43 protein-coding genes and 1 pseudogene are annotated in these 42,265 nt (G+C 33.6%); 26 read left to right on the forward strand and 18 right to left on the reverse strand.

Annotation, left to right across the window (positions count from 1 at the left end; translation table 11 throughout):
* The 5 genes and pseudogenes from QZZ51_RS04820 to QZZ51_RS04840 form a co-directional block, all read left to right on the forward strand.
* Nucleotides 1–352, forward strand: a pseudogene (locus QZZ51_RS04820) (ribonuclease HII); the annotation flags it as partial.
* A gap of 162 nt (nt 353–514) precedes the next feature.
* Nucleotides 515–1,813, forward strand: coding sequence for an OmpA family protein (locus QZZ51_RS04825; RefSeq protein WP_291866678.1), 1,299 nt, complete (start codon nt 515–517; stop codon nt 1,811–1,813).
* Between the two features lies 1 nt (nt 1,814).
* Nucleotides 1,815–2,513: a hypothetical protein gene (locus tag QZZ51_RS04830; RefSeq protein WP_291866680.1), complete on the forward strand. Its 699-nt coding sequence runs from the start codon at nt 1,815–1,817 to the stop codon at nt 2,511–2,513.
* A 158-nt stretch (nt 2,514–2,671) separates the two neighbouring features.
* Nucleotides 2,672–3,277, forward strand: a complete 606-nt coding sequence (locus QZZ51_RS04835; RefSeq protein WP_291866682.1) for a hypothetical protein — start codon at nt 2,672–2,674, stop codon at nt 3,275–3,277.
* 56 nt (nt 3,278–3,333) lie between these two features.
* Complete coding sequence (locus QZZ51_RS04840; protein ID WP_291866684.1) at nt 3,334–6,105, forward strand: CHAT domain-containing tetratricopeptide repeat protein; 2,772 nt, start codon at nt 3,334–3,336, stop codon at nt 6,103–6,105.
* Here QZZ51_RS04840 and QZZ51_RS04845 read toward each other — a convergent pair.
* Both QZZ51_RS04845 and QZZ51_RS04850 read right to left on the reverse strand, forming a co-directional pair.
* Nucleotides 6,079–6,810, reverse strand: coding sequence for a tetratricopeptide repeat protein (locus tag QZZ51_RS04845; RefSeq protein ID WP_291866685.1), 732 nt, complete (start codon nt 6,808–6,810; stop codon nt 6,079–6,081). The two genes, QZZ51_RS04840 and QZZ51_RS04845, sit on opposite strands and share 27 nt — an antisense overlap.
* Before the next feature lie 4 nt (nt 6,811–6,814).
* Nucleotides 6,815–7,381 carry a sigma-70 family RNA polymerase sigma factor gene (locus QZZ51_RS04850; protein WP_291866687.1) on the reverse strand — a complete coding sequence of 189 codons (567 nt, stop codon included), beginning with the start codon at nt 7,379–7,381 and terminating at the stop codon, nt 6,815–6,817.
* 277 nt (nt 7,382–7,658) lie between these two features.
* Here QZZ51_RS04850 and QZZ51_RS04855 point away from each other — a divergent pair, with 277 nt between their 5' ends.
* The 4 genes from QZZ51_RS04855 to QZZ51_RS04870 all read left to right on the forward strand — a co-directional run bounded on the left by QZZ51_RS04855 (nt 7,659) and on the right by QZZ51_RS04870 (nt 11,979).
* Nucleotides 7,659–8,768: a hypothetical protein gene (locus QZZ51_RS04855; RefSeq protein ID WP_291866690.1), complete on the forward strand. Its 1,110-nt coding sequence runs from the start codon at nt 7,659–7,661 to the stop codon at nt 8,766–8,768.
* A 123-nt stretch (nt 8,769–8,891) separates the two neighbouring features.
* Nucleotides 8,892–9,905 carry a kelch repeat-containing protein gene (locus QZZ51_RS04860; RefSeq protein ID WP_291866691.1) on the forward strand — a complete coding sequence of 338 codons (1,014 nt, stop codon included), beginning with the start codon at nt 8,892–8,894 and terminating at the stop codon, nt 9,903–9,905.
* A gap of 169 nt (nt 9,906–10,074) precedes the next feature.
* The gene (locus QZZ51_RS04865; protein ID WP_291866694.1) at nt 10,075–11,265 is read left to right on the forward strand and encodes a PQQ-binding-like beta-propeller repeat protein; all 1,191 of its coding nucleotides are present in this window, start codon (nt 10,075–10,077) and stop codon (nt 11,263–11,265) included.
* Nucleotides 11,266–11,370: 105 nt separating this feature from the next.
* Nucleotides 11,371–11,979, forward strand: coding sequence for a hypothetical protein (locus QZZ51_RS04870; protein ID WP_291866697.1), 609 nt, complete (start codon nt 11,371–11,373; stop codon nt 11,977–11,979).
* A 45-nt stretch (nt 11,980–12,024) separates the two neighbouring features.
* Here the strand turns inward: QZZ51_RS04870 and lipB are convergent, their stop codons facing one another.
* Both lipB and QZZ51_RS04880 read right to left on the reverse strand, forming a co-directional pair.
* Nucleotides 12,025–12,726 carry a lipoyl(octanoyl) transferase LipB gene (gene lipB, locus QZZ51_RS04875; RefSeq protein ID WP_291866699.1) on the reverse strand — a complete coding sequence of 234 codons (702 nt, stop codon included), beginning with the start codon at nt 12,724–12,726 and terminating at the stop codon, nt 12,025–12,027.
* Nucleotides 12,727–12,789: 63 nt separating this feature from the next.
* Nucleotides 12,790–12,945 carry a YqaE/Pmp3 family membrane protein gene (locus QZZ51_RS04880; protein ID WP_291866701.1) on the reverse strand — a complete coding sequence of 52 codons (156 nt, stop codon included), beginning with the start codon at nt 12,943–12,945 and terminating at the stop codon, nt 12,790–12,792.
* Between the two features lie 161 nt (nt 12,946–13,106).
* Here QZZ51_RS04880 and lysS point away from each other — a divergent pair, with 161 nt between their 5' ends.
* Nucleotides 13,107–14,798: a lysine--tRNA ligase gene (lysS, locus tag QZZ51_RS04885; RefSeq protein ID WP_291866702.1), complete on the forward strand. Its 1,692-nt coding sequence runs from the start codon at nt 13,107–13,109 to the stop codon at nt 14,796–14,798.
* 61 nt (nt 14,799–14,859) lie between these two features.
* Nucleotides 14,860–16,290, forward strand: coding sequence for a DASS family sodium-coupled anion symporter (locus tag QZZ51_RS04890; RefSeq protein ID WP_291866704.1), 1,431 nt, complete (start codon nt 14,860–14,862; stop codon nt 16,288–16,290).
* A 67-nt stretch (nt 16,291–16,357) separates the two neighbouring features.
* On the opposite strand, the gene QZZ51_RS04895 is transcribed toward QZZ51_RS04890, so the two are convergent.
* On the reverse strand, nt 16,358–16,762 hold the full coding sequence (locus tag QZZ51_RS04895) for a hypothetical protein (RefSeq protein ID WP_291866708.1): 405 nt from the start codon (nt 16,760–16,762) through the stop codon (nt 16,358–16,360).
* Nucleotides 16,763–17,420: 658 nt separating this feature from the next.
* Here QZZ51_RS04895 and QZZ51_RS04900 point away from each other — a divergent pair.
* The 6 genes from QZZ51_RS04900 (at nt 17,421) to QZZ51_RS04925 (ending at nt 22,199) form a co-directional block, all read left to right on the forward strand.
* Nucleotides 17,421–17,603: a hypothetical protein gene (locus QZZ51_RS04900; RefSeq protein ID WP_291866709.1), complete on the forward strand. Its 183-nt coding sequence runs from the start codon at nt 17,421–17,423 to the stop codon at nt 17,601–17,603.
* Nucleotides 17,604–17,804: 201 nt separating this feature from the next.
* Entirely contained in the window at nt 17,805–17,975 is a 171-nt protein-coding gene (locus QZZ51_RS04905) for a hypothetical protein (RefSeq protein WP_291866712.1), read from the forward strand.
* 669 nt (nt 17,976–18,644) lie between these two features.
* Nucleotides 18,645–18,815: a hypothetical protein gene (locus QZZ51_RS04910; protein WP_291866715.1), complete on the forward strand. Its 171-nt coding sequence runs from the start codon at nt 18,645–18,647 to the stop codon at nt 18,813–18,815.
* Nucleotides 18,816–18,979: 164 nt separating this feature from the next.
* The gene (locus QZZ51_RS04915; protein WP_291866717.1) at nt 18,980–19,459 is read left to right on the forward strand and encodes a hypothetical protein; all 480 of its coding nucleotides are present in this window, start codon (nt 18,980–18,982) and stop codon (nt 19,457–19,459) included.
* A 237-nt stretch (nt 19,460–19,696) separates the two neighbouring features.
* On the forward strand, nt 19,697–20,188 hold the full coding sequence (locus QZZ51_RS04920) for a porin family protein (protein WP_291866778.1): 492 nt from the start codon (nt 19,697–19,699) through the stop codon (nt 20,186–20,188).
* Between the two features lie 283 nt (nt 20,189–20,471).
* Nucleotides 20,472–22,199 carry an amidohydrolase gene (locus QZZ51_RS04925; RefSeq protein WP_291866719.1) on the forward strand — a complete coding sequence of 576 codons (1,728 nt, stop codon included), beginning with the start codon at nt 20,472–20,474 and terminating at the stop codon, nt 22,197–22,199.
* 211 nt (nt 22,200–22,410) lie between these two features.
* Here QZZ51_RS04925 and hemL read toward each other — a convergent pair whose 3' ends face one another.
* Genes hemL through QZZ51_RS04945 form a run of 4 tightly spaced genes read right to left on the reverse strand, consistent with a single transcriptional unit; the run spans nt 22,411 to nt 25,768 of the window.
* Nucleotides 22,411–23,688, reverse strand: coding sequence for a glutamate-1-semialdehyde 2,1-aminomutase (gene hemL, locus QZZ51_RS04930; protein WP_291866722.1), 1,278 nt, complete (start codon nt 23,686–23,688; stop codon nt 22,411–22,413).
* 15 nt (nt 23,689–23,703) lie between these two features.
* On the reverse strand, nt 23,704–24,519 hold the full coding sequence (locus tag QZZ51_RS04935; RefSeq protein ID WP_291866724.1) for a glucosaminidase domain-containing protein: 816 nt from the start codon (nt 24,517–24,519) through the stop codon (nt 23,704–23,706).
* Entirely contained in the window at nt 24,516–25,424 is a 909-nt protein-coding gene (locus tag QZZ51_RS04940; RefSeq protein WP_291866727.1) for a pyridoxal-phosphate dependent enzyme, read from the reverse strand. The genes QZZ51_RS04935 and QZZ51_RS04940 overlap by 4 nt, the downstream gene beginning before the upstream one ends.
* Before the next feature lie 11 nt (nt 25,425–25,435).
* Entirely contained in the window at nt 25,436–25,768 is a 333-nt protein-coding gene (locus tag QZZ51_RS04945) for a hypothetical protein (protein WP_291866729.1), read from the reverse strand.
* A gap of 208 nt (nt 25,769–25,976) precedes the next feature.
* On the opposite strand from QZZ51_RS04945, the gene QZZ51_RS04950 reads away from it, so the two are divergent.
* Complete coding sequence (locus QZZ51_RS04950; RefSeq protein ID WP_291866732.1) at nt 25,977–26,135, forward strand: DUF5522 domain-containing protein; 159 nt, start codon at nt 25,977–25,979, stop codon at nt 26,133–26,135.
* A 75-nt stretch (nt 26,136–26,210) separates the two neighbouring features.
* Nucleotides 26,211–26,771 carry a DUF4136 domain-containing protein gene (locus QZZ51_RS04955; RefSeq protein WP_291866735.1) on the forward strand — a complete coding sequence of 187 codons (561 nt, stop codon included), beginning with the start codon at nt 26,211–26,213 and terminating at the stop codon, nt 26,769–26,771.
* 20 nt (nt 26,772–26,791) lie between these two features.
* Here the strand turns inward: QZZ51_RS04955 and QZZ51_RS04960 are convergent, their stop codons facing one another.
* Complete coding sequence (locus tag QZZ51_RS04960) at nt 26,792–27,280, reverse strand: Lrp/AsnC family transcriptional regulator (protein ID WP_291866738.1); 489 nt, start codon at nt 27,278–27,280, stop codon at nt 26,792–26,794.
* Between the two features lie 166 nt (nt 27,281–27,446).
* Here QZZ51_RS04960 and QZZ51_RS04965 point away from each other — a divergent pair, with 166 nt between their 5' ends.
* Nucleotides 27,447–29,213 (forward strand): aromatic amino acid hydroxylase, encoded by a 1,767-nt coding sequence (locus QZZ51_RS04965; protein WP_291866740.1) that lies wholly within the window; start codon nt 27,447–27,449, stop codon nt 29,211–29,213.
* On the opposite strand, the gene QZZ51_RS04970 is transcribed toward QZZ51_RS04965, so the two are convergent.
* The 4 genes from QZZ51_RS04970 to alaS form a co-directional block, all read right to left on the reverse strand.
* Nucleotides 29,210–29,824, reverse strand: a complete 615-nt coding sequence (locus QZZ51_RS04970; RefSeq protein ID WP_291866743.1) for a DUF4230 domain-containing protein — start codon at nt 29,822–29,824, stop codon at nt 29,210–29,212. The two genes, QZZ51_RS04965 and QZZ51_RS04970, sit on opposite strands and share 4 nt — an antisense overlap.
* On the reverse strand, nt 29,821–30,768 hold the full coding sequence (locus QZZ51_RS04975) for a GSCFA domain-containing protein (protein ID WP_291866746.1): 948 nt from the start codon (nt 30,766–30,768) through the stop codon (nt 29,821–29,823). Before QZZ51_RS04975 ends, QZZ51_RS04970 begins: the two co-directional genes overlap by 4 nt.
* On the reverse strand, nt 30,765–31,625 hold the full coding sequence (locus QZZ51_RS04980; protein ID WP_291866748.1) for a tetratricopeptide repeat protein: 861 nt from the start codon (nt 31,623–31,625) through the stop codon (nt 30,765–30,767). The genes QZZ51_RS04975 and QZZ51_RS04980 overlap by 4 nt, the downstream gene beginning before the upstream one ends.
* A gap of 91 nt (nt 31,626–31,716) precedes the next feature.
* Nucleotides 31,717–34,332, reverse strand: coding sequence for an alanine--tRNA ligase (gene alaS, locus QZZ51_RS04985; RefSeq protein ID WP_291866750.1), 2,616 nt, complete (start codon nt 34,330–34,332; stop codon nt 31,717–31,719).
* Nucleotides 34,333–34,436: 104 nt separating this feature from the next.
* Between alaS and QZZ51_RS04990 the strand changes: the two genes are divergently transcribed.
* From QZZ51_RS04990 to QZZ51_RS05010, 5 genes are read left to right on the forward strand one after another with little or no spacing between them, the layout of a single operon-like run.
* Complete coding sequence (locus QZZ51_RS04990) at nt 34,437–35,414, forward strand: M23 family metallopeptidase (RefSeq protein WP_291866752.1); 978 nt, start codon at nt 34,437–34,439, stop codon at nt 35,412–35,414.
* Nucleotides 35,414–35,743 (forward strand): MerR family transcriptional regulator, encoded by a 330-nt coding sequence (locus QZZ51_RS04995; RefSeq protein WP_291866754.1) that lies wholly within the window; start codon nt 35,414–35,416, stop codon nt 35,741–35,743. The genes QZZ51_RS04990 and QZZ51_RS04995 overlap by 1 nt, the downstream gene beginning before the upstream one ends.
* A gap of 19 nt (nt 35,744–35,762) precedes the next feature.
* Nucleotides 35,763–36,362, forward strand: coding sequence for a LemA family protein (locus QZZ51_RS05000; protein WP_291866757.1), 600 nt, complete (start codon nt 35,763–35,765; stop codon nt 36,360–36,362).
* Nucleotides 36,363–36,368: 6 nt separating this feature from the next.
* A complete protein-coding gene (locus tag QZZ51_RS05005) occupies nt 36,369–36,806 on the forward strand; it encodes a TPM domain-containing protein (protein WP_291866761.1) in 438 nt (145 codons plus the stop codon).
* Nucleotides 36,787–37,584, forward strand: a complete 798-nt coding sequence (locus tag QZZ51_RS05010) for a YgcG family protein (RefSeq protein WP_291866764.1) — start codon at nt 36,787–36,789, stop codon at nt 37,582–37,584. Before QZZ51_RS05005 ends, QZZ51_RS05010 begins: the two co-directional genes overlap by 20 nt.
* 81 nt (nt 37,585–37,665) lie before the next feature.
* Here the strand turns inward: QZZ51_RS05010 and der are convergent, their stop codons facing one another.
* Entirely contained in the window at nt 37,666–38,970 is a 1,305-nt protein-coding gene (gene der, locus QZZ51_RS05015) for a ribosome biogenesis GTPase Der (protein WP_291866767.1), read from the reverse strand.
* Nucleotides 38,971–39,047: 77 nt separating this feature from the next.
* The gene (locus tag QZZ51_RS05020) at nt 39,048–39,758 is read right to left on the reverse strand and encodes an acetyltransferase (RefSeq protein WP_291866770.1); all 711 of its coding nucleotides are present in this window, start codon (nt 39,756–39,758) and stop codon (nt 39,048–39,050) included.
* 132 nt (nt 39,759–39,890) lie between these two features.
* Here QZZ51_RS05020 and QZZ51_RS05025 point away from each other — a divergent pair, with 132 nt between their 5' ends.
* Complete coding sequence (locus QZZ51_RS05025; protein WP_291866772.1) at nt 39,891–40,388, forward strand: GTP-binding protein; 498 nt, start codon at nt 39,891–39,893, stop codon at nt 40,386–40,388.
* A gap of 127 nt (nt 40,389–40,515) precedes the next feature.
* Here QZZ51_RS05025 and era read toward each other — a convergent pair whose 3' ends face one another.
* Nucleotides 40,516–41,403 carry a GTPase Era gene (gene era, locus QZZ51_RS05030; RefSeq protein WP_291866773.1) on the reverse strand — a complete coding sequence of 296 codons (888 nt, stop codon included), beginning with the start codon at nt 41,401–41,403 and terminating at the stop codon, nt 40,516–40,518.
* Nucleotides 41,390–42,265: alanine:cation symporter family protein (locus QZZ51_RS05035; RefSeq protein WP_291866775.1), on the reverse strand; the 876-nt coding region annotated here is incomplete at its 5' end. The genes QZZ51_RS05035 and era, both read right to left, overlap by 14 nt.

Here is a 42,265-nt window from a genome sequence, read left to right on the forward strand (position 1 = left end):
GGACAGTAAAACACAATTATCTCTTGTAAAAGATCATGGTTTAGCAACAACATCTAAAACTCTGGTTTATATGAATGATAATACGATTAGTATTAAAGGAAAAAAGGTTGCACTGGATTTGGGTGTGTATGACAAACCCCAAATATTCCTCGTTCATAATAAAATGTATATAAGTGTCTCCGACATTCAAAACCAAAACATATATCTGTTTGATAGCCGAGCAAACCTGCTTCCAAATTTTCCGATTTTCGGTACTAGCGCTATAGACTTATCAGATATGGATGGCGATAATAAACCCGAATTGGTTACTAAAGACAATACCAATTCTATTGTGGTCTACAAAATACACTAATAACAAACAACCAATTATACAGCATTTAAAGCAATAAATACACAATTATATTCCAGTCGCAAAAATTTACAACCTACTAGGTGTTAACCTTCGTATTTTGTAATCATTAAGTATATGTAAGGTTTCCATTTATCACAATTAATCAGACCAAAAACATTACTAATGAAAATAACAACCAGTAACATTAAACCCTTCCTTTGTATTTTATTTACATTATGTTTTACGCATAGTGCTCAAAGTCAATTCCTAAAAAAATTAGGAAAAAAAGCCGAAAAGGCAGCAGAAAGGGCTGTAGAAAGAAGGGTAGAAAAAGAAAGTGAAGAAAAAACAGACCAAGTATTAGACAGTATTCTTGAGCCTAAGAAAAAACCTAAAAAACAAAAAGATACTCCTAATTCCCCCTCCAAAGGTTCTTCTCCGAACATTTCAAAAGGGAATAGCGTTTCTCCTTCCATTGAAATATATAGCAAATTTGATTTTGTTCCTGGAGACAAGCTTTTATTTTATGATGATTTATCCAGCGATTTTGTTGGTGATTTTCCCGCGAAATGGAATAGCAATGGTAGCGGCGAAGTGGTTACCATGGGCGAGAAAAGAGAAAAATGGATGGAGCTAAAATCGGGACGTGCAACTTATTATATTCCAGACACACCCAATTTACCAGAAGAATTTACTGTTGAGTTTGATTTTTTAACCGCTGGGTTAGATAAAAAAACATCTTCAACTTCAACATTTGGCATTCGTTTAGATGATAATAATGGCTTTAATACTAGGAAAAACACAGCTCTAGTTGAAATTCCACTTTGCCAGTTCATAAATATTGGAATGGTAATAGAATCTTGGACTGATGGAAAAAGAACCATGCGCAACTCCTTAGATATGGATATTAGGAACACCTTACAATCTGAATCTCACATTTCGATAGCCGTTAACAAGCAAAGAGTAAGACTTTGGATAAACGAAATTAAATATGTGGATATCCCCAGACTGTTACCAAGCACCGATATGAAAGCAGTTAAATTCTCCCCCATAAGTCTAAGAGATGGCATAGATAGAGTTTTTATCCGCAATTTAAAGGTAGCAGAAGGTGGTGTAGATTTAAGAAGAAAACTAATCTCGGAAGGAAAAATATCGACTAACGGTATCTTATTTGAAAGCGGTTCGGCAAATATTCAGCCACAGTCCATGGGTATTATTCGTCAGATTTATCAAGTTCTTCAACAAGAAAGCGGCTTAACTCTAAAAATTGTTGGACACACAGATGCTGATGGAAACACTGCTACAAATTTAAAGCTCTCAAAGAAAAGAGCAGAAGCAATAAAAAATGTGTTAACCTCCATTTACAATGTTTCTCCTGGCAGATTGATAACAGATGGAAAAGGAGAATCAGAGCCTGTTGGCGATAATACTACCACAGATGGAAAAGCAAAAAATAGAAGAGTTGAATTTATAAAACAATAACATGAAAAAAACATTAGGATTACTTGTTACAATTTGGTTTCTATCTTACTCCGTTTTTGCGCAAGATGGATGCAGTATGTATTACCCTATGGAAAAAGGCACTTCTTTTGAGTACACCAATTATAATAAAAAAGGGAAAGTAGAAGGTGTAACCAGTTATTCTGTTGTCTCTGTTATTTCTGAGGGTTCTGCAACTAAAGCTACTTTATACCTAAAGCTTTTAGATAAAAAAGGAGAAGAATCTTTTAATACTAGTTATAGCTATACTTGTGAAGATAATATGGTACGCATTGATTACAAATCTTTATTCCCTGCTGCAATGATGAAACAGTATGAAAGCATGGGGCTAGAAATGGAAATATCTGGCAATGATATAGAAGTACCCAACAATTTAAGTGTTGGCAAAGAACTTAAAGATGCTAATGTTACTGTTAATATGAATATGAGCGGCATGAACATGTCTATATCTGTAGATATGACCAACCGGAAGGTAATTGCAAAAGAAAATATTACTACAGAAACAGGTACTTACGAATGTTACGTCTTATCCGAAAACACCACGAGTAAAACTATGGGAGCAAATATAGAAATGTCCTCTAAACTATGGTTGTCTAAAGGTGTTGGCATGATAAAACAAGAAACATATAAAAAGAATGGAGATTTAATGAGCCGTACCGAACTTACTAAATTTCATAAGTAAACTACCTCGAGGCAAGCCCACGAGGCATTAAAAGGAACTTTTTTTTACCATTTCGATGCAAGCATCGGGGTATTAAACCCACTGGTGAGAATAAAAAAACACCATTTATAATCAGAGATTAGTATCTCTTAATTTTCAAATAACATAAACCAACAATTATGAAAACTAAATTATTTTTAAGTATCTGCATGCTTTTTGTATTAACATCTTGCATAAATGACTATCATGGCGGAAGCGGAGAAGAAATTAAACTCACCGAGGATAATTATCTTTATGAAGGAGATTTATATCAAATTTATCTAGACCAGGAAATAGAAAAATTAGATCTAGAAATAGAAGTTTTGGAGGATATCGTGGCAAATAATCAAGCGAACCAAACTACTTATGATGAATTGGCTACAGCTAAAAACAAGAAAGTAGAGTTCAATGCTGAGATAGAAAGTATCATTTCCATTGAAGAACTAGAACGAAGAATACCATCGCCTAGGCCTCCATGCCCAAGACCAAGTAGTTGCGATTTTGCAATCTTTGAATATATATTAGCTGGTAAAAACGTTAAAGAAATTGCCCTTAGAATTCTAGATGAGGATGGTAAGACAATTGGCGGGGGAACTATTGATGAGTTAAGCCCTTTACCCGACACTAAAGATTTAATAAAATTTAGCAAATTAAATATTGCCCCTTATACGGGCACTATTAGCATAGCAATTGAAGTAATTGATAAAACTGGTAATAATCGTAATTATATTATTGGCGGCAAATAATTTCATTTAAAAATTAATCCCTTTATTAGCCCTAGGCAAACCTTAGGGCTTTTTATATGAAAACATTTCTTTTTTTACTTTTAACTTTTACTTCTTGTATACATGCTCAACAATCCCCAGTATACGAAGAAGAAGTTGATGATTTATTTAATAAAGCATACCAACATTTATATGTACACAAGGATTCTGCTTCTTATTATTTAAAAAAAATAGAAATTAAAGCTACCGTAAAACAAGACTGGCCCAATGTTTTAGATGCATTGATTAGCTCTAACCGCAATGCGAGCTACTTTTATGATTTACAAACAGTAAGTGTAAACCTTAAGGCAATAGATCAATTAATAGCGGATCAAACTAATATTTGGGAAAATATTGAAGATTCTCTTTTCTTTCAAAACTCCATCAATTTCGATAAAGGCAAATATTATTATAAAATAGGAGATTTCGAAAAAGCCAAAACATTTTTTAAAAGAATCTACAATTCGTATGATAAGATCAATTATGACAATCTTACTAACGACCATTTCGAATTACTGTCCGTTTCGTTTAGTTTTTTAGCCAAAATTTACGATTTAGAAGGCAAACTAAATCTTGCTAAAGATTATTACTTAGAAAACGTACGATTAATCAAACGTACTACTCCGAATGATTTAAATAATCTATATATAAATTACGCATTATTAGCCGATGTTTTAGAAAAGCAAGGAGATATTGAAAATGCTAATTTGTATCTAAGACAAACATTAAACAACGCCCTTATTGAAAACGATAATCCTAATAGAATTGTTACTGTATCTAATAATCTTGCAAATAACCACTTGTCACTTGGCCAACCAGATAGTACTTTACATTACTTATCTCTAATACAGAAAAACATCACTAAAAGTCCTCACTTTGCGTATTTGTATCATACAACTAAAGCCAAATTAGAAAGTACCACTGGAAATACAGAAAATGCTATTGCCAAAATAGATATGGCTCTAACTACTTATTTAAAACCAAGAAAGCTATTCGACAAAAGCATACTCTCCAACATCTATAAAGAAAAAGCTCTTTTTCTTTATGAAAATAAGCGTTATAAAAAAGCTCTTGACGTAACGAATACAGCTCTAGATACATTAAATAGCGAATTCGGCCCCATCTATTTAGAATTAATGGCTCTAAAAGCCAAATCATTGTTACAACTTAAAAAATTTGAGACTACTAATACGGTAGCATTTTCAGCCATTACATCATTAGATAACTTTAAACCTGATTATCAATATAGTTCCGATAAAATCAATTTAGTAGAAAGCACTTTCCCTTTATTTGAATCTGCTTTACATGCTAATTATTCTCTTTTTGAAAAAACTGGAGATATAAAGTATTTAAAAAGAGGCTTTTTTTTAATGGAAAAAAGTAAATCTGTTTTGTTAATGGAGGCACTACAGGCATCTAGAGCTAATAAATTTTCTATGGTTCCCGATTCGCTTTTAGAAAAAGAAAAAAGACTGCGGATAGAAATCACCTCTTTAGAAAAGGAACTTAAAGTAAGTAGTAGTGGAGACGAAGAATTAAAAAACCAAATTTTTGAAATAAACCAGGAACAATCTAAAGTAATAAATTACATTTCTAAAAACTATCCTGATTACCACAAACTTCGTTATGGAAGTAAGGTTACCAATTTAGAAACCCTATCAAATAAGATTACGAAAGACCAAACCTTAATCAATTATTTTTATGGAGATAATGCCATTTATGCTATCTCTATTGGTCACAAAGAAAAAAAATTTACAAAAATTAAAAATTGTAAAACAATTACTGCGCAACTGAAACGATATTATGCTTTATTATCGACTCCCCAATCTAACCTCTCTGATTTAAATGAATTATCAAGGGATATTTATAAAAAAGTATTAAGCCCTAATCTTCTATCCAAAACAAAAAGGATTATCATTATACCCGATGGCCCTTTAAACTTTTTACCTTTTGGAACTTTGATAAATTCTAAAGAAGAAAAAAAGTACCTTATTGAAAGGTACGCCATAAGCTATACCAATTCAGCCACTTTATTAGAGCAATTATGGAATACCTCAACAACTAAAAAAAACATGCTAGCCTTTGCCCCTATTTTTAATGGAGAAAATATAGATCCTACTGCAAGTAGAGACAAATTATCTGCTTTACCCCACAATACCACCGAAGTACAAAACATAATTTCCCAATTTGAAGGTACCTCTCTTGAAGGTAAGAATGCGACATTGGCCAACTTCAATGCAAATGCCAGTAATTACGGTATTTTACATTTTGCAACTCATGCTATTTTTAATAATGAACAGCCTGAGTACTCCTATTTAGCTTTCTCTCCTCAAAAAAAAGAAGAGAGTCTATTATATATAAAAGATTTGTATAACCTTGAATTACATGCTAATTTGGTAACATTAAGTGCCTGCGAAACCACCATAGGAGATTTAAAACGCGGAGAAGGATTCATTGGTTTGGCTCGCGGTTTTTTCTATGCTGGTGCTAAAAGTTTAACTAGTACGCTTTGGAAAGTTAACGATGCTTCCACAGCTAATTTAATGTCCGACTATTATACTATTCTAGCCAATGGCAAACCCAAGGATATCGCTCTTCAAAAAGCCAAAGTAATTTATCTAAACAAAAACAAGGATAATGCTTTAACCCATCCATATTATTGGTCGGGGTTTATTCTTTCTGGAGATTATGCCCCATTAGCAACTGGTTGGTCCTGGGTTTGGATAGCAGTTCCTATATTACTTCTAATTATTCTAGTAACCATATTCCTAACTCGAAAGAAACTAGTCCAACTGCTTAAGAAGCTCTAATGCAGACTCCTTTTTATAAGTATAATCTTTTCTCAAAATTTGCAACTCCTTTTTAGCTGCTTTTATTTCATTAGAATGGAGATAGGTCAATGCCAAGTACCAATGAGATTCCCCAACGAACAGTGTGTTTTTATTAATTATTTTTTTAAAAAGCTCTTTAGCCTCTTTATTCTTCCCTAAATTTAGATACGATTGAGCCTTGTAAAAAGTCACATATTCCTTTCTATCTTTTGAATCTATTTTATCAAATTCTAAAATAGCCTTTTCAAAATCACCTAATTCGTAAGCCGTAAAAGCATTACGTTCTAAGGAATTAGTAGTATCTCCTCGTGTTATAGCAAAAACAGTATTGGGATATTGTTGAAAATTTACATCATACAAAACCTCATAATTAATGGCAAAACTATTCTTGTAAGTCAACCAACCGATTCCCACTAATAAAACTATAGAAGCGGCCATTATCCATTTTTGATAGTTCCTTTTTACTATCCTTTTTGATTTAAGGGCTACCTCTTTCTCAAAGCTCTTTAATGTTTCTTTTAATTCTGTACTTTTTTTGTTTTGAATAGCCTGTTGCAAACTTTGCTCAAAGTTAAACTGCTCTTTAAATTCGGTATCAGAAGATAGCAATGCATTAAATTCCTCCTCTTGTTCCGCAGTTAGAGTTTTTGAAAAATAATGATATAGTAATTGTTCTTTATCCATCTTACTACCTATTTTCTTTTATACGTACTTTCAAGGTTTTCATACAACGAGATTTTGCTGCTTTCACAACATTCTCACTGTTATAATGACCTTCCACAAGAATTTCTTGAATGGTATATCCTCTATAATAAAATAAGGTCAATAGCTCTTGGCATTTTTTCCCTAAATCAACAAAATGCTTCTGAAGTAATTTTTGTTCTGTAGTTAACCCAGGCTGTTCTATCTCTATAGTACTTACTAGCTCATCCTCTTTTCCTATAATTGACAAGTCAAAATCACCTTTTACCTTACCTTTGTTCTTTCTCATAATATCAAAAATTAAATATTTTCCAATACTGAACAGATAGGTAGATATACTACTGGTAAAACTGTCTATCTTTCCACTCATTACATTAGTATAAAAAATTACATAGGCATCTTGGTAAACATCTATATTCTCATCTTCGGACAAGTTGTAGCGTCTTGCATAATTTAAAAACTTATCTCTATTTTCCTCATATACTTTTTTAAGTACAGCGTCGGAGCCTTTTCGTAAGTCTTCTAATGTAATATTCGCTTCTGTATTTTTCACTTTAATGTAATAAGGAACAAAAGGTTAACAATCTTTACTGCTAAATTTAGTCTTTTTCATTTTTTCAGCAATTTAATATTGAAAAAAAGTAGATAAAAACAGACGCATGTAGTACTTAGCCTACTTGAATAGGAAGTCAATTTCACATTCCTATACAAACTATTCGCTTTCAAAAAACATAAAACATCTTGAACTATTAAACGTTTCAAAAAAAATATTCTACCGAATGTTAACCTTTTGTTTTTAGAAACATAAATAGGAAACAAAATATTTTATTATGAAAAAAAAGCAATATCACAGATCCCTTTTTATTCTCTCAATTATAATATCCCTAGTTGCATCTTGCAATCCAGAGGACGGCGAAGATGGCGCTATGGGCGCGCAAGGAGAACAAGGTCCAGCCAGCGAAGACGCTATAACAATAACACCCGCTGCTTATGGCATATGGGAAGTAACCAGTGAAATAGGTTCAGATGTCGCCAAATACGTTTATATAAATGAAGACAATACCCTAAACATATTATCTGAGGATCAATTGGGCTTTAAAAGAGCCGAAAGAACAAATGTGACCGTTTCAGTAAATCAAATTACCACAAATGGTTATTATGGAAGTTTAAATGGGATAAACAACTATGAAGTTGATGGAGATATTTTAACACTAACAAAATCTTTTGACCCTAACCCTGTAATAATGCAAAGATCCAGCACAGCTCCAAACCCCTCTGATTGGATTACAGAACTTACAATTTTAGACGAAGGCAATACAACTTGGGATAGAGCCGTTGATATTGCTTTTGACGGCACCTATTTGCTCGGGTTTAATTCCCACGACCGTAATATCGAACAAATTAACCCAAATAATTTTAGTTTAGAAGGTGTTATACCTACAACAAGGTCTGCCTATGCCGTAGAAATTGAAAAATCTGATGACCCCAATAGGCAGCTATTTCAGAGTGATAATGGGTTTAGGAACTATCATTCTTACATATATTCATCTAATTCTTTTTATTATACTTCAATAGATTTAGGTGCTTGGATAACTGGTATTGCCTCTAAAGTGCCTGGAGAGTTATGGGTAGCAAGCGGAAATGAACAAACATTATACCATTATTTTTCTCATGGTTCCTTATCACCAGGAGAAATTCTTGGAACCATATCTCTAGACTTTGCACCTAATGGTTTAGATTATAGAGACGGGTTCCTTTATGTTACAGAAGGGAACAGAGTACATAAATGCCAGATTACACCAGAATTTAGAGCTATAGAGACATATGAATTAAGAAACCACAATGTATCAGGCATTACCTATGACGGCACTAATTTTTGGTTGGCCTCAACAAATACGAACAATATTCAGAAACTTGTGAAAATAGATTTATCTATTTAAAAAAACCATTAACATAATAAACCTGCTCATAAAAAATAAATGAGCAGGTATTTCTTTTTAAAAAACTTTTTTAAAAAATGTTAACCTTTTTAAAATCGAAACATTAAAAGAAAAACAACAATAATGAAAACTTTTAAAATAGTATATCTAGCACTCTTAGCATTAGTATTTGTTTCCTGTGACAAAGATGAGTTAATAGAAGATCAAACAAGTATTCCCAAAGGAGGCGATGCCTTAGCATTAAAATTTGAAGTAAAAACTCAACAAGATCAAATGGGTGATTTTGCTGAAAATGCCATGATAGAATTTCAAGATAAAATATGGTCTTATGGAGGCGTAAACGATTATGGCGCAACTGGCGGTCATTTTGGATGGAATAGTGACAATGGCATCAATTGGATTTCTCTACCTATAGAACCAAGTACACTTACCTCTTTTAGAAGAGGGCATACCATAACATTTTTTAAGGATGAACTTTATTTAATTGGTGGTAAAGATAACACCGAAAACCCTTATGGAGATATATGGAAATCTAATGATGGTATTACTTGGACAACCGTTCATGCCATTGCACCATTTGGTGAAATTCCAGAGCACGCAACCCTTGTTCTTAATGACAAGATGTATGTTATTGCTGGTAATAGCACCACTACAAATACAGAAGTATGGTCTACCATAAACGGAAGGGATTGGATACAAGAAACAACAAATGCTTTCTCAGGAAGAGCAGGCCAAAAAGGAATAGTTTTTAATAATGCCATGTACATTGTTGGCGGAGAAGATATTTCTGGTCGTAAATTAAATGAAATATGGACAAGTACTAATGGTTCTTCTTGGTCCCAAATAAACTTTATTCATTTTCCAGGAAGAAATGCACATACTGTAAGCTTATATGACAATAAAGTTTGGGTAATTGGAGGTAAAGATGCCTCTATAGACTACAACAGTGAAATTTGGTATTCAGAAAATATGACCGACTGGACTATATATACTGAAGCAAGACCAAGTGATGAAGGTATCAACTCGCATACCATACTTAATTATTCGGATAAACTATGGCTCTTTGGAGGGTACCAAAATGATGGTACTGGAACCTCTGAACTCAGAGGTGAAATTACCACAATAGAAATAGAATAATATTTATGCTGCCGATTATTCAAACAAGAGAATCCGAAAAATTACTATGGAGCAAAATTTTAATATATAGGGATACTGAGAAGAATCATTCGGTTTTTCATTCTCAAATGTTAACCTTTTGTATCTGCATTCATTAAAAAATAAATAACACATTTTTAAATATCTAATTATGAAAGTAATTACAAAATTAAATGCCATTTTACTAATAGGTCTATTCATATCTTGTTGTTGCAAAAAAGACGATGATTCTACTTTTAATCTAACAACAGAACCTACCAATGACATTGAAGGGAATCTTTGGGTACAAAGCGAAAATAATTTTACAGAACTAAACTTAAAGGATTCCCAAGAAACAAATTCTTTTACAACTTTAAATTCTTTTCAGTGTACAGAATTTGACGGCAAATTTATCTGTTCCCAAGGTTCTCATTCAGAAACCAAAACTTTAATGCAGAAAGGCTCCTTTAATGGAGAATTAATTTGGAAGAAAGACTATGTAGCCAACTCCGAACATTATTATACGTTGAATGCCATTGAAGTACACCAAAACACTGTTTTTGTAGGTCATTCGATAATCGATAAAAACACCTATGCGTCAACCTATTACCTAGAAGCTTTGGACTTAGACACAGGTAGTGTTAACTGGAATATTGAGGTAGAGAACGAAATTAAAAGAATCACCTCTTTAGAAGGGCAAATAATAACGGAGCTCTCTATTGGTTCAAGTACACTAGAACTTTTAAGTATAAATGCAAACACTGGTAACATAGACCATAGATTACCCTTCACTGATCGAATTGGAAGGTTAATAGATGGCACATCATCCATTTTTGTTATGACGTGGAACAACAATGTAATTTCAATGGACAATCAATTAAATTTCAATTGGATTTTTGAAACAGATGGCACAAATATTTTAGGAGGTATTGAAACAGAAAATCAATTCCTTTTTTATTCTAGAGATAAAAACGTTTATAGTCTAAACAAAAATAATGGAAGCCTTATTTGGCAAAATAGTTATTTAGAGGATTACCCTTTGGGTATGAGTATTTTTAATAATAAAGTTTATATCAGTAATCGAAAAGAGGATGAGATTAATCTTAAAATTAAAACCTTAGATCTTTTTTCTGGTGATGAAATTGATTCTTACATCCATGAGATTACAGAAGAACTGAATGCTTCATCAACAAAATTCTATTTTATTAACCAATATTTACTCCTTTCTAAGATAATTCCATCTGAGAACAAATCGAATGCATCCTTAATCAATATTACTGATAAGGCATTATTATGGGAGAAAGAATTAAACCCTATAACCTATCCGCATTTAATAATTACACCATCTAAGGTTTATAAGTAAACCTATGACTTTAAAAAAATATTCAATTATTTTTTATACATCAATGTTAACCTTTTTAATCTGCAAACATAAAAGAGAAATAATAATCCCTTAAAAAAACTAATTATGAAAACAACAATGAAAATTTTTACAATGGCACTTGTGGCTTCTAGTTTATTCTTAACCTCTTGTGCTAAAGATGGGGAAGATGGTGCTATGGGAGCTGTTGGAGAACAAGGAATTGCTGGGCAAGATGGAACTAACGGTGAAGATGGTGCAATAGGACCACAAGGAACGGATGGCAATGCAAATGTCGTTGCCTCTTCATGGACAGACCTTAACTTTCCTAACACTTGGGATGGTTTTAATGAGGCTAGATTCGAAATATCTGATTCTAATATTACACAAGACGTAATAGATTCTTATGCTTTATTAAGCTATGTAAAATTTACTGGATCAGACACATCTGCATCATCAGTACCATTTATAAGTTTAGCAAACAGATATGAAATTCATGATGCAATGTCAGTTGGTGAATATGCAGCTTTTGCCCTTGTTAATGACATTGCAGCGCAGCCTTTACCCCCAACTAATCATGAAGTAAGGTATATATTAATTGCTCCTTCGAGTTTATCTGGAAAAAGCAATGCTCCTTCACTAGAAAAAATGAAAAAAAATGGGATTAACATCAAAAATTATGAGGAAGTAATTCATTATTTGGGATTGGAATATTAAATTTCTTTTTACTTATAAAAAACCGAGGCTCACACTTCGGTTTTTTTATTTTGTAATTTCCGCCTCAAACAAAACCCTAAAATGTTTCAGCAGTTTTTCTTTTACCTCTTCCATAGAAACTTCTTGCTGTCCTAATTCTATATTTAAAGAAGTAACCGCTTTGTCTTTTATCCCACAGGGAATCATTAAATCAAAATAACCCAAATTAGCATTTACATTTAATGCAAAACCATGCATGGTTACCCAGCGACTTGCACGAACTCCCATTGCACAAATTTTACGAGCAAAGGGCGTACCTACATCTAACCAAACTCCTGTTTCTCCTTTAGAACGTTCTGGCTTTAAACCATATTCTTGTAAGGTTAAAATTACCATTTCTTCTAGAAAACGAAGGTATTTATGGATATCCGTAAAAAAATTATCTAAATCTAAGATGGGGTAGCCTACAATTTGTCCTGGGCCATGATACGTAATATCTCCTCCCCTATTTATTTTATAAAAAGTAGCGTTCTTTTCTTTTAATTGGTTTTCATCTACCAATAAATTAGACATATCGCCACTTTTCCCTAGGGTGTATACATGCGGATGTTCTACAAAAAGAAAATAGTTGGAAGTTGACAATTGCGCATCTTCCCTTCTATTTTTAATTTTTAGGTCTATAGTGTCCTTAAAAAGTTGTTCTTGATATTCCCAAGTCTCTTTATAATCTTTTAGCCCTAAATCTTGTACAATTACTTCCTTATTCATTGCTACAAAGATACAAAGGACTACAGAGAAACTAAAAATTAAGCCCCTTTTAAAAAGCGGTACTTAATTAGGATTGTTTAATATTACTAAAGCGGCGATTACTCCTGGCACCCAACCGCAAAAAGTTAGCAGTAAAACAATTAAAAAAGAACCACAACCTTTTCCGATTACCGAAAGGGGCGGAAAAACAATGGCTAATAATACACGTAAAAAACTCATTCTAATTTGATTTAATTTGATTGATGTACTTATTTGACGCTTATTTTCTCTACTTGTTACAAATAAGTTGCAAAGTACGCTACTTTCTAACAATATTCTCTTTTTGCAAAATTGATAGATTAGCCTAGACTACCTATATTTGCAGCCTTAATTATTTAGATATGCAACTTTCGGAACAAGAAGTAATAAGACGAGATAAATTAGCCCGTTTAAGAGATTTAGGAATAGATCCTTATCCTGCGGCTTTATACCCTGTAGATGCTACATCGAAAAGTAGCAAGGAAAATTACGAAGAAGGAAAAAAAGTTGTTATTTCTGGACGATTAATGTCTAGAAGAATACAAGGTAAAGCCTCCTTTGCGGAACTTCAAGATAGCGAAGGGCGTATACAAGTCTATTTTAATAGAGATGAAATTTGTGTCGGAGAAGACAAAACACAATATAACGAGGTTTACAAAAAACTTTTAGATATAGGTGATATTATTGGCATAGAAGGAGAACTTTTTACAACGCAGGTTGGTGAAAAAACAGTGATGGTAAAAAACTTTACTCTTCTTTGTAAAACCTTAAGACCACTTCCTTTACCTAAAAAGGATGCCGAAGGGAATATATACGATGAGTTTAATGACCCTGAATTACGTTACAGACAACGTTATGTAGATTTAATTGTAAATCCATCTGTAAAAGAAACTTTTGTAAAGCGTACAAAAATCACCAATACGATCCGTCAATTTTATAACGACCGCGGGTACTTAGAGGTAGAAACGCCAATATTACAACCAATTCCAGGTGGTGCTGCTGCACGTCCGTTTTTAACACACCACAATGCATTAAACATTCCTTTATATTTAAGAGTTGCAAATGAGTTGTATTTAAAAAGACTTATTGTTGGTGGTTTTGATGGTGTATACGAGTTTTCTAAAGATTTTAGAAACGAAGGAATGGATCGTACCCACAACCCAGAATTTACCGTTATGGAATTGTATGTAGCATACAAGGATTATAATTGGATGATGGATACCACCGAAGAGCTTCTAGAAAAAATTGCTATAGATTCCAATGGAACTAGCAAAGTAACTGTTGGAGAAAACGAAATAGAGTTTAAAGCGCCTTATGCTAGAGTTCCAATTTTAGAGGCTATAAAAATACATACTGGTTTTGATCTTGCTGGTATGGATCAAAAGCAATTAATGGCCATTGCCAAAGAGTTGGGTATTGAGATAGACGATTCTATGGGTGTTGGTAAACTTATCGATGAAATTTTTGGTGAAAAATGTGAACACCTATATATACAACCAACCTTTATTACGGATTACCCTAAAGAGATGAGTCCGTTAACTAAAGAGCATAGAGACAACCCTGCATTAACAGAGCGTTTTGAACTCATGGTAAATGGAAAAGAATTAGCTAATTGTTATTCGGAGCTAAATGACCCTATTGATCAACGCGAACGTTTTGAAGACCAACTTAAATTATCTGCCAAAGGAGATGATGAAGCTATGTTTATAGATCAAGATTTCTTGCGTGCTTTAGAATACGGTATGCCTCCTACTTCTGGTATTGGTATTGGTATTGATCGTTTGGTAATGTTAATGACTAATAATTCTTCTATACAAGAAGTGTTATTCTTTCCACAAATGCGCCCAGAGAAAAAGGCAGTGGAATTAAACGATAACGAAAAGGTTATCTTCGATATTATTAAAAAAACGAAGCAAATGCCATTAGCAGAATTAAAATCTGCTGCAGAGCTAAGTAATAAAGCTTGGGACAAAGGTATAAAAGGACTTACCAAACATGGTTTGGTTAAAGTTGCTAAAGAAGGGGAAACGCTTCTTTGCCAATTGCAAGAATAATATACTACCTATTGATAAAACCCTAGAAAAACCATAGTTTAGAGGATATTAAATATGTATAATGAATCTCAGTAAAAAAATTGGCCTTTTTCTAGGGCCTATCTTATTTCTTCTTTTCACTAATTTACCTTTTATATTATTATCTAATAAAGGAGATGCTGTTATTGCCGTTGCCCTTTGGATGGTTATTTGGTGGGTTACGGAGGCCGTTTCTATTTCTGTTACCGCTCTTTTACCTTTAGTACTATTCCCTCTCTTAAAGATAATGCCGATTGCAGACGTAGGTGCCAATTATGGTAGTCCTATAGTATTTCTCTTTTTTGGTGGTTTTATTATGGCATTGGCACTAGAAAAAGTAAACTTACACAAACGCATTGCACTCAACATTATAAAAATAACGGGTACCACACCTAATAAAGTGGTTCTTGGTTTTATGATTGCTACCGCAACTTTAAGTATGTGGATTAGTAATACTGCAAGTACTGTAGTTATGTTACCCATTGCCATGTCTGTAATAGGATTGCTCATAAATGATGAAGATGGCTTTACCAAAGCGGATCAAAATTTTTCTTTGAGTGTTATGCTAGGAATAGCATTTTCTGCCAACGCTGGTGGTATAGCTACCGTTATAGGCACACCACCAAATTCGGTGATGATTGGCCTACTAGAAAGCCAATATAATATTGAGATATCTTTCTTAAAATGGATGGTAATAGGTGTTCCATTTTCCTTTACTATGATTACGATAAGCTATTTTGTCCTAGTAAAGTGGATGTTCCCTAACCGAGATTTAAAGTTTAAAGCTTCCAAAGATGTTATTCAGGACGAACTTAAGAAGCTAGGTCCAACAAGTGGAAAAGAAAAAATGGTTTTAGTAATTTTTGGTATCACAGTATTCCTTTGGGTATTCCGCACACTAATAAATAGCATTTTTCCAGAATTAGGATTATCAGATACAATAATTAGTATACTAGCAGCAATTTCTTTATTTACTATACCTTATAATCTAAAAAAAGGGGATTATATTATTCACTGGCAAGATACTAGCAAGTTGGCCTGGGGCATCTTAATTCTTTTCGGAGGAGGTTTAGCCTTAGCTAAAGGCATGTCTGTTAGTGGTATTGTAGATTTGGTAGCAAATACTATTGCAGCAAGTAATATTAGTATTTTTGTAACTGCAGCTCTACTCATTTTCTTAATGTTGTTTATGACCGAGCTTATGAGTAATGTAGCACTGGTTGCTGTTTTAGCTCCAGTAGTTGCTGGTATTGCAATAGGCTTAGAAATTCCTATTCTTTATTTATTAATTCCTGTAACTATGGCTAGTAGTTGCGCCTTTATGTTACCAATGGCCACACCACCTAACGCAATTGTCTTTGCTAGTGGATATATAAAAGTACACCAAATGGCACGCGTAGGTATTATTCTAAACCTAATTGCCGTAGTGTTATTAATTATTATGTTTCAGTATGTTATTCCGTTACTATTTTAAAAAATAAAAACCCCTATCTCCATAGGGGTTTTCTGACTAACTAACTCAAAAAATAACTAACTTAATTTTACTTTACCGCGAACGCATTAAAGTTCTTTGGTAAATATTTATTTGTATCAAAATCTAATACTATAGTGTCATTAGCATCTATATAATTAATGCTTTGTACATCTGTAGGATATGCATAAGCATCAAAACCAACTGGCAAGTGCTCTCTAAAATCTCCTTTATCGTTTATGGTATCGTTTATATAATCCACAGTATTAACATCAAAATAAAAAGTATTTGGATCAAAGCTTTCTGGTAAGTAGTCCGCTGTATTAAAACCCAGACTAATCACTTCTTCTTCTTCAACATACTCAATAGAGTTAATATCAAAATCTTTAATTTCCTTAGAAATGCTTATTGCAAAAACTCCTTGACAAATCGCCAATCCTAAGACAATAGATAAACTTATATTTTTATAATTCATAGCTTTCAGGTTAAATTCTGTGCAAAGGTAGAACCCCCTTTTTTAGTAATTATTGCTTTTACATTTTTCTTAACATTAGCCCCTTTAGGCTCCATAATGCACTTTGATAAAAGCTTACTACAAAAATTATGAATTTGATAATCTTGCCCATTATAACCTTATCATCTTTGCAATTTTTACTGATAATTATTACCACAAAAAAAAGTGCACTTCTAGTGTTATTTTTTTGTTAAGCACATACAACCGTGCTCTTCATCGAAGAATTTAGCTTTTCGTCTGATAATTATTCTCAAAGACAAAGCCCAAAGGTGACTTTGGGCTTCGCGCTTAACTAATTAAAAGAATTTAAAATTATAACTCTCTATCTATTAAGACGACATAAAAAGGAAAATGTTACACCTATTACAAGACATTACGGTTTTGGATTTCAATTAAAACCTTAAGTGGCATTGCCCTACAAATTGGAAGGTAATGTACTATTCGATGAAATACATAGCAAAGAAGGAGACTTTCGATAAACGGTAAAATAAGAAGGGTTAATATTCGTTATTACCACACTATTGCAATCCTTTACACACTATAAAGATGTATTTGGCAACAATATACTTAACCGCTTTGTTTAATTAAATCTTGTAAAAGACCTAAAATTCCCCAAATCATGACCTATAAAGCAAAAAGTTTAATCTATTTAGGAGTATTTGCAAGCCTTGCGCTTACATATCATCTAACAGATACAACAGAAAATAATGTAGAAAACTATGCAGAAACCCAAGAAATTAGAGATGCGACAGAAACAAATGAGAATACTACCGTTGGTATTGAATTAGAAGATAGAGACTAATACAAACGGACTTGTGAAAATATCGATGAAATACAAATAACCTATGCCTTTAGATGAACGGTAAAATTAATCCGATGAAAAAAATGATATTACCACACTTTTAGGTGCTTTCACATCTAAAAAGATGCATTTGACAACAATCCGATTTTTGGTAGTAAGATGAAACATACCTTTGTAGAAGAAATTAAAATCCCCCAAATCATGACCTATAAAGTAAAAAGTTTCGCATATTTAGTAGCATTTGTAGCAATCGCTTTTACATACCATATTACAGATAATCAGACGGAAACTAACACCTACGTAGAAGCCGCTGAATTAATACAAACCAATACTGTATCTACTACTATTTTAGAAGTACAAGAAAGAAAATAATACCCCCCAAAATTAACCTACTATTAAGAAAAGGCTCGGAGACTACTCCGAGCCTTTCTTTATTTATAATAAAGGATATAAAATACGCTACCAGACAGTATTATAAACATCCTTTTTTCAAAAAATTCCTCTAACCGTATTTTGTTGATTTTAACTCTACTTACTTTTAAAAGCAGATTTTTTTACTTCTATTAAATTCTGTAATATCATAAATCCAAAAATTGATTCTACAGCGAACAAATCATTATTATAATAATTGAATTGGTTTTTAAGACACTTTAGAATAGTAATATCAATCTGGCAAACTCATCCTTTTGCAAATTTCGCCTCGGATTCCATATATACTTGCTCGTTCTATACTTCTTTTCTTTATTCTTACTATGCAATTACATTTTAACCATTCTATGTGTTACCCTTTACAATAACTTAAAAAAAGCTAACAAATCTTATTATAGCGTAGTATCAACCACAAATTAATGATGTAAAAAATATCGATGAAATGCACATAAAATACCCCAATAGATGAACGGTAATTTTATCCGATGAAAAAAACGATATTACCACACTTTTAGATCTTTTCACATCTAAAAAGATGCATTTGGCAACAATGCGCTTTTTAGTAGTAAGATGAAACATACCTTTGTAGAAGAAATTAAAACCCCCCGAATCATGACTTATAAAGTAAAAAGTTTAGCATATTTAGTAGCATTTGTAGCAATCGCTTTTACATACCATATTACAGATAACCAGACGGAAACTAACACCTACGTAGAGACCGCTGAATTAATGCAAACCAATACTGTATCTACTACTACTTTAGAAGTACAAAAAAGAAAATAATACCCCCAAATTAACCTACTATAAGAAAAGGCTCGGAGACTACTCCGAGCCTTTCTTGTGTTTATACCTTTTCTTCATCGTTAAAAAACTCTTAAAGTAATACTCCACGTTAAACCATTTTAAAATCCTATGGTCTTAAGTGTATCATCTTAAAAAAAGAAAACATGAAAAAAATAATGATAACACTTTTACTTTTAATAGGTATGCCTACTATGGCTCAAAGATCGGAAGGGAAAGCAGGAAAAGGACAACGTAGTGCTATGCAAGACTTTACTCCAGAGGAAATAGCTACACTACACTCTAAAAAAATGACACTAGCTTTAGACCTCACCTCTGTACAACAAAACAAAGTAAAAGCCTTAGCATTAGAAAATGCAAGGGAACGCAAAACCAAGATGGCAGAACGTAAAGCGAAACGAAAAGAGGGCGATACTAAAAAGCTAACTTCTGAAGAGCGCTTTACTATGCAAAATGCTATGTTAGATCGTAAGATAGCACAAAAGGCTAAGATGAAAAATATACTCTCGGAAGACCAGTATAGTAAATGGGAGAAAATGGAAGCACATAAACACCATAAAATGAGAAAATCTGGTAAAAAAAATGGATTTAAAAAGAAGGGCACACCCAAAAAGGAAAATAAATAATTTTAGTTACGTTTTAAATCTTTAACGTGGAGCCGTGTCCTCAAGGATATGGCTTTTTCTTTGCAAAACATGTTAGAACTAAAGCTATCGTAATAATAACAATACAGCAATTTATATTATCTTAGAGCTTCATATAAATAATATGAAAAAAACTATTTTAATAATTTCAGTAGCGATTTTGACATTAACAACTGTAAAAAGTCAAGAAAAAATTAATTTTGGAGTTAAAGGTGGAATATATCTTCAACTAATTTTAGAGAAAACAACTTAAAAACAGGCTATCATTTTGGACTAATAGCTGAATTCCATATTGGAAATAATTTTTCTATCCAACCAGAAGTTTTATATGCAACCCAAGGAGTAAAAGCTGCACCTATGTTGGATGGAAGTATTTCGCCTGAACGCAATTACAACTTTGATTATATTCAGGTTCCTATTTTAGCAAAAATATATTTATCTACTAATTTTTCATTAGATATGGCTCCATCTTTTAACTTTTTAGTTCATGATGAGCAAACATATACGAATATTAATAATGGTGAAGTTTCTTTTGATGGAAACGGAAAAAGCTTTGAGTTTAGCCTTGGAATAGGTGCTACCTATAAGTTTATGGACAATTTTTTCGGAAATATCAGATATATGAGAGGATTAACGGATACTTTCGATTTTGAACTTGAAGAATCGAACAGTAATGTTTTTCAAATTGGAATAGGATATCTATTCAAGTAAAAACTTAAATAGACTTCATTTAATAATCCTAAAAGTAAGTGTTTTTCTAACAAAGCTAGGTTGATAAAATACTGTAGAAAATAACGTATAAATTTAATGCTCAAGTCTCTCCTTTCTTAAAGTTTGTGTATCAATACTACTTGTTTAGAACTTAGATTATGGAGCCTGTAATAGTTATCGAAAAGTAATTCTTTCTTTTGTACAGGATAAAGCTTATTATAGGGTACTCTTGTCCTTTAATTAATCCTTTATATGTAAATTCAGTTTTTTTAAATCAATACTAATGATACGAAAAAGTTCTATTTTCTGGGTTTTAGCCATTAGCTTCCTATTAGCAGCTTCATGTTCGAGTCCGAAAAAACAAGCCGCAACCTTGTTACTATATGGTGGTCCTATTTATACAGTAGATTCTACTCAAACGATGGTAGAAGCTGTTGCTACCAAAGATAATATCATCCTTTTTGCAGGTAGTTTAGCAGAAGCACAAGAATATAAAACCGCCCAAACCAAAATTATTGACCTAGAAGGTAAAACCATGACCCCAGGTTTAATCGAAGGGCATGGACATTTTATGGGCCTGGGATACAATGAGTTAGAAGTTGATTTACTCAATACAACAAGCTATCAAGAAATAGTAGATATCGTCGCAGAGGCAGTAAAAAATGCAGAGCCAGGCGAATGGATTATAGGAAGAGGCTGGCACCAAAGTAAATGGGATGCATTGCCCGAAGATGCCGTAAATGGTTTTCAAACACATTACAAATTAAGTAAAGTATCTCCGGATAATCCGGTATTTCTGAGTCATGCTAGCGGCCATGCGGCTTTCGCCAATGCCAAGGCCATGGAAATTGCTGGTTTACAAATATTATCAAAAGATGGAATCGATAAATTTTCGGTTGAAGGAGGCGAAGTTATGCGCGACAAAACAGGAAGGCCTACAGGTATTTTCAACGAGCGCGCCACAAGCTTAATTTGGAAGCATGTTCCAGAAGAAAATTCTGAAAAAAGAGACAAAGCTTTTGACTTAGCCGTCGCCGCTTGTCACAGAAACGGAATTACCAGCTTTCATGATGCTGGTATAGCAAAGAATACCATAGCTCTTTATGAAGACAAAAAGGCGGCAAATAAAATGAAGGTACGCATGTATGCTATGATTAAAGGAGGAAACAAAGATTTACTTAACGAATGGTACGAAAGGGGACCCTTAGTAGACCCTGACAATCTCTTAACCATCCGATCAATAAAATTAAGCTGTGATGGTGCGTTAGGTTCCCGTGGTGCTTGGTTATTAGAATCATATACCGACCGACCAGGACATTTTGGTCATGAAACCTTACCTATGAAAGATGTAAAAGAAACTGCCTTAAATGGTTTACGAAATGGCTTTCAAGTTTGTTCACATGCTATTGGTGATCGCGCTAACAGGGAAATTTTAGACCGCTACGAAGCTGCCTTTGTAGAATTGCCGGACTTAAAAACGAATCACAGATTTCGTATAGAACATGCCCAACATTTACACCCTGATGATATTCCCCGTTTTGCGAAACTAGGGGTAATTCCGGCAATGCAAGCCGTACACATGTCTTCTGATAGACCTTGGGCAATTGACCGTATGGGCGAAAAACGAATTAAAGAAGGTGCATATATGTGGCAAGACCTTTTAAAGAGCGGTATACCTATTATTAATGGAACCGATGTGCCCGTAGAGCCGCTGAATCCGATTGCCAGTTTGTATGCTAGTATAAGCAGAAAAACTTTAAAAGGTACTCCCGAAGGTGGTTATGAACCTGAACAAAAAATGACCAGAGAACAAGCATTAAAATCCTATACTCTTGATGCCGCCTACGGTGCTTTCGAAGAAAACATAAAAGGCTCAATCACTGCTAAAAAACTAGCTGACTTTACTATCTACAATCAAGATATAATGACAATACCCGAAGATAAATTCTTAAAAACAGAAATAGCGATGACCATTTTTAATGGCAAAGTAGTATATACTAAGAGTGATTGATCTGATAGAAATTCAATACCAGAAAACAAAAAATATTTTTCACCCAATCAAAAGCATGATTAGAATAACTGCGAACACACGAAAAGTCATTTTAAACAACTCCGCAGATATAATTTTCCCTTAGACACAATATATTAGAGCGGGTTATATGTTCTTTTTCGAAACTCAATCGTAGTATACACAAAACTAATCTCTATTACAGATACCGTTCTTAAAATACCTTTTTTAAGGCATCTATAGTTTTATCTAAATCGCCATAGGATAAAGCATCATTTAAAAAATAGCTTTCAAAAGCAGAAGGAGGCAAATAAATACCTTGGTTTAACATGCCATGAAAATAGGTTTTAAACGTCTCATTATTTCCTTTGGCCGAAGAAGCAAAATCTACCACTGGCGCATCTGTAAAGTGTACAGAAATCATACTCCCATATCGGTTTATTTGGTAGGGAATTCCTTTGGTTTTTAATACATTATCAAACCCTTCATGTAAATGTTCTGTTTTATCTGCAAGGCTTTCAAAAACTTCTGGTCTGTTATTTAATTCTGTAAGCATTGCCAAACCAGCACTCATTGCTAATGGGTTACCGCTAAGCGTACCTGCCTGGTACACTGGCCCGTCTGGAGCTAGGTAATTCATAATTTCATTTCTGGCAGCAAAAGCACCTACTGGTAATCCGCCACCTATAACTTTACCAAAAGTAACAATATCGGCAGGGATGCCTAACGCTTCTTGTGCGCCACCGGCTCCTAAACGAAAACCTGTCATTACCTCATCAAAAATTAATAAGATCCCTTCTTTGGTACACAGTTCACGTAAACCTGTAATAAATTCCTCTGTTGGAATAATACAACCCATATTCCCTGCAATAGGTTCTATAATTACGGCTGCTATTTCTCCTTTATTAGCACTAGTTAATGCCTTTACACTTTCTAAATCATTATAATTTGCTAAAAGTGTGTCTTTTGCTGTCCCTTGTGTAACTCCTGGACTATTTGGGCTACCAAAAGTAACGGCACCACTACCTGCTTGAATTAAAAAAGAATCGGAATGGCCATGGTAACAACCCGAAAATTTAATGATTTTATCTTTTCCACTATACCCTCTTGCCAAACGAACAGCGCTCATACAAGCCTCTGTTCCACTATTTACAAAGCGTATTTTATCTATGTTTGGAACCATAGAAACGGCTAACTTGGCCAAATCTGTTTCTATCTCTGTTGGCATACCAAAAGAGGTTCCTTTTTTTGCTTTATCTATTATTGCATTTAAAACTGGTTCATATACATGACCTAAAATTAATGGCCCCCATGAAGCTATATAATCTATAAGTGTATTACCATCCTCATCATATAAATACGCTCCCTTAGCTTCCTTTACAAAAATTGGGTCCCCACCTACTGCGTTAAAAGCACGTACTGGTGAATTTACACCCCCTGGAATATATTTTTTCGCTTCATTAAATAAAGCACTACTTCTTTTATAAATCATCTTTCTTTATTGCTTTTACTTTACCGTAATCTGTTGGCCAATAGCTAAGTTGGCATCTTTCATTTTATTAATACGCATTAAATCCTCTACCGAAACAAAATATTTTCTAGAGATAGAATATAAAGTATCTCCTTTTTTTACAATATGAGTTTTCTGATTCGATCTAACAACCCTTACTGGTTTTCTCTTTATCCTAGAAGCTACATCTGAAGGAGTATCATACTGGTCTAATTTATGCTTTTCTATAAGATATAATAATTTTTGTGGATATTTTACATCTGTTGCATAACCCGCCTTTCTTAATCCCTTTGCCCATGATTTATAATCATTATACTGGTAATTAAACAGAAAAGCATACCTAGCTCTAGTGGTTAAAAAAACACTGTGATCTCTATAAGAATATCTTGGGTGATTATATTTTCTAAAACACTCGCCTTTTTCATCGTCGTCATGAAAATCATAATCGCCTTCCCATCCGGTATGGCACTTAATTCCAAAATGATTGTTAGTTTTCATGGCCAATTCCCCTTTACCATAACCACTTTCTAGCAAACCTTGCGCTAAAGTTATACTTGCAGGAATACCATAAGCCATCATTTCTATTTGGGCTACTTCGGAAAAAACATCTATATATTCTTGAATGGAACCAATTCTAAAAGAAACAAATTTACCATCATCTTCAGGTAAATCTTTATATGCTTCTGTGGTAGTTTTCTTTTTATGAGAAACTACATTCTTGGTTCTTAACTCCCCAGAACGAACAGTTGTTTTTTTAGATTTACAACTAACTAAAAAAAGACCAACACAAAAAAAGATTATATATTTTTTCATTCTATTACTAGCATTGGTTGTTTTTTCTTTTTTAATAACGCATTCATGCCTGCTATCCCTTGCAAACCTCCGGTATGAATCGCCAAAATTTTAGTTCCCGATTCAAAACAATCTTCTTGAATCATCTCCATTAATCCAAATATCATTTTTCCTGTATATACTGGGTCTAATGGAATATTAGTTTTTATTTTAAAATCATTAATAAACTGGATTAATTCTGGCGATACTTTACCATAACCTCCAAAATGGTATTCATTTTGAAGTTCCCAATTCCTTTTGTTTGTAAATTTACAAATATCTTCTTGTAAAAAACCACCCTTCAAGGCAGGAAAACCAATTACCCTTTGCGTATTGTTAGATGCGTTTATAATCCCTGCTATTGTTCCTCCTGTGCCCACAGCAGAAGTTATTACATTAAAAGAGGCATCTTCATCCGTAATAATTTCTTGACAACCTTCTACGGCCAACGCATTGGTGCCACCTTCCGGAAGCATATAAAAATGCCCAAATTCTTTTTCTAATTCTGTTTTAAATTCTGGAGCATCTTTATTTCTATAAACTTCTCTAGACACAAATTTAAATTCCATACCATGAGCGCGTGCTAAAAGTAAAGTAGCATTCTTTTGCCATTTATCTTTTAGTTCCTCTCCCCTAATAACGCCAATAGTACTTATACCTTCTTGTTTACCTGCATAAGCTACAGCTGCGATATGGTTAGAATATGCTCCTCCAAATGTTAACAGAGTATCTTGCTTAGCAGCCTTTGCAGCAAGTATATTATATTTTAGTTTGCGGTACTTATTTCCCGATATTAAAGGGTGTATTAAATCTTCGCGCTTTATAAAAAACGTAATTCCTTTATCGTTTAATATAGATAAATTTACCTTTTGATTTTGCGTTTGCACTAGAAACTAGTTTAGTAACGCCAAAGATATTTAATAAAGCTGAAAAACTTCCTTTGATTTAAATAATCTAAATTATTTTCATTACAATATGCCTCACGCTCAAAACTTATATTCTGGTATGCCTTATAGCTATCTAAATATAATAGACTTCGTAAAAGCCATTCTGTTACATACCAAATATAAAAAGGAAGAATAAGTAACTCTTGCTGCTGTTTAAGGTGAATCTTTTCGTGATTAATAAGTACAATATCTCCCTTTAAGGTATTATCCTTTAAGATTATGAAAGGCCATAAGGACAAGCCAACATAATTTTTATAGAAGAAATGTTTAAATATTAATATCATAAATGCTTTTTACAAACGCTTATCTCCAAAGATAATTGTAATTTTTTAATCCTAAATATATACTAGATTTCCCTAGGAACAAAAACGATTAAACACTCTAAAATATAAATATTCTCACAAAACACGGCTATTTCCATTGAAATAGCGCTCCTTATCTGCTAAGAATTCTTAATTTTATCCGCCATAATAGTAACCTATTTGTATTACAATGAAAGATATTATTCCGTTAGAAGAAGGGGATTATTACTTATCCGAACAAGGGTATAAGGTATTTACAAAACAGTTTCATTTAAAAAGAGGGTATTGCTGTGAGAGCGGATGCAGGCATTGCCCCTATAGCTATAATGTAAAAACTAACAAACAATAAACTCGATTCTTCGGCACGATTTTTGAGAAGTTTATAGAGAAGAATTTTGTTTTTAACTCGATAAAAATAATTGCTATGAAAAAATTACAATTACTAGCGCTACCAGTATTAATGGTAGTTCTATTAAGCGCTTGTACTTCGGTACGTGTGCTTTCTGACTATGATAAAGATGCAAATTTTGCTTCTTATAAGTCTTATGCATTTTACAAAACTGGTATTGATAAAGCAGAAATATCTGATTTAGATAAAAAGAGAATCCTAAGAGCTATTGATAGTGAAATGGCTACAAGAGGTTTTACAAAATCTAACTCACCAGACATTTTGGTAAGTATTTTTACCAAAGAAAAAGAACAAGTAGATATTTACAACAACTATTGGGGCGGAGGTTTCGGCTGGGGTTGGAGCCCATATTATTGGAGACCAGGAATGAACAATGGAACACAAGTAAGCACCCGAACAGAAGGCTCTTTATATATTGATTTAATCGATGCTAAAAGCAAAGAATTAGTGTGGCAAGGCAAAGGAATAGGAACTCTTGGACATGCCAAAAGCATAGAAAAGAAAGAAGAACGTATACAGCTATTTGTTGCTGAAATACTCAAAGCATATCCGCCACAAGTAATGGCTTCTAAGTAAAACACCAAAGAGGCAGCTTCTTAAGAAGCTGCCTCTTTTTTTTCTAATAATGGAAAATAGGTGCTGTCTTTTACTTCATTTAAAACAAAAGCACTTTTCACCATTCCTATATGTGGCAAGGATGCCACCTTATCTTTAGAGAACTTAAAATAATCATCTAGATCTTTTACTATAATTTTAAGTAAAAAATCGAATTCCCCACCTACCACAAAGCACTCCACCACCTCTGGGTATTTTTTTACGCTAGCCGCAAAATCATCCATTAACCTTTCTTTTTGCGCATCTAAAGACACAAAACTAAAAACCGTAATACTAGGTTCTATTTTGTTTTTATCTAAAATAGCCACATACTTAGAAATAAAACCATTTTTCTCCAATCTTCTAATACGCTCATAAACAGGAGTTTTTGTCATTTGCAACCGCTCTGCTATTTCTTTCGTATTTGTTTTTGCATCCTTTTCTAGTATCTGCAATATTTTTCTATCTATAGCATCTAACTTTTGTTCCATAAAATTTCCTGTATTCCGATTATAAAACCCCACTTAAGCATACAAATTACTGAATATTATAAAAATATAGGAATTTTTCCTTAAATAATTACAATACAAAAGACCCTAAAACTAAAAACTTACCTTTAATAGCATTTTATTGCTAAATTACCTAACACTAAATACCATGCAAAACGCTTACCAAAGCAATCCTATCTTAGAGAAGTTGCCAGAACATTTACTGCAATTTATAAAACCGCAAGACTATGAAAATTATTCTGCTATTGATCAAGCAGTGTGGCGTTATGTAATGCGTAAAAATGTGGATTATTTGGGAAAAGTAGCGCATTCCTCTTATTTAGATGGTCTAAAGAAAACAGGAATCTCTATCCAAAATATTCCTAACATGTATGGCATGAACCGTATTTTACAGGAAATAGGCTGGGCAGCTGTTGCCGTAGACGGATTTATTCCTCCTTCTGCATTTATGGAGTTCCAAGCATACAATGTATTAGTAATAGCATCGGATATTCGGCAATTGGAAAATATAGAATACACGCCTGCTCCAGATATTATACATGAAGGTGCTGGCCACGCTCCAATTATTGCAAACCCCGAATACTCTGAATATTTAAGGCGCTTTGGAGAGATTGGTTGTAAAGCTATTTCGAGCAAAAAAGATTATGAATTATATGAAGCCGTGCGGCATTTATCTATTATAAAAGAGGCTCCGAACACTCCAGAAGATGAAATTAAAAAAGCGGAAAACAAAATAGAAACGCTACAACAGAACATGGGAGAACCCAGTGAAATGGCTTTCATTCGAAACCTACATTGGTGGACGGTAGAATACGGCTTAATCGGTACTGTTGAAAACCCTAAAATATATGGCGCGGGCCTTTTATCTTCTATTGGTGAGAGTGCTTGGTGCATGACGGATGAAGTAAAAAAAATTCCCTATTCCAAGATTGCGGCGCATACTGCTTTTGATATTACCAAACCGCAACCGCAATTATTTGTAACTCCTGACTTTTCTTTTTTAAGCCAAGTTCTAGAAGAATTTGCCAATACCATGGCTTTAAGAACTGGCGGATGGAACGGCGTTCAAAAACTAATTGATTCGCAAGAAATTGGCACTATTGAATTAAGCACAGGTTTGCAAATTTCAGGAAACTTTACTAATGTAATTGCAGGTAATGGCAATTCCATATTTTTTCAAACCACGGGACTTACCGCTCTTTCTTATAGAAACCAAGAATTAATTGGACACGGAACCAACCAACACCCTCATGGTTTTGGTTCGCCTATAGGAAAACTTAAAGGTATTAATATCTCCATTGAAGATATGAGCCCTAGAGACCTTAAAGCATATAACATCTACGAAGGAGAGATGGTTTCTTTAGAATTTGAAGGCGGTATTATAGTTAAAGGAAAAATAATCACCGGAACACGAAACTTACAGGGTGAAATTATTTTAATCACCCTAAAAAATTGTGTTGTAACCCATTTAGAGGAAGTTCTGTTCCAATCGAAAGAGGAACTTTACAATATGGCTATTGGAGAAAAAGTAGTATCCGCATTCCATGGGCCCGCAGATTTATCGAGCTTTAATAGGATAACACATGAAATTACATCTACCAAACACAAAGTTGAAAAAACTCTGGAACAGCTAAAATTAGAAGAACTTTACCAACAGGTTAGAGATTTTAGAGAAGGAAAAAACAAAATCCTTTCTAGAAATAAAGTCTTTAAAGAAATTCAAAATAATCACCCTAAAGATTGGCTTCTCTCTATAGAGCTATTCGAGTTGGCTATGGAAAGTAAAAATATAGAATTCGCAACCTCTATTGAGACATACTTAGAAAACTTAAAATTAGAAAACCCCAAAATAGGTAAGCTTGTAGATAACGGACTTAATCTAGCAAAAGAAGGTGCTAAAATTACACCGACTTAATCTTTTACTAATTGTTTTAAGCTATTTCCTTGCACAACTTGTTCGTTATACTGTAACGTCCACCCCATGGAATTAGTTAATACATAAAATTTAGAAAGCTCGCTTAACAACCTATTCTTTGCATTACGCTGCAAAGAAGAAGCCTCTACTTTCTTTAGCAAAGAAGCGCGCACGTTTTTCTTTATAGTATTGTAATCTTTAGCTTTAAAGGGATTAAGGTAATCTGCAGCAACATCGTAGTATTCAAAATCTGGGTTTATTTTTATTTCGGGCTCTGGAATACTTTTTATGTATAAGGTTTTTGTTTTTTCATCTACCTCAAAAACCAATTCACTTAAATCGTACCCAACTGTTACCTCCGCATTAACTACAACCAAAGCCTTTTTATCTGCCGTAATTAACGTCCCAAAAAGCTCTTGTGAATCTTTATAATTATAAACCTCAGCAAAATGCCCTTCGGTAACTACCAATTTGGAGACATTTTTTATTTGCTGTTGAATAAGCATCGAACTTTCTTGTAAAATAGATTTCTCTTCCTTGTCTTCTGAACAAGAACGAAAAACAAGAACTACTGCTAACATAATTACAGCGCCAATTAAAACTCTCTTCATTGGGTAAATTTCATAAATGTATATGTTTCTTCAAGGTACGTTTTTTTCTTTTTAAGGGCTTCTAAAAAAGTTTTATGCTCTTGAGAATCTTTATTAAAAGGCCTGTGAGACAATCCTTTTTGAACGACATTTACCTTATCCATTACTTTCTGAACATCCTCTGCCATCCAAACAGAGGTGAATTTTTCCCAGATATAACTAATTGCCGTTGTATTGGGGTGCACCATATCTTCTTTGTAAAACCTATAATCGCGCAATTCATCCATCATAATTTCATACGAAGGAAAATAACATCCAACATTCTCTAAATGCGCATGGAGAGCTGTAAACAAATGCGCTTTACTTTGTTGATTTTCTACAAATCCGTCTTTTAAATGGCGTACTGGTGAAATGGTGAAAATTAGAGTTGCTTCTTTATTTATAGATTTTATGTGATGGGTTATACGCTCTAAACTATCTTGAATTTCCTTTACGGATAATACTCTTTTGGAAAATTGCTTTTGTGGCACTTTATGACAGTTGGCTACTACTTTTTGAGTTTCCACAACAGAATACACCCAAGCAGTACCCAATGTAATTACAATATGAGATGCTTTTTTTATTTGCTCTCTAGTATGTTGTAAACCCATATTAAGCCTCTGTAACAACTCCTCTGGAGTATTAGCACTCACCTCTGAATGCGCATCGAAACAATACCAACGTTCGTTATGTAAAAAAATAGATTCCTTGGTATATTTTTTAGACGTAATCGCTCTAGTAATAAGGTTTTCTATAGTTACAGGGTGAAATAAAATTCCAAACGGATTCTGAACCGTTTGGAATTTATAGTATTTTAATTTCTCCCCTATATTCTCTACAAAGCAAGAACCTAGCAATAGTAATTTACTATTATAACCTATTTGATGTTTCTCTGGCTTTAACCCAATATTGGTTTGAAGTTTCATTCAGATATACTTAACATTGGACTTAATTTATGAAATATTTGATATGGATAAATTTCATAAAAAACTTGATCTTCATTAATTGTATTTTGCTTGTTTTTAAAAGCAAGCTCAAACACCTTTTTAGCTTCATCTAATTGATTATTATTTCGAAGAGAAATAGCCTTATAATATAATGCGTCTGCAAAATTAGTATACACCTTAAGTGACATATTAAAATGGGCTATTGCAGCGTCAAAATTTTCTAACTCATACTCCACAATTCCCAAATAAAACCAATCCAAATAATGACAAGCCTCCTCTGGCTCATCATTAGGAAAATCTTTAAATTGCTGCTCTTTACTCTTTAGTAAAAACTCTTTAGCCTTATCGAATTTATTTAATTGTAAATAATCAAGTCCAATATAGAAATTGTACGTATGATCCATAACATACCTATCGCCAAGCAGTTCTTTAACCTCTAATAATTCTGTTATTGACTCCTGATACTCCTTAGAAAATATACATTTCATAAAGCCGCTATAATCCAGTTGCCCAGCTGCATCATACTCAACAGCTTTCTTTAAAAAGGGTTTACCAAGTGAATATTTACGGGCTTTGTACAAAGGCATTGCCTTTTGTTGCCAGAAATAAGCCGAATCTGGCTTTATAAGTAAAGCGGAATCTAAATATTTTTGGCGTTTTACCGAATAAAGACCTGCTAGATTCGCTTTTCTCCAATACTCAGCTATCTGCAATTTTTGATGGGAAGTAATTTTACGATTTTTAATTTCAGGCGTTTTACTTTCTAATTTTGTTGCTTCCTTATCCTCTATGCATGAAATTAAAAGCATACAAAGAATAATAATCAGATTTTTCATAGTACACTAATTTATTAAAGTCGATTTCTTAACTTATCCTTGTATTTAAACCTCTTAATCCGTACGCTCAATATCTAACAAACACCTTCTTTTAAACCAAATACTCTCTAGCTTTTTCTAAAGCTTCTTCTATTCCTGCCGGGTTTTTACCCCCCGCAGTAGCAAAAAATGGCTGACCTCCTCCTCCTCCTTGGATATATTTACCAAGCTCGCGAACAATAGTCCCAGCATTCAAATTTTTTGACGTTGCCAATTCTTTAGAAATATAGCAAGACAATAGTGCCTTCCCGTTCTGCTTTGTTCCAAATAATAAAAACAAATTATCTTTATTTGCTCCCATTTCAAAAGAAAGGTCTTTTATTCCTGCAGCATTTAAATCTATCTTTTTTGCTAAAAATTGTACTCCGTTAACTTCTTCAAGGCTGCCTAACAAATCTCCTTTTAAGTTCTTTGCTTTATCTTTTAAAAGTTCTGCTATTTGTTTTTTAAGAGCACTATTTTCTTCTTGTAAAGTAGATACCGCTTTAATTGGGTCTTTAGCATTATTTAGTAAATCTTTAATTTCGAATAAAGTTCTATTATTATCAAAATAAAACTCTCTAACTCCATCAAAAGTTATGGCTTCTATTCTACGAATCCCAGAAGCTACCCCTCCTTCGCTCTTAATTTTAAAATGCCAAATATCTGCTGTATTCTTCACATGGGTACCACCACACAGTTCCATAGACTGACCAAAACGAATGGTACGAACAGTATCACCGTACTTTTCACCGAATAATGCCATAGCACCTTCTTCCAGTGCCTCTTTCATAGGGACTGCTCTATTCTCTTGCAATGCCAGCTTACCTTCTATTCTTGCATTTACAAAACTCTCTACTTGTCTTAATTCCTCTGGACTTAACTTGGAAAAATGAGAAAAATCGAAACGTAAATATTTAGAATGTACTGCAGAACCTTTTTGCTCTACATGTACTCCTAAAACTTCTCTTAAAGCTTGATGTAGTAAGTGTGTTGCTGTATGGTTCGCTTCGGTTCTTTGGCGTTGTTTTTTATCTACTACAGCCTTTAAAGTCTCTTCTAGCTTCTTTGGTAAATTTTTAGAAAAATGAACAATTTCATTATTTTCTCTTTTAGTATCTATAATATAAACCACATCGCCATTAGGAACTTCTAAATATCCTTTATCCCCAACTTGCCCACCGCCTTCTGCGTAAAATGGAGTTAAGTTAAATACCATTTGAAATTGCTCTCCGTCTTTCTTAGAAGTTACCTTTCTATATTTTATAAGCTTTACATCTGCCTCTAGTCTATCGTAACCTACAAATTCTTGTTCGGAGTCATTAGCCAAGATAGTCCAATCTTCTTTAGATATTTCAGAGGCCGATTTAGAACGTTTTTTTTGGGCTTGCATCGCTTTTTCAAACCCTGCTTCATCTAGAGTATATCCTCTTTCTCCAAGAATTAATGCTGTAAGATCTATTGGGAATCCATACGTATCATATAACTCAAAAGCCTTTGCTCCATCAACTTCTTTTCCTTCTGTATTGCCTATAATATTATCTAATAATACTAGACCTTGGTCTAAAGTCTTTAAAAAAGAATGTTCTTCTTCTTTAATAACGTTTTCTATTAACTGACTTTGCTCTTTAAGTTCTGGAAAAGCATCGCCCATAGTACTTGTTAGAACTTTTACCAATCGATACATAAAAGGTTCTTTGGTTTCTAAAAAGGTAAAACCATAACGCACTGCTCTTCTAAGTATTCTTCGTATTACATAACCGGCACCTGTATTACTTGGCAATTGCCCATCTGCAATAGAAAAAGAAACGGCTCTAATATGATCCGCAATTACACGTATGGCAATATCTACTTCTTCATTATTACCATATTTAGAATTCGTAATCGCTTCTATCTCTCTAATAATAGGAGTAAAAACATCGGTATCATAATTAGATTTTACATTTTGCATAACCATACAAAGGCGTTCAAATCCCATACCTGTATCTACATGCTTCGCTGGCAATGGCTCTAATTCTCCGCCTGCTTTACGATTGTATTGCATAAAAACCAAGTTCCAAATTTCAACCACTAAAGGGTGGTCTGCATTTACTAAACTTGCACCAGAAACTTTTGCTTTTTCTTCTGCCGAACGAATATCTACATGAATCTCGGAACATGGGCCACATGGTCCTTGTTCTCCCATTTCCCAAAAATTATCTTTTTTATTCCCTCTAATAATACGATCTTCTGGAACAATGGCCTTCCATAAATTGTAAGCCTCCATATCCATTTCTAAATTATCTGCATCTGTACTTCCTTCGAAAACAGAAACATAAAGGCTTTCTTTATCTATCTTTAAAACATCGGTTAATAACTCCCATGCCCATTCTATAGCTTCTTTTTTAAAGTAATCTCCAAAACTCCAGTTTCCAAGCATCTCGAACATGGTATGGTGGTATGTATCTTTACCAACCTCCTCTAAATCGTTATGTTTACCACTAACTCTTAAACACTTTTGACTATCCGAAACACGTGGGTTTTGTGCTACGCTATTCCCTAAAAAGTATTCTTTAAATTGGTTCATTCCGGCATTAGTAAACAACAAAGTTGGGTCATCTTTAATAACCATTGGTGCTGATGCTACTATCTTGTGATTCTTTTCTTTAAAAAAATCTAAAAACTGACTTCTAATTTCCTTGGAATTCATCTAAAATGGTAAGGTTTTTTAAAAAATAATGGTTTCTGCAAAACAATTTTTATATTTGTTTGTTCTGTTAAAACTACAGCGCAAAAATAGGATAAAATCCATTCATGTCTAAAGTAAAATATTATTACGATCCCGATACGCTTTCTTATCGCAAGATTGAGCCTAAAAAATCTAGGCGATTACGCAATATTGGGCTCTTTTTTATAGGTTCTGTTCTGTTCGGTTTGTTGGCTTTAGTATTTCTTTTAAACACCAATTTAATAAATACTCCCAAAGAACTATCCTTACAACGCGAAGTTAAAAATTACGAACTTCAGTTTGAATTATTAGATAAGAAAATGGAACAGATTGAAGATGTTTTAGCCAATATCGAAGATCGCGACAACAATATATACCGATTATATTTTGAAGCAAACCCTATACCTGAAGAACAGCGCAGGGCTGGTTTTGGGGGAATAAACCGCTACAAATCTTTAGAAGGCTTTAATAATTCTGATATGGTAATTGCCACTACCAAACGATTAGATGTTATTAAAAAACAAATGGCAATACAATCTAAGTCTTTAGATGAAATTACTAAACTAGCGGAGGAAAAAGAAAAACTCCTCGCTGCTATCCCTGCTATACAACCCATAAATAATGAGGATTTAACTCGTATGGCTTCTGGTTACGGTTGGCGTTCTGACCCTTTTACAAAGGCCAGAAAAATGCATTATGGCATGGATTTTACAGCACCAAAAGGAACTCCTATTTATGCATCTGGCGATGGTAAAATAGCACGAGCAGATAATAACTCTTCTGGTTACGGAAAGCACATTCGTATTGACCACGGCTATGGCTACCTTAGTCTTTATGCCCACATGAGCCAATATAATGTAATAAAGGGACAAAAAGTAAAAAGAGGAGACCTTATTGGTTTCGTAGGAAGCACAGGACGTTCGGAAGCTCCCCACTTACATTATGAAGTGTGGAAGGAAAACGATAGAATTAATCCTCTTAATTTTTACTATGGTAGTTTGTCTCCTGAAGAATTTCAGAATATGCTGAAATATGCAAACCAAGAAAATCAATCTTTAGATTAATGCAAATAGATCTTCCAGAAAAAAGGTATTATGGTATTGGCGAAGTTGCTAAAGCTTTTGATGTAAACACATCTTTAATTCGCTTTTGGGAAAAAGAATTCGATGTTCTTAAACCTAAAAAGAATGCCAAAGGCAATCGCAAATTTACACCACAGGACATTACTAATCTAAAATTAATATTCCACCTTGTAAAAGAGCGTGGCTTTACTTTAGATGGCGCAAAAACGCATTTAAAAGAAGAACGTCATAAAACCTTATCTAATTTTGATCTAATTCAAAAATTAGAAAAAGTAAAATCAGAACTAATTAAAATAAAAAATAACCTATAAAACTATAAACACAACTATTATGAAAAAAGGATTAATTGCTTTAATTGTACTCGGCGTATTAGCATTCGGAATTTACCAATGGGCCGTTGGTTTTAACAATACTGCCGTACAACTAAAAGAAACCTCTACAAAAACATGGGCAAATGTAGAAAGTGCCTACCAAAGAAGAAATGACCTTATTGGCAACTTAGTAAAAACAGTGCAAGGTGCTGCTGACTTTGAAAAAGGAACTTTAACAGCGGTTATAGAAGCTAGAGCAAAAGCAACTTCTATATCTATAGACCCAACAAACATAACTCCAGAGCAACTTGCAAAATTTAACCAAGCACAAGGCGGCCTTAGTGGCGCTTTAAAAAGCTTATTAGTTACAGTAGAACGTTATCCTGATTTAAAAGCAAACCAGAACTTTCTAGAGTTACAATCGCAATTAGAAGGGACTGAAAATAGAATTAATGTTGCTAGAGATCGTTTTAATGCTACCGTAGAACCCTATAATGTTCTTATTAAAAAATTCCCAGGATCTATACTTGCCGGAATCTTTAATTTTGATGAACTAGCTTACTTTAAATCTGAAGCAGGTTCTGAAAATGCTCCAGATGTAAATTTCGATTTTAAATAAAATTTAATGTCAAAAGTTGAGGACTTTTTAACACCAGAAGAAGAGCAAGAAGTTGTTTCTGCTATTCTACAAGCTGAAAAAAATACTTCAGGGGAAATACGTGTACACATAGAAGCACATACTCGACTAGAAATGCTAGATAGAGCTAAGGAAGTTTTTCATTTGCTTAAAATGGATAACACCAAAGCCGAAAATGGAGTGCTTATCTACATAGCAGTTAATGATAGAAAATTTGCTATTTATGGTGATAAAGGTATTGACCAAGTGGTGCCCGAAAATTTTTGGGATAACACCAAAGAGGTCATTCGCAAAGATTTTATAACAGGCAATTTTAAAGAAGGTATTATTAACGGTGTTCTAAAAGCTGGTCAAGAGCTAGAAGAACATTTTCCGTGGACGCATGGAGACACAAACGAACTAAGCAATGAAATATCTAAAGGGTAACCTTCTTTTACTTTTTTTATGCTTTTGGACGATTTCTCAGGCGCAATTTAATATCCCAGATAAACCTGGGAAACAAAACCAGACTAGTGTCTATGACTATATTAGTTTGTTATCTAAATCTGAAAATCAATCACTTACCGAAAAGCTTATTAAATATTCCGACAGCACCTCAACGCAAATAGTTGTTGCTATTATTAGCTCTACAGAAGGAGAAAACATAACCTACTTAGGAGCAAATTGGGGTGAAAAATGGGGAATAGGACAAGCTAATGAAGATAATGGGGTTTTAATTTTACTTGCCAAAGACGATAGAAAAATTGCAATAAATACTGGGTATGGAGTAGAAGGTTCTTTAACAGACGCCATGTCTCGCAGAATTATCGAAACCGTTATTCTACCTAGGTTTAAACAAAACAATTATTACGGTGGATTAAATAAGGGTTCCGATGCTATTTTCAATGTTCTTAATGGTGAATTTACAGAAGACAGAACATTTAACAATGATAGAATTCCTTTTGAGGCTTTTTTACCATTCATCATCTTTTTTATTATCCTAATAATTCTATGGAATAGAAAAGGAAACAATGGAAATAATAGCGGCGGTCGCAGAGGCTCTGGATTAGATTTTAGAGATATTATTATTCTAAGCAATATGGGCCGTGGAGGCTCCTCTAGCGGAAGCGGAAGCTTTGGAGGTGGAGGATTTAGCGGTGGTGGCTTTGGAGGAGGTTTCGGCGGCGGCGGCTTTGGAGGAGGTGGCGCCTCTGGAGGTTGGTAACATTATACTTATATACATAAAATTAAAAAGGCATCTATTACTGAGTAATAGATGCCTTTTTAATTTTAACTCTTTATTTTCTTATTTCTTACGCATAAAAATACTAATAGGAACTCCAGAGAAATTAAATTTTTCTCTTAATTTATTCTCTAAATAGCGCTTGTAAGGCTCCCGAACATACTGTGGCAAATTACAAAAGAAAGCAAATTGCGGATATGGTGTTGGCAATTGCATACAGAATTTAATCTTCACAAACTTACCTTTATAAGCAGGCGGAGGATAGTTTTCTATAATAGGCAACATTGTATCATTAAACTTACGTGTTGCTATTTTTGTGTTTCTATTATTATATACCTCAACTGCTGTTTCAATGGCCTTAAAAATACGCTGCTTTGTTAATACGGATATAAAAAGAATTGGCACATCTGTAAATGGTTCAATCGCTCTTTTAATTTTATCTGTATAGTGTTTAATGGTATTAGTCTCTTTATCTTCAACTAAATCCCATTTATTCACTAATATTACTATTCCCTTATTGTTTCTCTGTGCTAGCCAGAAAATATTTTCTACTTGACCATCGAAACCACGGGTTGCATCTAGTATTACTAAACAAACATCGCTATGCTCAATAGCCCTTACAGAGCGCATTACTGAGTAAAATTCTAAATCCTCTTTAACCTTTGCTTTACGACGAATACCTGCCGTATCTACTAAATTAAATTCGAATCCAAAACGATTATATTTAGTATCTATACTATCTCTAGTTGTTCCTGCTATATCTGTAACTATATAGCGTTCTTCTCCAATTAATGCATTAATAAAAGAAGATTTTCCTGCATTTGGCCTACCAACAACAGCAAACCTTGGAAGTTCACTTACTACCTCTTCTACCTCAGGAAGCACTTTTACAACTGCATCTAAAAGATCCCCAGTTCCACTACCATTAATACTAGATAATGTAAAAAAATCACCTAATCCTAGATTATAAAACTCCACGGCATATTCTTCCCGCATTGCGTTATCTACCTTATTTATGGCTAAGAACACAGGTTTATTCACTCTCCTAAGTAACTTAGCAACATCCTCATCCATACCAGTTACCCCAGACTCAACGTCTACCATAAAAACTATGGCATCTGCTTCTTCAATAGCTAGCTCTACTTGTTTATCTATTTCTTTCTCGAAGACATCATCACTACCAACAACATAACCTCCAGTATCAATTACAGAAAATTCTTTTCCATTCCAATCACTTTTTCCATAATGACGGTCTCTAGTAACTCCACTTGTCTCGTCAACAATAGCTTCTCTTCTTTGAATTAAGCGATTAAAAAAAGTGGATTTTCCAACATTTGGCCTTCCAACAATGGCAACAATAGCACTCATAACATAAAATTAAGCGACAAAGGTAATGCTAATACTTAAATAATAGCACAGAATACAGATAGATAGGATTTAAAGCGTTAAACTTCCTTTGCGTAAATTGGAATGACAGATACTTTTTTAGCGCCAGAAAGATAAGGCTCTCCTGCGCTTCGTTTTCTAATCACTCTGGAAGGGGAACCATATACTACAACATTTTTTTCAATATTATTTATCACTAATGAACCTGCTCCCACAATAGAATGGTCAGCAACTTTGATGTTTTCAATAATATTAGCTCCTAAACACACTGCTGAGTATGCTCCTAAACTAAAATTTCCACCAGTACATACTCTAGGTGCCAAACTAGAAAAATTCTCCATAGTGCCATCGTGATCTATAGACGCATTTGTATTAATTATACAAAAATCGCCAATCCTTGAATTAGAATTTATAATAGCCCCAGGCATAATAACTGTACCTTTTCCTATTAAAGTATTTCTTCCTATAGAAGCACTAGGATGTATAACACTTATGAATGAAAACATAGGAGAAATAGCCATAATGCGATCCATTACTAACTTTCGAGTCCAATTATCACCTATAGCAACAATTCCTCCAACAATAGCATATTTATCAATTAAGAAAGGTAAATCGAATTCACTACCTAGTATAGTATAACCATTAACCGTTCTTCCTTTTTTTTTATAGGAATCTATAAAACCTAAAACCGTATAATCTCCTTGTTTTTCAATGCAATCTAAAACCACATTACCATGACCTGAAGCTCCAAAAATGACAATATTTTTCATAGGAAAAAGGGGGTTTATGTATTTCATCGATGAAATTGACGTTTTGTCGATGAAATCAAAGATAAGAAATGTTTGTATACCAGCATTGAATTGATTAAATTTTAATGGTATTTTTAAGCAAACAACCCATTTATGAAAACCCTACCTAATAACGACATTGCATTAAGACCTCGTTTTCAACTAGATATAGAACAACCCAGCGAAGAACTACTTATAGCCTTTGACACCAAACCTAAAGCTCCTTTTTTAGTTAACAGACTAGATAACCACATATTCATTAAATTTAATACAGAAGAAACACATTTTTGGTCGCCTCAATTACATTTAGAAATTACAAATACCACGCCTACTGCATCTAAAATTTATGGGCTATTTGGACCAAACCCTACGCTATGGACCTTTTTTATGTTCTTACATTTTGGTGTAGCCACTATATTTATTGCTTTGTCTATATGGGCATATTCCTCTGCTACTTTAAATAAACCATATACTATGCAATTAATCTTAATGTTAATTATGGTCTTAGTATGGTTTACCTTATATGCTTTTGGTAGAGCTGGTAGAAAAAAGGGGAAACCTCAAATGCATATGCTACATAAGTTTATGAATACTACTTTAGGGATTGCATAATACCAATTAAGAAGTTCTTTTGATGTTTAATTGGCATAAAAAAATCTTCTAATTTACTTTTAAAAGTAAATTAGAAGATTAATATAGGGCTTCTAACTAGTACACAAGAATATTCTAAAACCAATAATTACTTCTTATTGTAACCAAAGCGTTTTAGTTGACGAGAATCACTACGCCAATTCTTATTTACCTTTACATATAACTCCAAGTGTACTTGTTTGCCAAAAAATTTCTCTAAATCTTTTCTAGACTCTACACCTACTCTTTTTAGGGCACTACCTTTATGCCCTATAATGATACCCTTCTGAGAATCGCGCTCTACCATAATTACGGCACGCATGCGGATAATATCTTCATCCTCGAAAAATTCCTCTGTCTCTATTTCTACAGAATAAGGAATTTCTTTTTTATAGTGCATTAGAATTTTCTCGCGAATAGTCTCGTTTACAAAAAAACGTTCTGGCTTATCTGTTAATTGATCTTTAGGATAATAAGCTGGTGAAGCCGGTAGTAATTCAATTATACGTTCAAAAACACCCGTTACATTAAAGTTTTGCAAAGCAGATATTAAGTGAATCTCTACTGTTGGCAACTGTTCTTGCCAGTATTGCACTTGTTCTTCTATTATTTCTTGTTCTGTAACATCAATCTTATTTAATAGAAGTAAAACTGGAATTTTTGAGCTTTTTATTTTCTCGAAAAACTTTTCGTCTTTCAAAGCTTGCTCTCCAATCTCTACCATATATAATAAAACATCGGCATCTTCAAAAGCTGATTTCACAAAATCCATCATGGAATTTTGCAACTCATATGCTGGCTTTATAATCCCTGGTGTATCCGAAAGGATTACCTGAAAATCATCTCCATTTACTATTCCTAAAATACGATGCCTAGTGGTTTGCGCTTTAGAAGTAATAATCGATAACTTTTCCCCTACAAAAGCATTCATCAATGTAGACTTACCTACATTAGGGTTACCTATAATATTTACAAATCCTGCTTTATGCTTTGTCATTTTTTAATTTTTTAAAATATGCTTTAGCAGCAACGTTCACTTTGGGCGCCAATAATAAAACTGCAATCATATTAGGAATTACCATAAGGGCGTAAGAAAGGTCAATTAAATTTTTAACTAACTCTAATGATGCTACTGCTGCAAAAATAATCATAATAACAAAGTAGACATTATATAATTTACCTATTCGTGCGTTTGTTAGGTAAGAAAGGGATTTTACGCCATAATAAGAATACGTAAAAAGGGTTGAAAAAGCAAAAGCGGTAACAATTAACATTAACAGATCATCCCCGTAACCAAATAAGGTACGTTCAAAAGCTTCTAATGTCATTAAAATACCACTAACATCCTCGGTATATGCACCACTTAGAATAATTACTATTGCTGTAAAAGTACATACTAAAATAGTATCTATAAACGGCCCCAACATAGCAACCAATCCTTCCTTGATTGGATTATCTGTTTTAGATTGCCCATGATACATAGGCGCGCTCCCCAAACCTGCTTCATTAGAAAACATTGCTCTACGCACACCAATAATTACAAGCCCCCAGAAACCACCTGTTACCACAGTTTTAAAATTCCAAGCCTCTGTAAAAATCAACTTTAAAGACGGCCAAACTTGATCTGCATTTAAAGCCATTACCACCACAACAGCAACTAAATATACCATTACCATAAAAGGAACAATGGTAGATGCTACTTTGGCTATTTTAGTTAATCCTCCAAAAATTACAAAAGACGTTACTATTGCTAAAAAAACTCCTATTGTCCATTTCCAACTTTCATCTTCCATAGCAAAGATGGTCTCTGAAGGTTTTATGACACTCATAAACGTTTCTGTAAACTGGTTGGCTGTAAA

Source organism: Maribacter sp. (assembly GCF_016744255.1).
Classification (GTDB): Bacteria; Bacteroidota; Bacteroidia; order Flavobacteriales; family Flavobacteriaceae; genus Maribacter_B.

Excerpts from the sequence above, each read along its gene's own strand:
- QZZ51_RS04825 (WP_291866678.1), top strand. The coding sequence starts at position 515 with ATGAAAATAACAACCAGTAACATTAAACCCTTCCTTTGTATTTTATTT.
- QZZ51_RS04830 (WP_291866680.1), top strand. The coding sequence starts at position 1,815 with ATGAAAAAAACATTAGGATTACTTGTTACAATTTGGTTTCTATCTTAC.
- QZZ51_RS04835 (WP_291866682.1), top strand. The coding sequence starts at position 2,672 with ATGAAAACTAAATTATTTTTAAGTATCTGCATGCTTTTTGTATTAACA.
- QZZ51_RS04840 (WP_291866684.1), top strand. The coding sequence starts at position 3,334 with ATGAAAACATTTCTTTTTTTACTTTTAACTTTTACTTCTTGTATACAT.
- QZZ51_RS04845 (WP_291866685.1), bottom strand. The coding sequence starts at position 6,810 with ATGGATAAAGAACAATTACTATATCATTATTTTTCAAAAACTCTAACT.
- QZZ51_RS04855 (WP_291866690.1), top strand. The coding sequence starts at position 7,659 with ATGAAAAAAAAGCAATATCACAGATCCCTTTTTATTCTCTCAATTATA.
- QZZ51_RS04860 (WP_291866691.1), top strand. The coding sequence starts at position 8,892 with ATGAAAACTTTTAAAATAGTATATCTAGCACTCTTAGCATTAGTATTT.
- QZZ51_RS04865 (WP_291866694.1), top strand. The coding sequence starts at position 10,075 with ATGAAAGTAATTACAAAATTAAATGCCATTTTACTAATAGGTCTATTC.
- QZZ51_RS04870 (WP_291866697.1), top strand. The coding sequence starts at position 11,371 with ATGAAAACAACAATGAAAATTTTTACAATGGCACTTGTGGCTTCTAGT.
- lipB (WP_291866699.1), bottom strand. The coding sequence starts at position 12,726 with ATGAATAAGGAAGTAATTGTACAAGATTTAGGGCTAAAAGATTATAAA.
- QZZ51_RS04880 (WP_291866701.1), bottom strand. The coding sequence starts at position 12,945 with ATGAGTTTTTTACGTGTATTATTAGCCATTGTTTTTCCGCCCCTTTCG.
- lysS (WP_291866702.1), top strand. The coding sequence starts at position 13,107 with ATGCAACTTTCGGAACAAGAAGTAATAAGACGAGATAAATTAGCCCGT.
- QZZ51_RS04890 (WP_291866704.1), top strand. The coding sequence starts at position 14,860 with ATGAATCTCAGTAAAAAAATTGGCCTTTTTCTAGGGCCTATCTTATTT.
- QZZ51_RS04895 (WP_291866708.1), bottom strand. The coding sequence starts at position 16,762 with ATGAATTATAAAAATATAAGTTTATCTATTGTCTTAGGATTGGCGATT.
- QZZ51_RS04900 (WP_291866709.1), top strand. The coding sequence starts at position 17,421 with ATGACCTATAAAGCAAAAAGTTTAATCTATTTAGGAGTATTTGCAAGC.
- QZZ51_RS04905 (WP_291866712.1), top strand. The coding sequence starts at position 17,805 with ATGACCTATAAAGTAAAAAGTTTCGCATATTTAGTAGCATTTGTAGCA.
- QZZ51_RS04910 (WP_291866715.1), top strand. The coding sequence starts at position 18,645 with ATGACTTATAAAGTAAAAAGTTTAGCATATTTAGTAGCATTTGTAGCA.
- QZZ51_RS04915 (WP_291866717.1), top strand. The coding sequence starts at position 18,980 with ATGAAAAAAATAATGATAACACTTTTACTTTTAATAGGTATGCCTACT.
- QZZ51_RS04925 (WP_291866719.1), top strand. The coding sequence starts at position 20,472 with ATGATACGAAAAAGTTCTATTTTCTGGGTTTTAGCCATTAGCTTCCTA.
- hemL (WP_291866722.1), bottom strand. The coding sequence starts at position 23,688 with ATGATTTATAAAAGAAGTAGTGCTTTATTTAATGAAGCGAAAAAATAT.
- QZZ51_RS04935 (WP_291866724.1), bottom strand. The coding sequence starts at position 24,519 with ATGAAAAAATATATAATCTTTTTTTGTGTTGGTCTTTTTTTAGTTAGT.
- QZZ51_RS04945 (WP_291866729.1), bottom strand. The coding sequence starts at position 25,768 with ATGATATTAATATTTAAACATTTCTTCTATAAAAATTATGTTGGCTTG.
- QZZ51_RS04950 (WP_291866732.1), top strand. The coding sequence starts at position 25,977 with ATGAAAGATATTATTCCGTTAGAAGAAGGGGATTATTACTTATCCGAA.
- QZZ51_RS04955 (WP_291866735.1), top strand. The coding sequence starts at position 26,211 with ATGAAAAAATTACAATTACTAGCGCTACCAGTATTAATGGTAGTTCTA.
- QZZ51_RS04960 (WP_291866738.1), bottom strand. The coding sequence starts at position 27,280 with ATGGAACAAAAGTTAGATGCTATAGATAGAAAAATATTGCAGATACTA.
- QZZ51_RS04965 (WP_291866740.1), top strand. The coding sequence starts at position 27,447 with ATGCAAAACGCTTACCAAAGCAATCCTATCTTAGAGAAGTTGCCAGAA.
- QZZ51_RS04970 (WP_291866743.1), bottom strand. The coding sequence starts at position 29,824 with ATGAAGAGAGTTTTAATTGGCGCTGTAATTATGTTAGCAGTAGTTCTT.
- QZZ51_RS04975 (WP_291866746.1), bottom strand. The coding sequence starts at position 30,768 with ATGAAACTTCAAACCAATATTGGGTTAAAGCCAGAGAAACATCAAATA.
- QZZ51_RS04980 (WP_291866748.1), bottom strand. The coding sequence starts at position 31,625 with ATGAAAAATCTGATTATTATTCTTTGTATGCTTTTAATTTCATGCATA.
- alaS (WP_291866750.1), bottom strand. The coding sequence starts at position 34,332 with ATGAATTCCAAGGAAATTAGAAGTCAGTTTTTAGATTTTTTTAAAGAA.
- QZZ51_RS04990 (WP_291866752.1), top strand. The coding sequence starts at position 34,437 with ATGTCTAAAGTAAAATATTATTACGATCCCGATACGCTTTCTTATCGC.
- QZZ51_RS04995 (WP_291866754.1), top strand. The coding sequence starts at position 35,414 with ATGCAAATAGATCTTCCAGAAAAAAGGTATTATGGTATTGGCGAAGTT.
- QZZ51_RS05000 (WP_291866757.1), top strand. The coding sequence starts at position 35,763 with ATGAAAAAAGGATTAATTGCTTTAATTGTACTCGGCGTATTAGCATTC.
- QZZ51_RS05005 (WP_291866761.1), top strand. The coding sequence starts at position 36,369 with ATGTCAAAAGTTGAGGACTTTTTAACACCAGAAGAAGAGCAAGAAGTT.
- QZZ51_RS05010 (WP_291866764.1), top strand. The coding sequence starts at position 36,787 with ATGAAATATCTAAAGGGTAACCTTCTTTTACTTTTTTTATGCTTTTGG.
- der (WP_291866767.1), bottom strand. The coding sequence starts at position 38,970 with ATGAGTGCTATTGTTGCCATTGTTGGAAGGCCAAATGTTGGAAAATCC.
- QZZ51_RS05020 (WP_291866770.1), bottom strand. The coding sequence starts at position 39,758 with ATGAAAAATATTGTCATTTTTGGAGCTTCAGGTCATGGTAATGTGGTT.
- QZZ51_RS05025 (WP_291866772.1), top strand. The coding sequence starts at position 39,891 with ATGAAAACCCTACCTAATAACGACATTGCATTAAGACCTCGTTTTCAA.
- era (WP_291866773.1), bottom strand. The coding sequence starts at position 41,403 with ATGACAAAGCATAAAGCAGGATTTGTAAATATTATAGGTAACCCTAAT.